We start from the raw sequence: 57,671 nt of genomic DNA, 5'->3' as shown, positions 1-57,671 counted from the left end.
ACGCTGTTCACCGTAACCCTGTGGGCCCAGTGTTTCGATCATCTGTTTGCGTTGGTCATACACCTGTTGGCGCTTTTCCGGCGTGGCGTTGGCATAACCCTGCGCCGGATCGGCTAACACCAACCCGCTCAACCCGCTTGGATAAGCCACCGCATAGGCACTGCCGATCAATGCCCCGAGCGAATGCCCGACAATCAGCGGCTGCTCCAATTCCAGCTCAGCAATCAGCGCCGCCAACGCGTTGGCATAGGCGGCAGCCTTTGACTCAGCCAGTGGCAACGCCGCACTGCCGCCATAGCCTGGTGCATCCCAGGCGATCAGGCGGTGGCCGTCGGTCAAGGCACGATCGCCAAACTGCTTCACCCAGGACGCGGAACCGGAACTGATACCATGCAGCAGTACCACTGCCCGGCCGTGCCCGGCTTCGCGCCAACCCAGCCAAAAGCCACTACAATCTTCCTGCTGGCGTTCCGGTAATCTGCTCATCAGTAACGTTTCACCTTTGACAGTGGATGATCAGCCGGGTAGGTCGGGGTTTCCGGCTTGGAGGTGCCGAGCATCACGCACATCAGCGCCTCTTCTTCACCATGGTTAAACAGGCCGCGATAAATCCCTGCCGGGACCGAGATCAGATCCCGCTCTTTCAGTTTGGTTTCGTAATACTCTTCACCATCCTGAATCATCAGCGTGATGCTGCCTTTGAGCATAAAAAACACTTCCTCCACATCGTCATGCAGGTGCAGTGGCCCTTCGCATTTGGACGGCAGCACCATGGTGGAAAAGGTAAAATGCTCCGCCGCAACCGTGTTGGTGTCGCTGACCACGCCGGTCGCGCCGGTGCCGATATAGCGCATCTGCGCACGGCGGTATTTCGGATCGTAATCCGCCTGGAACTTCAGCGCATTCCAGTCATATTTGCGGCCTTCAAAGCGGGCGATACGCGATTCCACCCACTGCGCCATCGACAGATCCTGCGGCTTGATGCCGGTTTTATTCTCAACCTGGGACATGTTGTTTCTCCTTCGTTGTCAGTATTTCTTCAGCAACGGCAGCAGAATGGTGCTGCCGACCAAGGCCGTCACCACCAGGAACAGCAGGCCGTTATCCATGTTGCCAGTGGCGGCGATCAGCGCCCCCATCAGCACCGGTGCCAAAGCACCGGCAAAATTACCTAATCCGTTAAAAACACCGCCTGCGGTAGCGCTGACCCGGCTGCTGGTGGCCTTCGCCAACAGGGCGAAGATATTCGGTGCACCGGCGCCCCACATAAAGGTGCTGAAAGACATCGCGGCGATCACGCTGTACGTGCCTTGCAGGTGCAGTACGATCCCCAGCCCAAGCCCGGCACCGCACAGTGAGATAAAGCAGGCCAACGCACGGCGATCCAGTTTGTCCGAAAGCCAGGCTCCCACCACTTCTCCCAGCAGCATGGCGATAAACGGCAGCGATGACAGGTAACCGGCGTGTTCCAGATGAATACCCTTACCGTTGATCAGATAACTGGGCAGCCAGCCGTTCATGCCCCACAGGTAGGTCAGAAAGGCGATATTAAACAGGCAGATCATCCAGAAATGCGGGGTACGGAACAGCTCACGTCGCAGCTGTTTGCGTTCGGCAATCGCCGGTTGCGTGACGGTGCTTTTCGCCGGGCGAGCCACGTTTAGGTGGCGCAAGCCAAACATCACCAGCAACATCACCGGCAAGGTCAGAAATGCCATAAAGAAGAAGGTAGTTTGCCAATCAAAGCGGTTCAGGATAAACAGCGTTACCGGGAAACCCAGCGCAGCGCCTATCGGCGTTCCCAGCAGCCACATCATGGTGGCACGCGCCTGCAAGCGCTGCGGGAAAGCATGGCGGACAATCGCATAAGCGATCGCTATTAACGGGCCTTCGGCGATGCCTAGCAGAATGCGCAGGGTCATCATGGTGTGATAAGAACGAGCCAACCCCATCAACACCATCAGCACGCCCCACACCACCATCATGCCGATCAGCACGTTGACCGGGTTCAGCCGATCGCCAATGCCGCTCAACAGCATGGAAGAGAAGCCGTATGAGAACAGAAAGGCGCTCATCAAGAGCCCCAGCCGGGTGGGATCAAAACCGATGCCCATCGCCTCTTGGAATCCACTATCAGAAAACAGTGCCGCAATGCTGATCTTGTCGAAAAACGCCAACAAAACGCAGGCAAACAGGGCTGCTGGCACTGACCAGCGCACGCTGGTGGGCTGATTTTCGGCAACAGCATCCCCCGCCCGACTGCCGTGGGCGTCAATATCTTGCGTAGTCATAAAACGCTCCCTTGGGTCAGGCGCTATTTCAACGCCATCAGAGAAAACTCCACATCCGCCAGTTGCTGCGGATCCAGTACCCGGCCGCTGGCCAGCCAGCGTTTGCCCAGCTTGATAGTGCGCGCATCGTTAAACGCCACCATCTGCACCAGTTGCCGATCGGCATTCAGGGTGAAAAACACTTGCGATTGTGGCGTGCGGCGCACCACCTGATGCACGCCACCAGCCGGGACGCCGAGGATCTGGATATTGGCGTCGTATTGATCCGACCATAGCCAGGCAACGTCATCGTAAGGCGCGGCACAGGCATCCAGCATCGCACAAGCGGTACTGATGGCCTGATTCTGGGCATAAGCCCAGGATTGCAGGCACAGGCCAAGCTGGGGATGGCGTGCCACGTCACCGGCAGCGAAAATGGCCGGATGGCTGGTGCGCCCCTGCCCGTCCACCACAATGCCCGCCTCAACCCGCAACCCGGCGCTGTGCGCCAGTTCCAGATTCAGTTCAACACCAATGCCCACCACCACCAGATCGAACGGCTGCGCTTCACTGATATCGCTGCCGATCCAAGGCGTGCCCTGACGATCTTCAAGCCGGATATCACCGCAGCCGCAAAGCAGCGTGACGCCGTGCTGCTGGTGCAACTCCAGCAACGCTTGCGAAACTTCGGCCCCAACGCTGCGCATACACAGCGCAGGCTGGCGCTCAAACACCGTGGCTTCGGCACCCAGTTTGCGTGCCGATGCGGCGATCTCCAGGCCAATCCAACCGCCGCCGACAATCGCCAGCTTTTTGCACTGCTGTAACCCCTGGCGCAGCCGCGTTGCGTCATCCCAGGAACGTAACGTCATTACCTGAGGGTGATGAGCCCATTCGGCACTTGGCAAGCGTGGTCGCCCGCCGGTGGCGATCAGCAGTTGATCAAACTGCAATTGCGCGCCGTTGCTGAGCGTGACGATCTGCTGCTGGCTGTCGATCGCCTCGGCACGCAACGGGCGGTGCCAGTCGATATTCAGCCCGGCAACCACCTCTGCGCTGAACAGGCGGCTGAGCGGCGCAGCGCCATCCAGCAAGACCGCTTTAGACAGCGGTGGGCGTTCGTAAAAGTCATAGGGCTCATCACTCACCACCGTTAGCTTGCCGCCGTAACCGCGATCGCGCAGCGTCTTGGCGGCCCAACCTCCGGCCTGACCACCGCCGATAATGACAATGCCCGCCTGGATTGGTTGGTTCATGCGGCCCCCGTTTTCTTATGCTGACGGCGCGTGTCGTGATCGATCCCCCCTTCTACCGCCCATTCGGTAAACGACACCAGCGAATGTTCCAGCTCGCGCGGCTGCCAGTTTTCCGTCAGGTAGTCGTCATTGGTGTAGTACTCAAACGCGCCGCCGGTCGGGCTGTTGACGTACCAGAAATAGGCCGAGGAGATCGGGTGGCGGCCGGGGCCGATAAAGGTGCTCCAGTTTTCTTTATTCATTGCGATACCGCCGCCGATCACCTCGTGAATATCACGCACGGTAAAGGCCACATGGTTCAGGCCGCGCGGGCGGTTAGGTAACTTCAGCAGGAACAGGTTGTGATGCCCGCCGCGTACCTGAGTACGCAGGAAAACCGCGCGATCGATATAGCGATCCGACACCTGAAAACCGAGTTGTTCGCAGTAAAAGCTTTCGGTGGCTTCCAGATCTTCAACAAAGAACACCACGTGCCCAATATTGATCGGTTCAGCCTTGGCGTACACCGGGCTGGCTTGATCGATGCGGCGCACATCGCCCCACTGGTTGATCGGTGTGACTGGCAGTTCAACCTCACGCAGGGCGGTGACGCCAAAACGCAGCGTCATACCGTTAGGATCGCGGCACTCCAGCTCTTCCCCCACCTGGAGGAAACCCGGCATCTTTTCCAGCCTTGGTTGTAACGCCGCTAATGCTGCCGGGCTGTCAACGCCCCAGGTCATGCGGCGCAGGGTAGAACCGGCTTCAAATGCTGCCGGTAACTCTGTACTGCTTTGCTGATGCAACACCACGCTGGCACCGCTCAAGGTGGTGAATTCACGGCGTGGTTCCCCCCAGTGTTGGAGCATCGGTTGCAAACCAAAGTCCTGCATAAATTTTTCGCACGTTGGCAGATCTTCAACGCCAAATTCCAGCTTTTCGATTCCAGTTATGCTCATTATTGTGCCTCACGTTTTCGCTGAATGCGTTTTTCAGGCATGATCAAACCCTGACCCATGATTGCTATGAGTCTTATCCCTGCCTGAGTCAAAAATTCAGTCTGGCTGGCGGAGATGCCTAGCCGACTTTCGCCTGCGGCGTTGCGCCCAAAAATCCGGAGATTTTCTCCGCCGCGTCTCGTACTTCCATGCGCAACCGTTCGCGATCCGCTTTGGGGATCTCGTCGGACGGCACCATGATGCTGACCACCGCTTCTACCCGCTGTTCGCGGTTAAAGATCGGGTAGACGATCGAAGAAATACCGTGGCGGAAGAAAGATTCGCCGATCACGTAGCCGCGCGCCTTATCCTGCTGCACCATCTGCCACAGCGCTTCGCGGTTGGCCGGAGTACCCAGTGCCGCATCCGGCAGCGTGTCATTTGGGAACAGCCGTTCGAACTCTTCGCGGCTGGTGCTGGTCAGCAGCATGCGGCCAAGAGAAGTACGGTGTACCGGCAAACGGGTGCCAACGCTGACCTGATTGATCTGCGAACCGGCGGCGCTAACGCGGGCGATGTAGATCACATCGCACCCATCGCGGATTGCCAGATGGCTGCTGCACTGGCTGCGATCGCGCAGTTGTTCGATCACCGGCTGGCCCGCCTGGGCGACATCCAGCGAGGCGATATATTCAAAACCTAGTCGCAACACCTTGATCCCCAGCCCGAAGGTGTTGGTACGCGGGTTGCGCTCCAGAAATCCCAGATGCTCCAGCGTTTGCACCACGCGGTAGGCAGTCGCCTTCGGCATATCGACCAGGCGATGTAATTCTGCAAAGGTCATTTCCTTATGCTGCTCACTGAATGCCAGCAGCAGTTGTAAACCGCGATCCAGACCTGGGATCAGATATTTACACGCTTGATCTTCTGCCATGTGGTGCTCCTTAACCTATCGGTCGGGCAATCAGTTAAATACGAATCCGCCGTTTACCGGCAATAGCTGGCCCGTCACGAAGTTAGCCAGCGGCGACAGCAGGTACAGCACGCTGCCGTTCACGTCATCAGGATGCTGCGCACCCGCCAGCGCCCGCCCTTGTTCATACAGTTGGTGGCGTTCGGCAGGCACATATTCGGTGGCTTCGACGCGCGTCAGACCCGGTGCAATAGCGTTGACGCAAATCCCCTGCTGCCCCAGTTCACGCGCCATGGAACGGGTCATCGAGATGATCGCCCCTTTGCTCGCCACATAGGCCATCAGCCTTGGGGCTCCCCACAGAGCGGTATCCGAAGCGACATTGACGATCTTGGCGTGCGGCGTTTGTGCCAACAACGGCACCGCCGCCTGGCTCACCAACCAGGTACCCCGCACGTTGACCTGCATCACTTTGTCCCACAGGTCGATGTCGTATTCCATCATGGTTTTGCCACCGACACCGGTCGCCAGCGCCGCGTTGTTCACCAACCCGTCGATCGCCCCGCCGCGAGCAATATTGCGGAACGCCTCGGTGATCGACTGCGGCGATGCCAGATCGATCACCTGCGTTTCCACCTGCGCCCCTTGCTCACGCAGGCTAGCGGCGCTGTCTTGCAGCTCTTGCGCCAGAATATCGCACATCACCACGCGGCCACCCACTTGGGCGATCGCCGCCGCAAAGCTGCGCCCCAGGCCGCGTGCCGCGCCGGTCACTACCACGCGTTTGCCCGCCAGCAAGCCACTCACTGTGCAGCCTCCAACTCGTTGAGGATCGCCAGCTGTTTCTGCGCTTCTTTCTGCATCATGCGGCGCAGACGAGAAAGGCCGACGTCATGCTGGTAGAGGTATTCCTGACCACGCGCGTTCGGCGCCATGTTTTCCAGCACGATGCGATCCTGCTCCAGTACGTCCCAGTGCAATTGCTCCAAACGGTTGCGGTACATAAAGCGCCACATGTCACGCTGCCAGTCTTTCACCTGGCGGATACGCCAGAAGAACACGCGGCAATGATCTTTGTCTTCCGGCACCACCATGCCGATGATCCAGAAGTGGCCACCCGGCCCAAAGCGTTTTTTGTACGGGATCGACAGGCGCATCCAGTAAGCACCGCTGCTGCCAAATTCGACCCAGTCGAAGTTCACGCCGATCTGGCCGTTCTTTTTAAAGATAAAACCGCTGTCGGTAGGTTCCAATGCCATATCGGCCTTGCGATCCCCTTCCGCCATCGAATGTGATGAAGAGTGCAGATAGGTGCCGTGCATCGGATCCATCACGTTTTCCAACGCATATTGATAGTTACAGTCCCAACTGGCGGTACACAGGAAGTTGCTGTAGCTGGCTTCATCCGCCAGTTCTTTCGGGAAGGTCAGTTCGGCAGGTTCTTCGTCGGCGGTAATGCCGAAATACAGGAACACGGCACCGTAGGCTTCTTTGGCCGGATAAGAGCGCAGGCATTTTTGCCCCACCAGCGGGCAGCGATCCACCGCCGGAACGTCTTTTACCTCACCATCACCGCCCACTTCAACGCCGTGATACCAGCAGGCAATGCGATCGCCCAGGTTCCAACCCATTGAAAGGCGCGCGCCACGGTGCGGGCAGCGGTCTTCCAGCGCGTGGATGGCACCGTCTTTATCACGCCACAGCACAATCTGTTGCTCAAGACGGGTGATCCCCACCGGGTTGTTGCCCACTTCCCAACTGGCTAACACCGGATACCAGATGCCGCGTAATCCCTGATCAAGATAGTTCTGCAATGTCTGTGTGGAGGATGCTGTATTTGCTGTCATGGTCTTCTCCCTGTGCGGCTCAGAAACCGTTAACGTGAAGGAATTCGCGGAACGTGGCTTCATTCCAAGGCTGGCCGCTGCGATCAAACAGGCGGCGCTGATTCAACGCGCTGACGATCTGATCCAGCTCTTCCGCCCCCTGATCGAAGATCTCTTCCAACGCTGCCACCAACGCGGTTTCAAAACCGTCCGGTACTCGCGCACGGGTTTGCCAAATAACGTTTTGGTATTGACCTGGTTGATGGATCTGACCATTGCCGCCCTCACGCGCCGGAGCCACCTGCTGAGTGTCCGGCAGCCAAGGATTGATATCGGTAATGTGCTGCATGCTTATTCCTCCGCAATAAAGGTGATTTGGATTTGGTTGTCGATCACCCGGGTTGGATAGATTTGCAGGTCGCGGCCACCCGGTTCGCGCAGGCATTGGCCGGTGCGCACATCGAACAAGGCTTCGTGCAGCGGGCACTCCACCTTACCGTCATCAACAAATCCCTGGCTGAGCAAGGCATAGGCGTGCGGGCAAACGTCTTCCAGCGCGTAATATTGACCGTCGATCAAATACACGCCGACCTCTTTTCCTTCCACATTGGCAGAGAAAGGAAAATCCTCTGTCACCTGAGACACTTCACACACTTTCTTCCAGCTCATTGCTTCTTGTCTCCTATCTGATTGTTTCATATATGAAACTCAGTTTCTTATTTAATACACTCAATATAAGTCTGGTGAATTTCTCGTCAAGTCAGCAATGGGTGAAATGTTAATGAATGGTTGTTTAAAAGTTACAAATGCGGAGTGGATCACGAAAGTAAGTGCTGAAATGAAAAGTGAGAAATATATATTCAATTCAGAGCAGATTGATAAACTCCATAAACTTCATATGCAGCCAAAGCGTTGCTGCACAGGAGACTTGGAAGTCCCACTTTGATCCCGTATCCAGAGGCTATCAGTATGATGTTTAATGCAATAAACCCAGATATCTTCAAAGAGTATGCCGCAGAAAGCCAAGCTCTTCGTCGGCATATTCACCAACACCCCGAATTGGGCTATGAGGAACAGCAAACCGCCGATCTGGTGGCAGAAAAACTGGCGGCCTGGGGGTATCAGGTCACGCGCGGGCTGGGTGTCACCGGCGTCGTCGGCACGTTGAAAAAGGGAGACAGCCAACGTGCGATCGGCATTCGGGCCGACATGGACGCGCTACCGATTGTCGAGAATACCGGTTTACCTTATTGCAGCGTGAACCACGGCATCATGCACGCCTGTGGACACGATGGTCATACCGCCATGTTACTCGGTGCAGCACATTATCTGGCCGATCACCCTTCTTTCAATGGCACGTTAAATGTCATTTTTCAGCCCGCAGAGGAAGGCTTGGCAGGCGCACAGAAGATGATGGACGATGGCTTATTTGAACAATTTCCCTGCGATGCCATCTTTGCCATGCATAACATGCCGGGATTCCCTGAAGGGCAGTTTGTGTTCGGCGAAGGGGCATTTATGGCATCCAGCGATAATGTCACCATCAGGATCCATGGCAAAGGCGGGCATGGTGCCATGCCCAAAGGCACCATTGATGCCGTGGTAGTCGGTTCCAGCATCGTTATGGCATTACAGACCATCGTTTCACGCAATTTGAGTGCGCAAGAATCAGGGGTGATTACGGTCGGTTCATTTCAGGGCGGTATTGCCAATAATGTGATCGCCGATTCTGCGGTATTAAAACTCAGCGTGCGCGCGCTGGATCCAGTAATCAGGGATCTGCTGGAGGAACGGATTAAAACGCTGGTCAATGCTCAGGCTGCGGCCTTTGGTGCCACCGTCAGCATTGATTACGTTCGTTCCTATCCGGTATTGGTGAATCAGCCCGAAATGACGCAATTTGCCAAACAGGTCGCATTGGATATGTTGGGCGAACAGCACGGCGATCAGGTTATCGACATACCCGAGCCATTAATGGGCAGCGAAGATTTTGCCTTTATGCTGCAACAGCGGCCAGGCAGTTATTTACTCTTAGGCAACGGCGCGGGTGAAAATAGCTGCATGGTGCATAACCCTGGATATGATTTTAATGATGCGATTATTACTCGTGGCATTGCTTATTGGAGCGCGTTAACCCAGGCGTTTCTAAAATAAAGGACAGACTATGGACAGTGCCAAGAAAAAGATTTCACCGGCAAAAGCGATTTTAGCCACCACATTAGGGAATGGACTGGAGTTTTTTGATCTGGTGCTGTACGCCTTTTTCGCCACTTACATCGCCAAAGCCTATTTCCCTGCATCAGATCCGTTAGTCAGCCTGATGACCTCGTTCATGATCTTTGGCATGGGCTATCTCGCCAGGCCGATCGGCGCGCTGGTAATTGGCCACTATGCGGATAAAAAAGGGCGTAAGCCCGCCATGACGCTCACTTTCTTGCTGATGGGCCTCAGTACCATGGTGATCGGTATCACGCCCTCTTATCAAAGTATTGGTATTGCCGCCCCGATCATTATTACGCTGGCCAGGTTGGTACAAGGCTTTTCTGCTGGCGGTGAATTAGGCGCATCTACCACGCTATTAGTGGAATATGCCAAACCCCATAATCGTGGATTCTATGGCGGCTGGCAGGTTTCCAGCCAGGGTGCAGGGAATCTGTTTGCTGCCATGACGCTGGTGATCCTGGTCAACGTAATGTCCACCGAGAGCGTTCAAGACTGGGGATGGCGTATTCCCTTCCTGCTTGGGGTCATTATTGCGCCTATCGGTTTGTATATCCGTTCCAAATTGGAGGAAACCGCAACCCACACATTGCAGGCTACGGAAGAGAAAGCCGCTAAAATCCCGTTAATTGAAGTCATCACTACTTATTATAAAGAAACCTTATCCGGTATTTTATTAACCATTGGGGGAACTATCCCTCATATGATTATTATGTTTTATCTTCCCAACTATGCGATCAGTATTTTAAAGCTGGATACCGGCTATAGCATGCTGATAGGTGCCATCGGCGGATTAATTACTCTGATTGGTGGCCCGCTGGCGGGAATGTGGTCCGATAAGGTCGGCAGACGCCCGCTGATTGCCGGTTCCAGGATCGTCCTTATCCTATTAATTTACCCAGCCTTTTATCTGTTAAGCAGTTACCCCAGCGTGCATCTTATGTTTGCCATTATGATCGTGTTGAGCACGATTAATATTATTGGAGCCTCTCCTTCCATTACCATTTTACCGGAAATATACCCGCGCCATGTCAGAACCTCCGGGCTCTCTCTGGTTTATAGCGTCGCAGTGGGTATTTTCGGTGGTTTTGCACTCTCAATTGCTACCTATCTGATCAAAATCACCGGCAATGCGGCAGCACCGGCCTTCTATGTGATTGCCGGTTGCAGCCTATCGCTGTTCGCCTTCACTTTTATTAAAGAAACCAGTAAAGAGCGGTTAAATTAATACAGCGCGGAATCGCAACGGGCAGCCCCTTCGCCCATTGCAATCCGCGCCTTAATTCAGATCAGCGCCCTTTCTTTTTGCGCCCAGGCTGGGCAAAACGCTTGCGCGCTGCCGTGTTACTGCTTGGTTTCTCGGCGCTTTTCGGCCCACTGCCCGCCGGTTTTTTTGCCGCTGGCGCAGGTTTGGCTTTCTTCGCCGGTTTGGCCTCTGAGGAAGAGCCTTCAATCAATTTAAACAGATCGACCAACTCATCGTCGGTTAAATCACGCCACTCCCCCAAGGGTAGCCCGGCCAGGCCAACGTTCATGATGCGCGTGCGTTCCAGCTTGGTGACCTCATAGCCAAAATGCTCACACATGCGGCGGATCTGACGGTTAAGCCCCTGCACCAGTACGATACGAAACACAAACGGCGCTTCTTTCTTCACCTTGCACTTTTTGGTCACCGTTCCCAGCATAGGTACACCGGCACCCAAACCACGAATAAAGTCATCGGTCACCGGTTTGTTGACCGTGACCAGATACTCTTTCTCATGGTCGTTGCCCGCCCGCAGGATCTTGTTCACCAGATCGCCGTGGTTAGTGAGGAAGATCAGCCCTTGAGAATCTTTATCCAACCGCCCGATGGGGAAAATGCGGGTGCTGTGGTTGACGAAATCGACAATATTGTCTTTCTCGCCGTCTTCGGTGGTGCTGACGATGCCAACCGGTTTGTTGAGCGCAATAAAGATCAGGTTGTCTTCGTTACGCGGCTCAATCAGCTGGCCATTAACCTTGACGACGTCGCCAGCAAACACCCGATCGCCCAACCCGACCCGCTTGCCATTGATAAAAACATTGCCTTGCTCGATGTAACGATCGGCCTCGCGGCGCGAACAGATACCGCTCTCGCTGATATATTTATTCAGGCGTGTAGATGGTTTAGTCAGCACGGTTCCTCCATTTTATTTTCACGGCAAACAGCTGCCGGCTCCATGGTGCCGGGCATTACCCCTGCTTTTTAGCCGCTTGCAGATACAGCATTTCCAGGCCCAGCGTGGCGGCGGCCAGTGCGGTGATCTCCGACTGATCGTAGGCAGGTGCCACTTCTACCACGTCCATCCCGACAATGTTCAATGATTGCATGCCGCGCACCAGCTTCAACGCGCGATCGGAGGTCAGGCCGCCGATCACCGGAGTACCGGTTCCTGGCGCAAAAGCCGGATCCAGGCAGTCGATATCAAAAGTCAGGTATACCGGCATATCACCGACGATCTGTTTGATCTGAGTCAGCAGATCGCCCACGCCGCGATCGTTAACCTGCGCCGCATCCAGTACGGTAAAACCGTTGTCGCGATCAAACTCGGTACGAATACCGATCTGCACCGAACGATGCGGGTCGATCAGGCCTTCGTTCGGCGCATGGAAGAACATGGTGCCGTGGTCAAACTTGCTGCCGTTGGCATAGGTGTCGGTGTGAGCATCAAAATGTACCAGCGCCATTTTGCCAAAGTGCTTGGCATGTGCGCGCAGCAGCGGCAGCGTGACGAAGTGGTCACCGCCGAAAGAGAGCATGCGCTTACCAGCTTGCAGCAGTTTTTCTGCGTGCGCCTGCAATTTGTCGCTCATATCCTGCGCATCGCCAAAATTGAACACGATGTCACCACAATCGACGACGTTCAGGTGATCGCGCAGCTCAAAACCCCACGGCCAACGTGCACCTTCCCAGGCCAGATTGGTTGATACCTGGCGGATAGCCGCCGGACCATGACGGCCACCGGCGCGACCAGAGGTGGCCATATCGAATGGAATACCGGTGATGACCCACTCTGCATCGCTGCTGTAAGGCATAAAATTCAGCGGAAAGCGTAGGAAACCAAAGGCGTTGGACACTAAAGAATTATCGGGCTGATGGCCTAAGGTGCTCATAGTAAATCCTCATATTTCAACGGTTCGCCCGCAATCAATCGCTCAGGCGGTAGCAAAAAAAAATCCCTCCCGCGTCGTTAGCCCGACGAGAAAGGGATTGATTCAATGTCTGTATCAGTACTGCCGATAGGAGCGGATTATCGCCGCATTTCGCTTGCGCTTCAAGACACTCGTCGCCACCAAGTATAGAAGAAACGCCCCCAGATTCAGTTAACCAGCACCGGATCCTGGCGATATTGTTGTGGGAAAAGTTGCTGGAGCTGTTTTACCTTCGGCAGATCGTTGATCACGATATAGGGGTAATTAGGATTGTCGTTTAAAAAATTCTGGTGGTAAGCCTCGGCAGGGTAAAAATGTCCATTGTTCTCAATGCGGGTTGCCAAAGGCTTGGTAAAGCTATGGCTGGCATCCAACTGCGCAATATAGGCTTCGGCCACCTGCCGTTGTGACTCGGTCAGGGGGAAAATAGCGGAGCGATATTGCGTGCCGCTGTCCGGCCCTTGGCGGTTAAGCTCGGTCGGGTTGTGAGCCACCGAAAAATAGATTTGCAGCAGTTGGCCATAAGAAACCTGCGTAGGATCGAAGGTGACCTGCACCGATTCCGCATGCCCGGTATTCCCCCCGCTGACGGTATCGTAATTGGCGGTTTGTGCCGTGCCACCGGCATAACCCGATACGGCGTTGGTCACGCCTTTAACATGCTGAAAGACGCCCTGCACGCCCCAGAAACAGCCACCGGCAAAGATGGCGGTTTCACTGTGTGACGTGGCCGGTGCTTCATCCTTGAGCGGTGCGGGAACTGCCACTGCGGTTTCAGGGCCGTCAAACGCGCCCGCCAGACTCTGAAAACCTAGCATCATCGCCAGCAGCAACGCTCCCCAGACTCCGTAAGAACGCAGCAATAAAATCAATCTGTTTCCACTGTTCATCTTATTCCTCACTTATCTGGCTATGCCGATTGCGGCGTGAACACCATCGCTAAACCGTTCATGCAGTAGCGCAACCCGGTCGGCGGCGGCCCATCATCGAACACATGCCCCAAATGGCCACCGCAGCGGCAACAGTGGACTTCGTCACGGATCATGCCGAATGAGCCGTCCTGACGCGTGGCCACGGCATGGTCAAGCGGCTGATAGAAACTCGGCCAACCGGTGTGGCTGTCAAATTTGGTCTGGGAAGAGAAAAGCGGCAGATTGCAGCCTGCACAGGAGAATATCCCGTTGCGGTGTTCGTCATTGAGCGGGCTGCTGTAAGGCGGCTCTGTGCCCTCTTTGCGCAACACTTCATACTGCGCCGGGCTCAGCCGCTGCTGCCATTGCTCATCGCTATAGCTGATTTCAAACTGTTCTTTGCTGGCGGCCCGTGAGAAAAACGTGGGCAACAACCCCACTGCGAAAGCGGCGGATATCGCACCACCACCCAAAATAAAATGCCGTCTGTTGATCATCGTCGTTACCTCAGTGAATAACCGATGATGACAATTTACGCGGAAAACCTAGACCAAATCCTCACGGAGAGTTAACTAATTTGTGATAACTCGGGATGATTGAAAATGATAAATCAGAGGGGGCGTGAGAGGATAAACCGGCTGAGCGCAGAGACAACGCCCAGCCGTTGATGACTACTTATTCGTCTTCAAGGTATGTATAACCATACAATCCGGCTTCAAACTCTTCCACAAACTGCGCCTGTAACTCGCTGTCCAGATCGGTTTGTTTCACCTGATCGCGGAAACGGGCCAGCAGCACCTTCGGATCGAGCTGTACGTATTCCAACATATCGGCGACGCTATCGCCTTCGTCAGACAGCTCGGTTTCCACGCTGCCATCAGGGAATACATACACATCCACCGAGGCCGTATCTCCAAACAGGTTGTGCATATTGCCGAGGATCTCCTGATAAGCGCCGACCATAAAGAAGCCCAACGCAGGCGGATTTTCGGGATCGTACGGCGGCATTGGCATGGTGGTTGCCACACCGTCGCCATCGACATAGTGATCGATGGTGCCGTCAGAATCACAGGTGATATCCAGCAGCACGGCGCGGCCTTCTGGTGGCTTATCCAACCCTTCCAGCGGCAAAACCGGGAACAGTTGATCGATGCCCCAGGCATCCGGCATGGATTGGAACAACGAGAAGTTGACGTAGAACTTATCCGCCATCCGCTCCTGCAGTTCATCAATGATCGGGCGGTGCGCACGGTTGCTAGGATCAAGCTGCTGCTGGATCTTGTTGCAGATGTTCAGATACAGCTGCTCGGCCCAGGCGCGTTGGGTCAGATCCAGCATACCATGAGCGTACTGGGTATGGACGTCGTGCAGATCCATCTGGCTATCGTGCAACCATTCGCGCAGTGAGCGGCGGTTCTCCGGTTCGTTCAACTCCTGCCAGGTTTCCCACATGCTTTCCAGCGCACGCGGCGCATCGTCCGCCGGTGGAACCGGATCGCAGAATTCATTGCGCTCAACGCCAATCACGTTGGAGACCAGCACCGTGTGGTGAGCCGTCACGGCACGGCCAGATTCGGTGATCACCGTAGGATGCGGCAGGCCATGTTCATTGCAGGCATCACCGATCCCCCAGATCACGTTGTTGGCATATTCGTTCAAGCCGTAGTTCACCGAGCAATCAGACTGCGAACGGGTGCCCTCATAATCAACACCCAGGCCACCACCAACGTCGAAGCATTGAATGTTCACGCCCAACTTGTGCAGTTCCACGTAGAAACGCGCGGATTCACGCACGCCGGTAGCGATGTCACGAATGTTGGCCAACTGCGAACCCAGGTGGAAGTGCAGCAGTTGCAGGCTTTCGAGGCGGCCCGCTTCGCGCAGGGTTTCCACCAGTTTCAGCACCTGAACCGCCGCCAGACCGAACTTGGATTTTTCACCACCGCTCGACTGCCACTTGCCCGAGCCCTGTGAGGCCAAGCGCGCCCGCACGCCCAGGCGCGGAATCACGTTCAAACGCTCGGCTTCTTCCAGCACCAGCTGGATCTCCGACATCTTTTCGATCACCAGGTAGACTTTATGTCCCAGTTTTTCACCGATCAGTGCCAGACGGATATATTCACGGTCTTTGTAGCCGTTACAGACGATCACCGAACGGGTCATACCGGCATGGGCCAGCACGGCCATCAGTTCAGCTTTGGAACCGGCCTCCAACCCCAGCGGCTCGCCGGAATTGACCAGGGATTCGATCACCCGGCGGTGCTGGTTAACCTTGATCGGATAAACCAGGAAGTAGCCACCTTCATAGCCAAAAGATTCACGCGCGCGCTTGAACGCGGCGTTAATTGAACGCAGGCGGTGCTGCAAGATCTGCGGGAAACAGAACAAGGCGGGCAGACGTTGGCCGTCTTTGCGCCGTTCTTTCACCAGTTCGGCGAGATCGACACGCGCATGCGGAACGTCCGGATCCGGGCACACGCTGATGTGGCCGAGTTCGTTGACGTCATAATAATTGTTGCCCCAGTAGGCGACGTTATAAGTACGCAGCATCTTGCTGGCATTAAGATCATTCATGGCAACCTCCTGCATGGAGCGCAAAGATAAATGTTCATCCGCTACTGACGGATGGTGAATCAACAGATCATCAGACATTACTCGCCTCATATCGCGCACTGGCGATACAGTCAGCCACTATCGCAGCTAAAATCCGTGAGAACAACCCAGCAAACCGCTATTTTGGCAGTGAATTAATCTGCCGTTCGTGGTTCACGATCGGTTGATACCCAATAGATTTATTGTAAGACACCCTATTCAAACCTCGTGAATCGGGTCAAAAAAGATCCCACAGGAAAGGTTCTTCAGATGACCGTTAGCCGGCCCGAGAATCCTGAGTAGCGCCCATATGTGTATAACATCGGGTAGATGGTGTGGAGACAAGACGGGAAATAACAGAAGAATAGGCGCCAGAACGGCACTGCTGTTGAGAGCCAACAACCGGTAGACAACGGATCATTAATCCAACCACCTCCACGCACGTCGCTCGCAATGAACGACTAAGCCTCTAATGTAGTGTAAGAACGTTAACGTTCAGTGAAGCGGCAGCACCGCTATCGGTGCCTACGGCTGTTAATGATGCTGCAATCAGGGATTTAACCCAAACCGCGCTGTGCATCAAATGAACCGCGCGCGCAGTTTATACCGAACACCAGGGGAAAATGCAAAATGAAAATTTGCCAGAAACTGTTTCAAGCGATGAAAATGGCGCCCGAGGCCTAATGTAAAAGAGCGCTATGGCAAAAAATTGCTGGCAATCCGGCCAAAGGCTGACCTAAAATAGACGTCCAGATGTTAATCCGTCCATACTGGTTAACTGATAAACTGCTTAACGGCTTTGCCTGAGGGGCGTTGCAGGATATATCTCGCCATCAGCGGAAGACCCTTCGCTTTGATGCCCGGATCTCCAGCGCTGTGCAGTAATTTCTAACCCGTCTTATGCAAGGTAAAGAACACAATGGCTAAACACCTCTTCACGTCCGAATCTGTCTCCGAAGGGCATCCGGATAAAATTGCCGACCAGATCTCTGATGCCGTTCTCGACGCTATTCTGGAACAAGATCCGAAAGCACGCGTAGCCTGTGAAACCTACGTGAAAACCGGCATGGTTTTGGTTGGCGGCGAGATCACTACCAGCGCCTGGGTTGATATTGAAGAGATCACCCGCAAAACCGTGCGCGAAATTGGCTATGTCCATTCCGATATGGGTTTTGATGCCAACTCCTGTGCCGTGTTGAGCGCCATCGGTAAACAATCGCCGGATATCAATCAGGGCGTTGACCGTTCCGATCCGCTGGAACAGGGTGCTGGCGATCAGGGCCTGATGTTTGGCTATGCCACCAACGAAACCGACGTGCTGATGCCTGCCCCCATCACTTATGCACACCGTCTGGTTCAGCGTCAGGCCGAAGTGCGTAAAAACGGCACGTTGTCTTGGCTGCGCCCAGATGCCAAAAGCCAGGTCACTTTCCAGTACGATGACGGCAAAATCGTGGGTATCGACGCCGTGGTGCTTTCTACCCAGCATTGTGAAGATATCGCACTGAAAGATCTGCAAGAAGCGGTGATGGAAGAGATCATCAAGCCAGTTCTGCCAGCAGAATGGCTCAGCGCCAGCACCAAATATCACATCAACCCAACCGGCCGTTTTGTGATTGGTGGCCCAATGGGCGACTGTGGGCTGACCGGGCGTAAAATCATCGTGGATACCTACGGTGGCATGGCACGGCACGGTGGTGGCGCGTTCTCCGGTAAAGATCCATCCAAAGTTGACCGCTCAGCCGCCTACGCGGCACGTTATGTAGCTAAAAACATCGTTGCTGCTGGCTTGGCCGATCGCTGTGAGATCCAGGTTTCCTACGCTATCGGCGTGGCAGAACCGACCTCCATCATGGTGGAAACCTTCGGCACCGAGAAAGTCTCTACCGAACAGTTGACCTTGTTGGTGCGTGAGTTCTTTGACCTGCGCCCATACGGCCTGATCCAGATGATGGATCTGTTGCAGCCGATCTACCGCGAAACCGCGGCTTACGGCCACTTTGGCCGCGAGCACTTCCCGTGGGAAGCAACGGATAAAGCCGCTCAGTTGCGCGAAGCGGCTGGCCTGAAGTAAGTCTGTATTACAGCAGTAACAACGGCGAGCCACTGGCTCGCCGTTGTTGTTTTAGTGAATGGTCAATGCGCTGCCAGTTCACGAAAGAAGGCAGGGTTAGCCTGAATGGTTGCCAGCACTTTCGCCGCCAGGCCGGTTGGGTTACGCCGCTTGGCCTCCCAGCTTTTGATCGTATCAACGCTGGTTCCCAGCGCCTTGGCCATTTCAGCCTGTGAAACATTAAGCTGTTCTCTGATAGCCCTGACATCTGCTATCTCGTAACGGGTAACATTAGCTGGCGCTTTGATACCGTTCTTGATGTCTACAGCTTCTTCCAGAGATGTTTTCAGGTCGTCAAAAAAACTCATCTCGCACCTCATCTTTCAGTAATTTCGTTAGTTTCTTCAGCTCAGTTTTTTCCGCATCAGTCAGGCTATCTTTGGTGCTCTTCGGGTAGGCCATCACGAGATAGATAACTTCCTCAGTTGCAAAGAAGTAGATTACTCTGGCGCTGCCACTCTTTCCCTGAGAACCCGTCGCCATCCTGATTTTTCGCAGCCCACCCGTTTTCTGTATCAGCTCGCCTCTATCAGGGTATGCAATAAGCTCCTTCTGAAGATCTTTAAGCTCATCGTCAGTGGCGATCTGCTTTATCTGTCGGGTAAACATTGGGGTCTCGATAAACTCTATCGCGTGACTCACTGAACGCTCTCCGTACAAGGGTACACAGTACACCAATTGAAGTACTATGTACACCATAAATAAGGGATGAATGAGATGCGAGAGCGGTTTAACAGAGTGTCATGATGATCCGCGTCACCAAGAGTGCGTCATTCGTCAACAGACAGACTCCTGAATAACCTAAAGCCGGTCAGGCTCTTTATCCCTCTCGCTCAGGCTCCAGAGACAAAGATCCAGAGCCCCCACGCGCAGTATATTCATCTCTCCGGTATGATTAACGACCGTTTTACAGGTAAATGCCAGGGTTGCGCAGTGCCACGCAACCTGTTGCAACCTGCTGAAAAACCAAAGGCCCAGCCATGCTGAGCCTTGGTGTTAACTCGCAAAATGTTAATGCAAACTACGAGGTTTGCTTACGCAGCAGATAGATGAAATACGGCGCACCGATAAAGGTCGCCAGCAACCCGGCAGGGATTTGATACGGGAACATCACCATCCGGCCACCCCAATCGGCAAACACCATCAACAGGCCACCCAATAATGCGGCGATCACCATTTGCGGCAATGCGCGGCGGAAGCCAAGCATTCGTGCCATATGCGGTGCCATCAGGCCGATAAAGCTCAACGGGCCAACGGTCAGCGTTGCCGTCGCCGTCAGCGTTGCGGCCAACAGCAAAATGGTCAGCCTGACCGGCGTTAACGCGATACCGACCGAGCGCGCAGTCATACCACCCAACGGCAGGATGGTCATCCAACGGCGGCACAGCGGTGCCAGCACCATTAATCCGGCGGCAATGACCGCCGTCCGGATCGCTTGCGAAGCATCTACCGAATAGGTTGAACCAGAGATCCAGGTCAGCAGACCGCCCATACGCGGATCGCCACTGGCCAGCAACAGGACAATGGTGGTGGTGAAGGCGGTGCTGAGTGCGATACCCGCCAAGAGCATGCGCTCGGTCGAAAAACCACCGCGCCCGGCTGCGATCATGATCACCAACAGCGTTACCGCTGCGCCCAGGCTACCGGCAGGCAGTAACCAAACGAAGGCATCGCCTGGGACGATCAACAGCATCACCACCACGCCAAAGGCCGCTCCAGAGCTGATGCCCAGCACTTCTGGGCTAGCCATCGGGTTGCCGGTCAATTTCTGGATCAGCGTCCCGGCAACCGCCAGCATCATACCGGCGGCCAAAGCAGACAACACTCGCGGCCAACGCCATGGCATTAACGCTTCCAGTTCAGCGCCTGAGCTCCAGCGCCAACCCGCAGCGTTTTGCCCGAACATCAGCGCAACGGCGATCCCGACCAAGAGCAACACACTGCCAAGTACGATCCAGAATGCCAAATGCCCACGTTCAGCAGGCACCTTATCACCGAGATTCATCGGCGGTGGGATCGCGCTGCTGCGCAGGCGCGGCAGCAACCACAATAACAGCGGAGCCCCGATCAAGGCGGTGGCCGCACCGGTTGGTATCCCGCGCCACACCTGCGTGAGCCAGATTATCACCTGATCGGTCAGCCACAGCAGCAATGCTCCCAGCAATGGGGTCAGCATCATGCGATGCGCCAAGCGGCGCGCGCCCAGCATCTTCGCCAGCAGCGGGGCAAACAGGCCGATAAAGCCAATCACGCCAACCGCATTCACCAGCATGGCACTGAACACAATCGCCAACGCCAATGCCCCAAAGCGCGACAGTGCCAGACCAAGGCCCAGATTGCGGGCTACGCCGTCATCCAGCCCCAGCAGCGTTAGCGGGCGGATCAGTAATGCGGCCAGCACCGCAGCCAGCAACAAACGTGGCAGGATAAACTGCACCGTACCCCAATCCTGCTGATTCAACGCCCCGGTGCTCCACAGGAACAGACCCTGTAGCTGATCGTAATTAAACAGCGCCAGCAGGCTGTTGACCGCTCCACAATAAAGCCCCAGCACCAGCCCGGCCAGGATCAGCGTCACTGGCGACATGCGTTTGCCCCAGGCGACGCCAAACACCAACCCACCGACGATAATCGCACCCACCATAGCGGCCAGTTGCCGCGTCAGTTCACCGCCCGGTAGCATCCACAACGTAGCAATAGTCAGCCCAAGCTGGGCACCGGCAGACACGCCCAGCGTTGCGGGTTCCGCCAAGGGATTACGCAATACTTGCTGGAACAACACGCCGACTAACCCCAATCCGGCGCCCACCAGCAATGACACAGCCAAGCGCGGCAGCAGACTGTAGTGAAACAGCATCTGGTTAACATCGTTGAGATCGGGCAGCCTCAGTGCCTGTGGCCACTGCGCCCACGGCAGTTGGTGCAACAGATTGAATGCCGTCAGGCCGCTGGCAGCCGCCAGCAGCAAAATAATCAGCGTGATCGGCAAGCTACGCGCATTCATGATGGCCTCTCCAGCGCCTGCTCCAGCAAGCGGCAGAAGCGCATGGCCGACAGCGTTGCACCATAGAACCACACGGCGGGCATTTGCCGCAGTTGGTTCTGGCGCACAAACGGCAGAGCCTGCCACAGCGGCGTGCCGCTCACTTTATCCATCATCGCCTGATTGCCGTGATCAAGATAAATCGCCCGCGCATTCTTTACCGCCGCCAAACGCTCAATCCCCACCACCGAGGTGCCCCAAAAATTGGTTTCGTCCTGCCAGGCATTTTTGATGCCCAACTGATCCATCACTTGCTGGAACAGGCTCTGCTGGCCAATCACCAATGCGTGGCGAGTATCCAGCAAAGAGAACAGCAACAGCGGTTGCTGGGTATAAGCCTGCAAACGGCCACGCGCATCCTGTAGAAAAGCGTCAAATTGCTGCAAATGTGCTTCAGCTCGCGCCTCTAGTGCTAAATGCTGCGCCAGTTGCTGGAGTGAGTTTCTGGCTACCGTCAGCGGTTTACCGCTGCCGTCGTTGAAACTAAACTCCATGGTCGGGGCAATTGATTGCAGCTTTTGCGGCGCAGGTCCATACCCTTTGGAAAGCAGGATCAGCGAAGGATTAAGCTGCTGTAACAACTCCAGATTCGGTTCGGTGCGCTGGCCGACATCAATCACCGAATCAGGTAGCTTCGGTTCTTCAACCCACAGGTTGTAGTTGTGAATGTCCGCCACCGCCAACGGCATCACGCCGAGAGCGATCAGCAACTCAACCGGCAACCATTCCAATGCGGCGATGCGGGTGATATCCGGCAAGTCAGCGGATCGCCCCGGCAGGGAAAACAGCAAGGGTGAAAGCGCCATCGCCGCCAGCAAACGGCGGCGCAGCGGATCATGCTGAAAATGGCAAGAAGAGGCCATCAATAGACAAAGCTCACTGGTGCACCACCGCTCGGGTGCGGCAATGTCCCCATCGGAATACCATAAATTTGCTCCAGCACCGGCCCCTGCATCAGTTCTTGTGGGGAACACTGCGCGATCATTTCGCCACCGCGCAATGCCACCAGATGATCGCAATAACGGGCCGCCATATTGATATCGTGCAGCACCGCAATCACCGTCAGCCCACGTTCATGGCTAAGGCGCTGGATCAAGGCCAGCACTTCAACCTGATGAGCGATATCCAGTGCAGACGTAGGTTCATCCAGCAACAGGCAGCGGCTGTTCTGCGCGACCATCATCGCCAGCCAGGCGCGCTGGCGCTCGCCGCCAGAAAGGCTGTCCACCAGCCGATTGGCAAAAGGTTTCAGCCCTACCAGCCCAATCGCTTCTTCTACCTGTTCGCGATCGCCCACCTTAAAACGCCCCAGCGCGCCGTGCCACGGGTAGCGGCCCACCGCTACCAGTTCGCGCACCGTCATCCCTTCGGCGGCAGGCAGTTGCTGTGGCAGATAGGCCACTTGGCGCGCAAAGGCTTTGCTGTCCCATTGTTCCAGCGATTGGCCGTTAAGGCTGGCTTGCCCAGCGGTGGGATGTTGGTGACGGCCAAGGATTTTCAGCAGCGTGGACTTGCCGGAGCCATTATGGCCAATCAGCCCGCACACTTTCCCCTGTGGGAAAGTCAGCGACAGCGGTTGCAGCAGCACACGGCCTGGAACGGCAAAGCTCACGCTATCGAGCTGGAACGTTGCGTCGCGATTAAGGTGTTTATCCTGCATAGGCCCTGCTTTAGACGGGGTGGCATAAAACCACCCCGCTTATGCGGTTAGAAACGGAAGGTTGCGGTGGCGACCACCTGGCGTTCTGCACCCCAGAAGCAGCCATAAGTCGCGAAGCAGCTTGCCACGTACTCTTTGTCAAACAGGTTGTTGACGTTAAGCGCGACGGAAGAGCCCGGCAGATTGAAACGCGCCAGATCGTACTTGATCGCGGTATTCCAAACGGTGTAATCCGGCACTTTGAAGGTATTGGCTTCATCACCGTAGGTAGAACCGGTATAGCGTACACCGGCCCCTAACGTCAGCCCACTGAGCGCGGTTTCATGGAAGGTATAATCGCCCCATAATGACGCCATATTCTTAGGAATAATCGCCGGGCGGTTACCCTGATAGCTGTTGTCTTTGGTGTATTCTGCATCCGTATAGCTATAGGAAGCCAACAGGTTAATATTCGCCGTCAGAGCCGCTTTCCCTTCCAGTTCGACGCCGCGAGAGCGGATTTCCCCACCCTGTACGCTCGCGTAAAGATGAGCCGGATCTGACGTCAGGTTATTGGTTTTGGTCAGTTCAAACACCGCCAGCGTGGCGGAGACCGGGCGATCTTTCGGCATATACTTCACGCCGGTTTCGTACTGCTTACCGCGTGACGGATCAAACGGCACGCTATCGTAAGTTGCCCCCGCCTGCGGCTCAAAGGATTCGCTGTAGCTGATATACGGAGAAAGACCGTTGTCGAACAGATAGTTCAGCCCAACGCGGCTGCTCAGCTTGGTATCGTTCTGCTCGGTGGCTTTATGATTAGCGCGATCGTCAGTAGCGGTTTTCGCCCAGTCATAACGTGTACCGGCAGTGAGGATCCAGTGGTTCCATTCGCCCTGCTCCTGAATATAGATACCGGTTTGCTCTTGGCGATCCAGGCGGTTGGTCGGGCTAAGGTTGAATTTACTGTCGTCACCAAACTGTGGGTTAGACAAGTCCAGCGGATTGGCCGAACCGAAGAACGCATTGATATCATTGCGCATCCGCAGGTAATCGACCCCCACCAGCAGCGTATGCTCTATCTGGCCGGTAGCAAACTTGGCTTGCCCTTGCGTATCCACGGTGAAACTGTTCAGGTGCTCATCAGAGATGCTCACTGAACGGTTCAACATATTGGGATTAGCGGCCTGAATGCCGACACCGTAGATACTGTCCTGATCGGAGTGGATTTTGCTGTAGCGCAGATTCTGGCGCAGGGTAAAGGTATCGTTCAAGTCATGATCGAAGCTATAGCCGATCATCTGCTGCTTGCGAGCGAACTTATTGCTGGCTTCGCCTTCGTTAAAATCGGTGGGTAATTTGCCGTAAGGGGCATTTTCTACCGTTCCCTCTTTTGGCAGCCAACCGTAGTAACCCACGTTCGGATCGTCCTGGAAATAGGACAGGATCGTCAGGTTGGTGCGATCGTCCGGGCGCCAGCTGAATGCCGGGGCAATGGTATAACGCTTACGCTTCGCCATTTCCTGCTGATCGTCAGCGTCGCTGGCCAAACCGGTTAAACGGTAGGAATAAACGCCGTTATCATCCAGTGCGTTACTGAAATCGAAACCGGTCTGGAACAGGTTATTGCTGCCCATTTTGAACTGAATTTCACGCAGTTGCTCCGTGGTTGGCCGCTTGCTGACCAATGCCACCACGCCACCAGGGCTGCTCTTGCCATAGAGCACCGAAGACGGCCCGCGCAAGACTTCAACCCGCTCCAGGAAATAGGGATCGATAGCGGCTTCGTTAAAGAAATCCCCTTGCAGTTTCAGGCCGTTAAAATACTCATTCTGGTTTACGGAACCAAAACCACGAATATACACCGCATCATAGGCGTTAGAGCTGCCACGGCTGCCGATCATCACACCCGGCGTAAACCCTAGCGCCTCTTTCACCGTTGTCGGCTGCAAGGTGTCCATATGTTCACGTGTCACCACCGAGATCGACTGCGGCGTTTTCACCAATGGCGTATCGGTTTTGGTCGCTGTCGCGCTGCGCTTCGCCACAATGGTGCCTACCGGGCCCCAGGCGCTCTCTTGCTGGGCATGATTACTGTCGCCAACTACCGTGATGGTGTCTTCCTGGGCATCAGCCTGTGCGGCAAGCGCTGGCAGAGTCAGTGCTGTAGCGATGGTGACCGCTAACCCGCTGAGCGGGCGAAAACCGAGTTTGGCAAATGATGTGGCGTGGCGCTTCGATGGCATGTTTGATTTCTCTGATGTGAATTGATGACGAATGCAAACGATAATAATTATTATAAGCGCCGCATTTTATGCGCAAGCCAACGGGAACTGCAAGCGTATTTCAGCCAGAAAAAGCACAGGAAGCGGTAAAATAGCCGCGTTAACCGAATGGAAATAAAATGAGTGAAAACAAGAAAAAAGCCCGCAACAAAAAGTCACGGGCTTGATAACACAAATCAGCTTAACGACTACTGGCCAAACATCTCATTAATCCAGCCAGCCACGCCATTGGCATCTTTCTGTTCACCTGACGGTTGCTGTTGCTGCTGTTCAACCGCCTGACTGGCCTGGCATAACCGTTGAGGATCTTCAGTCCAGACCGGAATGGTGCGTGAACTGCCGCCGCCACAGATAAAGTTACCGGCAGAATCGATCCCCATCTGGCTGATCCCTTCCGGCTGTTGCAGCATCAGCGGCAACGGCGTCTGGTTTTCCAGATAACGGCGATACAGGGTCAAGGCACCGTTAGCACCGGTCAGCTTGGCCGGGCCGTTGTTGTCGCGCCCGACCCAGGCAATCGCCACTTCTTTGCCGTCGATACCGGCAAACCAGCTGTCACGCAGATCGTTGGTGGTACCGGTTTTCGCCGCCAGATTGTAGTTCGGGAACTTCACCGACAGCGAACGGGAAGTCCCGCGCGCCACGCCCTGCTGCATTGCATACAGCGTCAGATAAGCCGCCTGGGCCGGTACCATGCGTTCCGCCTGCGGGAAGCTCTGATATAGCACCGCACCGTCTTCCGCGATCACCGAGCGCACAGCCGACAGCGGCGCACGGTTACCACCGCTGGCGATGGTCTGATATTCCTGCGCCACTTCCATCGGCGTCAGGCCGATCGCCCCCAATAGCATAGAAGGCACCGGAGTAATCGCCGTTTTAGGAATGCCCAAGTGCTGCAAGGTGGCGCTGATCTGAGCCAACCCGACCGACATACCCAGATTCACCGTGGGCACGTTGAGCGAGTTCGCCAACGCATCCACCAGCATCACCCGGCCACGGAACTGACGATCGTAGTTGTTCGGCTGCCATAGGCTGCCGTTCGGCAATTTGATCGACAATGGCTGATCCGCCAGCCAGGTATTAAGGCGATATTTATCCGGCTCTGACAACGCCGCCAGATAGGTTGGCGGCTTAGCCAGCGAGCCCACCAGACGACGAGCCTGAAGCGCCCGGTTAAAACCGGCAAACTGCGGGTCAGCCCCGCCGACCATGGCACGAACTTCGCCGGTAAAGCGATCGACGATCACCATCGCCGCTTCCAAGTCGTCAAGGTGACGCGCGGCACGCAGTGCGGGAATACCGTCCTCCACGGCCTTTTCAGCCGCATCCTGTGAAACCGGATCCTGCGTGGTGAAAATCTTCACGCCGGAAAGATCGTTAACCTTGTCACCCAGCTTGTTCTGCAATTCCTGACGCACCAGTTGCATAAACGCTGGCTGCGGTGAAATCACCCCGCCCTTCGGCTGCACGCCCAGCGGGCGCGCACTCAGCATGTTATACAGCTCAGCGTCGATCACTCCCTGGTTCTGCAACAGCTTGAGCACCACATTGCGGCGTTCCAGCGCCAGTTGCGGGTTGCGCCATGGGTTATACAGCGATGCGCCTTTCACCATACCCACCAGCAGCGCCTGCTGATCCAGGCTCAGTTCATCTACCGGGCGGCCGAAGTAATACAGGCTGGCCAATGGGAAACCGCGAATTTGATCGCTACCGCTCTGGCCGAGATACACCTCGTTCAGATACAGCTCCAGAATGCGGTCTTTGCTGTAACGGTAATCCATCAACAGCGCCATATAGGCTTCATTGAGCTTACGCGCCAATGAACGCTCGTTGGTCAGGAACAGGTTCTTCACCAACTGCTGGGTCAGGGTACTCCCCCCCTGCACCGCGCGCCCGGCGGTCAGGTTGGCCAGCACCGCACGGCCGATAGAATAAGGGCTGACGCCATCATGCTCGTAGAAACGGCGATCTTCGGTTGCCAGCAGCGTATCCACCAGCAGATCGGGGAACCCCGCACGCGGAACGAACAGCCGCTGCTCGCCATTTGGCGACTGCAACATGGTGATCAGGCGTGGATCGAGGCGGAAAAAGCCAAAGCTGCGCTGGTTTTCCATGTTAACGATTTTTGCCAAACCATTATTCTGGAAATCAAGCCGTGCGTGGATCTGGCCTTCTTTACCATCCGGGAAATCAAACGGACGGCGCAGCATCTCAATACTATTGCCCTGCACGGTGAATTCGCCTGGGCGCGTCATCCGGCTCACCTGGCGATATTGCATCCCTTCCAGCAGACTGATCATCTCCTTTTTGCTGTAAGGCATGCCGGGTTCCAGGTTGACCATGCGGCCATACACCGCCGCCGGTAACTGCCAGACCTTGCCATCGATACGGCTGCGGATCTGGGAATCCAGATAAACACCGTAGATCGCCAACAGCACCGCGACCACCAGGAACAGCTTGATCAGCAGGCCAAGCCAGCGGCGCTTCTTGCGTGGAGGACGCGCTTTTACCTTACGTGGCATGCGTTCCTCTTCGTCATCATATTCATCATCGTCATACTCATCCTGATACTCGTCGTCTTCGTAATCGTCATAATCGTCATCGCGACGACGGCGCACCGGTTTGCGCGGCACGTTACGTTTTGGTTGTTTCCCTTTGCGCCCAATAGGTTCGCGGTCATCCCCAGCCATTGCTGTCGTTCTCCACGCTTACGGCACTGGTAGCCGATATTTGTCGCTTAATCTGTTCTTATGCCTCTAGGCTGAACAGAAGAAACATCTGAATTGTTTTGCTGGTAATTTTTGGTGCGCCTGGTGGGCGCGGTATTGGCCAGTTCATCTAACCAACCCTATCAGGCATTATTCAATTAAAATCAATGCAATATGTCATTTATTCGATAAGCACACTGATACTCTTCCCACTTCACACAAGGGTGACAGAATAGCACTAAACCTTGACCTTCTTAACAGGGATTTTGCTACCGACTCGTACGACTAAAGTCACAATCACATTGTGAATCAATAAAATACATTTTATGCCGCCTACCGTTGCCAACCAGGATAATAACGGCCGTGATAAGGTATCGCCAATCATTCTCATTTTTACAAACACATTCAGCTAGCCACGGAATTGTTAAGAATAATCCCAAATTTAGACAAGGCGGGAATATTAACAATAAAAACCAGACATGACTCACGGAGTTCTACATTCAATTCTGGGAAGGTCAAGGTGACTCAATTAATAACGCTAGTTTAATAGCCCTAGAGAATGCTTTATCGCGGAAATATCCCTACAAGGTATTTGACACACCTAAACTCAAGCGTTTTAATAACATCAAATTAACAATGGTGGATTAAGTGAAAATGCCAACAAAATAAAGAAATATCTGAACTAAACCATGGCGTTAAATTATTAACCGTCACTATTCGTAATATGACAGCCAGTTTTTATGCATCACGTCCACTTTTGAAGAGCAGATGCTTTGCTGGCAGGTCTTTTAAAGTGAGTTATCAATATCATTTCATAGCATTGATTAACAATGGTTTTATTTCATTCAGAATCTTTCATGGCAGATTCCGTGCGGTAGCCATGCCTAAAGGGTAAGGGAACTCAATAAGCACCGTATTAATCTTAGACAATTAACGGGAAACATCCCAACTACAGCGCCACACGCAAACTTATGACTCCCACATTATTTAATGTTGTATAACGCTTGCAGGGTTTTCGAATGCGAATGACGCCAAAAACCATCAAAAAACGGCATTTCCAAAGCTGTTAGTTCACTGATGCTCGCTGGACAACGTTAACTCCGCTCATTGCCAGATATTTCAAACGATATTACAGCGGGCCAGCGCAAAGAGTACGACCTGCAATTAATTGAATGAGTCATTACAACTCCAAAAGATACCAAGAGGCTCTTGTGAAAATACGGATTTCGCTACTACTGCTTTCGCTGCTACTCCTCACCGCCTGTGCTAAACGCTCAGAACCTGCGATCTCTACTGATGCTTTGGTCAGCCATCAGGTGGATGGCGTGACATTGACACACCGCGCCGCGATTTCCCCACCAGCACAGTTCAAACCGATCAATGAACAGTATCGCAGCCTGTACAGCGCCAGCATCATGAGCGAACCGGGATACAACGGCAACGTGCTCGGCAGGCTGAAAAATGCCACCCCTTTCTTTGCCTTGGGCGAAGTTGAAAATAAATGGCTGGCCATTTCGCAGGAGCCTGGGGGGGAATTGATGGGTTATATCCAGGGCAATGCCGGGGTTGCTGAAGGCCAATACCGGGCGACGATCCGTAAAGATCGCCCTCGCACCCGCCATGCCGGTGCCACAAAGAGTGCTGAAAACTGCGTGACCCTGGATAAGAACAGCAAAGCCTGTCAGGACACCAAGTCAGCCACTTGGATCCTTGAGTAATCCACCGCTGATGATGAGAGACATCATGATCAAATCACCACTCTTCCAGCGCGGTTGGCCTCAGTTGCTGTTGATTTTCACGGTATTCATGCTCAGCGGCTGTATGTCTTCCGCGAAAAGCGTGCCATCGCGTTATAGCCTGATCTTTGATGCCGATCCGCAGATCAACGCGGGCGATGGTCAATCCTCGGCCCCCGTCAAAGTCCGCGTGTTGCTGTTACGTTCTGATGCTGAATTTATGGAAACCGACTTCTTTACCCTGCAAGGCGATGTGAAAAGCGTACTCGGCAACAGCCTGATCGAGAGCGATCAATTCTTCCTGGCTCCAGGGCAAAAAGGCAAAACCCTGGCAGGGCAAAGTACGCTGGATGCCCGTTATATCGGCATTATTGCCGAATACCGCGAGCTGGACGGTAAAACCTGGCGTCTTTCATTGCCGCTGCCCAAGCCCACCGAAACCAACTTCTACAAAATATGGCAATTATCTCCTGATGAACTGACCGCTCATATTGTGGCCACGGTTCGCGGTTTACAAACCCCCCATGGTCAGGATCGGTAATTTATGACTCAAGCAACCCCATGGGACAACCCGCTGATCCTCACCGCTAACCCACTGCTGAACGCGATTTTGCAGATCCGGCAATCGGCAACCCATGCCGATCCGGCGCAGCTACGCCAGCAGTTGATTGATGAAATACGCCACTTCGAGGTGCGCGCAAAGAGGGAAAACCTGGCCTATGAAGTGATCATCGGGGCTCGTTATTGCCTGTGTACGGCGCTGGATGAAGCGGCGGCCTTAACGCCTTGGGGCAGTAACAGCGTTTGGTCCGGCAGTGGCTTGCTGGTGACTTTCCATAATGAAACCTGGGGCGGCGAAAAGTTTTTCCAACTGTTGGCAAAGCTTTCGCAGAACCCACGCGAACATATTCAACTGCTGGAACTGATCAACTACTGCCTGCTGCTGGGTTTCGAAGGCCGTTATCGGGTCATCGAAAACGGCCGCTCCCAGTTAGAAACCATCAAGCAGCGTCTGTTACAGATGATACGTTCGGTGCGGGGCAGCTATGCCACCGCACTCTCGCCCAATGCGCGGGATCTCCCCGTATTGCAAAAACACTGGCGCCCCTTGGTGCCACTCTGGGCCTGTGCCGCGCTGACGGGGTTTATTGCCTCACTGCTGTTTATTGTTCTCAACTGGCGCCTCGGCGAAGCAACCTCTCCCGTGCTGGCCTCCATTTATCAGGCCAATCTGCCGCCAATGACCATCAGCAATCCGGCCCCCACGCCACCGCCGATGCTGGATCTGCAAGGTCTTCTGCACCAGGAGATTGCCGAAGGTTTGGTCGCGGTGCGTGATGAAGCGCAACAGAGCGTGGTGATCCTCAAAGGCGATGGGCTGTTCGACTCGGCGGCGACCACGGTACGTTCGGCGTATATTCCGGTCATCGATCGGATCGCCAGCGCCATGAATGGCGTCAGCGGCAAAATCCTGGTGACGGGATACAGCGATAACATTCCCATCCGCAGTACCCGCTTCGCCTCTAACTGGGAGCTTTCGCTGGCGCGTGCCGCCTCCGTCACCGCACAACTGCAACAACATCTGGATGATCCGCTGCGGGTCAAAACGGAAGGCCGCGGCGAAAGCAATCCGGTCGCGGAAAATAACAGTGAAGAGCATCGGGCCTTAAACCGCCGGGTGGAAATCACCCTGTTGGTTGCACCAGGAAACACACAGGCAGAACTCAACCGATCGCAGCAAGGGAACGGACAGTAATGTTCAGGACGTTATTCTCCATAATCACCAGTCGCCTGCTCTGGGGGGCGATAGGCATTACCGCGTTGGCTTTTATCATCTGGGTGATAGGCCCACTGCTCGCCATCGGCGACTATCGCCCTCTCGAACCAGAATTGAACCGGCAGATCGCGATCGGCATTATTTATCTGCTCTGGGCTTTACTACGCATCATTCCACGTATTTACAGCCTCTGGTTCAACAGCAAACTGTTGAGCAACCTACGAGCTACCCAGGAACGCCCCAAGGGGCAGGCCAAAGCCGCGCTTCAGCAGGATCCCCTGCTGTCACAGCGGTTTGATGAAGCGGTGCAACTGCTAAAAAAAGCCCGCTTCGCCCCAGGCCAAGGGGGCAAGCACCCTTGGCTGAACCGCTTTAATCACCAGTATCTCTATCAATTACCCTGGTATGTCATCATCGGGGCTCCCGGTGCCGGGAAGACCACCGCGCTAAGTAACTCAGGGCTGCACTTTCCACTGGCGGAGAGCTTTGGGCAATCCGCCCTGCGCGGCGTCGGGGGCACACGTAACTGCGACTGGTGGTTTACCAATGAGGCGATCTTGCTGGATACCGCCGGGCGCTACACCACGCAGGAGAGCCAGCGTCTAGAGGACGCCGAAGAGTGGAGAAACTTCGTCGAACTGTTAAAAAAATACCGTGCCCGTCAACCGATCAACGGGGTGATCATCACCATCAGCGTGGCCGATTTGCTGAGCGAAAGCCGTGAAGCGCTCGCCAAGCAGGCCGATGCCCTACGCAAAAGGCTGCTTGAGCTGAATCAGCAGTTAGGGATTCGCTTTCCAGTATATGTGATGGTCACCAAAACCGATTTACTGCACGGCTTCATGGCTTATTTCAGCCAGTTCGATAAAGCACAGCGCGAGCAAATCTGGGGATTTACCTTCCCTTACGAGCAATCCCGCCAGGCTGATTTTGACCTCAATCAGGCTTTCGAATCACAATATGCCCTGTTACAGCAACGGCTGAATGCGGCACTGCCGGAGACAATCCTACTCGAACACGATGTCCGACAACGCGCCGGGTGTTACCTGTTCCCGCAGGAATTTGCGGCTTTACGCCCCTTGCTGCACCACTATCTGGAGCGGGTTTTCACCCACTCCAACTTTGAAACCTGTTTCACTCCCCGTGGTATCTATTTCACCAGCGGCACCCAAGAGGGCTTGCCCTTTGACCGCGTGATGGGTGAATTGAATCGCTATTTACAACTGTCCACCGCTCCATCAGCAGAAGCGGCGCACTCCCATTGGAACAGCCTCAGTCATGAAGCGCCGATCCCCGCGGCCAAAGGCCAAAGTTTTTTCCTGAAGGATATGCTGGAAACGGTGATCTTTCAGGAAGCGGGCCTGGCGGGGAGCAACCGCTGGTGGGAATACCGTAACCGTGCCTGGCACTGGGCTGGTTATCTCTCTCTGGTGGGCCTGCTGGTCATTCTGGCAAGCGGCTGGTTTATCAGCTACGGCAACAACAAAGAGTACCTGACAGAAATAGCGGCTAAAGTGCCGCAGTTGGAGCGTCAAGGGCAAGGGCTGGCTCAGCTGGATTTTGGCGATATGTTGCCCCTGATCCCGTTCCTTAACGGCATTCTGAATTTACCCGAAAGGCCGCACTTTTCATTGCAAGACCCTCCCTTCTCTTACCGTATGGGATTGTACCGGGGCGAACAGCTCAGCTATGCCAGCAATGCGCTCTACCAAAAGGCGCTGAAAGAGCTGCTGCTGCCACAGGTAGCGCAGCAGATTACCCTGACGCTGCGCCAGGATGATCACAGCGATGCGGATTTCAGCTACGAAGCGTTAAAGGCGTATCAGATGCTCTATCTGCCCAAACAATATGATGGGAAATTTCTGCGTGCCTGGGTGATGCTTAACCTGCGCCGCCATCTGCGCCAGGGTGTCACTCAACAACAGTTACAGCGGTTAGAGTGGCATTTAGCCCAATTGCTTGACGATCAAATCCAGTCCTCGCCTTATGCCAAAGATGAATCACTCGTGACACAGACGCAATCCACCCTCGGGCGTTCGTCTCTCCCCCAGCGGGTCTATAGCCGCCTGAAGCGTTTACTGTTACAGCAAAGCGAGATCAAACCGGTCAGCCTGGTGGATTTAGCGGGGCCACAGGCAGAGTTGGCTTTTTCGCGCAAAAGTGGCAAACCCGTGACCGACAGCATACCCGGGCTTTTTACCTCGCAAGGCTATTGGAAAGCGTTTGATAGCAATATCAGCCAGGTCACCGAAACGCTGCATCAGGAAGATAGCTGGGTGCTGAATGCCCGCACGGCGTCGGAACAAAAAAGTGCCGACCTGACGAAAACGGTGCGCCAGCTCTATATGCAGGATTTTATCGCCGTTTGGGATGCACTGCTGGCAGACATACAACTGGCGAATATCAGTGAGCTAAGCCAGCGCATCAGCAGCGCTCGTTTGCTTTCTGGCAACCCTTCCCCTATGCGCAACCTGTTGGTGAACCTAAGGCAATACATCACCCTGCGTGACGAGAAAAGTGACGCCGATCGGCGCTCGTTGCTAGGAAAAGCCGAAGACAAGCTGAATCAGGGGGCCAACCACACGCTGGAAACACTCTTTGCCACGCGCCCGGTCACTGCTGATGGAGATGTGTCCACGCAGCCGGAACAGGTGGTTATGGCACACTTTGCGCCGCTGCTGGAGCTGGCGCAAAGTCAGGGAGAAGACGGTAAAACCATCCCGTTTGATGCCGTACTCAAGCAGGTTGATGATCTCTACAATTACCTGACTGCCGTTCAGGGCGCGGCCAACAGCGGTATGGCCGTCCCTCCCAGCGATATTATTCCACGTTTACAGGCAGAATCAGGGCGCTTGCCTATCCCGTTCAAACAAATGCTGCTGTCGCTGGCGATTGGCGCCAGCAGCGATACTCAAAGCAAAGAGATGGAGAATATCAAAAAACGCATCAGCGTTGAGGTTGGCAGCTTCTGCCGCCAGGCGATTGCGGGCCGTTATCCGCTTAACCCCCGCGCACAGCAGGATGTGACGCCGGACGATTTAGCGCGGATGTTTGCCCCCAATACCGGCCTGATGGACAGTTTTTTTCGCGATAACCTGCAAGGTAAAGTCGACACCACTCACCCTAGCTGGCGCTTTACGCCGGGCGTCGATGGCAAAACCCTGCCCGGAGGAGAGGGCATTCTACCCTCATTCCAGCAGGCACAACGCATTCGGGATGCCTTCTTTGCCAACGGCACTGCCGTACCCTCTTACCGCGTCACCATACGGCCGGTGCGCATGGATAGCGCGATCCAAAACCTGACGCTGGACATCGACGGCCAACTGTTCAAATACAGTCACGGCCCGCAAGTCCCGCTGGTGGTGAGTTGGCCGGGCACCCGCAATACCAATCAGGTGCATTTGCAACTGTCCTTGGCCAACGGCACCACCGCCAGCATGGTGACCACAGGGCCATGGGCGCTTAACCGCCTGGTCGATCGGGCAAAATTGTCTGCTAGCAGCAGCACGCTGAGCCGACAGGCAACCTTTAATCTGGATGGGCAAAGTGTGACGTTGGAGTTTACCCCCAACAGCATTCGCAATCCTTTCCAGCTACCTGCATTTTCCTGCCCGTAGCCCGAGAGGTGATGATAATGGTTCACAACCCAAACCTAACGACGCAGATTGGCTGGTATGGCAAAGTGCCCGCTGAAGGAGATTTTCTCCAGCGCCGTCTGCCCCAGGCGGTCGTTAACCGCTGGGCCGATTGGTTTCACAGCGGCTTACTGAATCTGCAACAGGAATGGCCTGGCAACAGCACACATCCCTTCGAGCAGGCTCCGATCTGGAACTTTGTCATACCCGCCCCGCTGGGCAACCAGTATGTACAGATGGGCTGCCTGCTCCCCGCCCGTGACCGCGTTGGCCGTTATTACCCCGTTTGTGCGATGCGCCTGTGGAACCTGAATGACTGGCACCAACAACAGTTGCTCACCGCCGCCCAGTGGTATCACCAACTCGGCCAGACGCTCTTGAACGGCGTGCGTCACGGTCGCTCCGCCGAGCAAATTGATCAGGCGCTGCTCGCTCTGCCAGAGCTGCCGATTCCCGCTATCACCGGGGAGTCTGAGATTCTCTCGATTATCGGTTTACCCCATCAGCCAGAGGGCAGGCGGGTATGGCAACAGGCTGCTGATGGTTTTGAGCCCGCGCAGTACATCAGCTTTTGGTGGCCCCATCAAGCCGATGCTCGCCTATTCTCGCCCCATGCACACAGTGGCAACCTTACCGTGCAACTGTTCTCGTTACTGTTTAATCCCGAGAGTGGCTCAAGCGCTGGTCGTGGCGGCCAGTATCCACAACTATTTGATTAAATTCATTTTTCAAAGGTAATCCCGTTGCCGCCTACCTGTATCACATATTTTGGGTATGCGCCTTAATCAGCAGGAATGACTTATGCGATTTGTTATTGTAAAAAACAAAAATGGTCAGATCCCTCCACAAAGTAGCTGTGATTTCCTGCCGCCAGGCGGAACCATAGGCCGCAGCGTGGATAATAATCTGGTGTTGCCAGACGAAGAGCGGGCCATATCTCGCCTACAGGCCATCGTACATATTTCGGTTGATGGTGGATGCCGGATTACCAACCGTGGCAATGTCACCAACGTACAGCTCAATAATATTCCGCTAGAGCGTGGCCGCCAGGTTGAATTGCAGGACGGTGACATTCTGGGGATCGATGATTATCAGATTCAGGTCAGCAGCCTACAGCAACCGTCGGTGCCAGCACCCACCACGGCCAACAGCGTCAATATTGAGCCGGTGGTTACACCCAACACGGTGTCGGTGCCCAATGAGATCTGGGATAGCCTGATACAGGAATTCCCCCCAGGAGAGACTTCTCCGACACCGGCCAGTTACCACGAAAATCATCATCCGTTACTGGCAGAACCGCGCGTCGAGCTGAACCCTAACGACCCGCTGGAACAGTTGACCGGCAATATCGACCTACAACATTTGCAGACCAGACAGATCGATCCGGCCACGTTATTCAACGCTGATACCCCTTTTGACCAAGTGCATATTCTGGCTGATACCACGCCAAGCACTTTACTGGCAGAGGGCCATTTGCCTGACCCCGTTTGCTCAATGGAAAATCACGCCAATGCGCAAGAGTTGGATCCTTTGGCTCTGTTTGGCACCTCATCCTCTTCAGCGGTGCCGGATCGCCACAGCGGTGACGATCCGCTCGGCCTGCTGCTCAGCGGTGCCGTATCAGCGGCAGAAACCCCATTATCTCTCACGTCGGAAGCCCCGATGCAGGCGGCCACCACCCGGCCCGAACCGCCAAGGGCTCAGGTACAGACTGCACCGGCAAAACCGAGGAGCCGCCCAGGAAACCGTTTAGGGATCGATCCTATTACCGACTCAATGGAACCACCGCCAAGCCTTGCCGCCTCTAACGGCGAAACGCTGGAAGGGCCATTGCTGAAAGCCTTACTGCAAGGGCTCGGTCTGTATGACCTGCAACCACCGCCGCATTTTGACGAGCAACAACTACACCAGGTGGGCCGTCTGTTGAGCCTGTTTTCACAGGGCACGGTGGCATTACTCTCTTCCCGCTCGATCCTCAAACGCGGCGTAAAAGCAGAAATGACCATGATCCTCGATGAAGCCAACAACCCTTTCAAACTGTTGCCTTCGGGTAAAACCGTGCTAATGCAAATGTTTGGCAGCAAAATGCCGGGTTTTATCCCACCTGAACCGTCGGTGCGTGATGCGCTGATCGACTTGCAGGCTCATCAACTCGGCATGATCGCCGGTATTCGGGCCATTATCGCCGCCATGTTGCAATCCTTTAATCCCGAACTGCTGGAAGAGGCCGCACGCCAGGAAGGTATGGTCCCACGGCTGGCATTACCTTCCAGCCGCAAGGCCGCGCTGTGGGATTACTTCGTTAAAAGCTACCGCAAAACTTCCGGTGAGCTTGAAGATGATTTCCATACGCTGTTTGGTGAAGCCTTCCTGCATGCCTATGCCGTCGAAGCCAACCAATACAAAGATTCACAGACTAAACCGGAGGCCCAATGAATATCACCATCGCCTCCACCTCCAATCAGGGGCAACGCATGACCAATCAGGATCAGATCGGTGAGGTGATCGGTAACCGCTCCGCCTGTTTTGTGGTTTGTGATGGCATTGCCGGTCTGCCAGGGGGAGAGATTGCGGCCAAAGTGGCGCGAGATACCATCCTGCGCCATTTTGATGGCGAAAAGCACATGGATGCCCAAAGCATCCGCCAGCATATTTCGCAGGCCAACCAGGCCATTCAGCGGCAACAGCAGCAATCCGCACAGTACAGCAAGATGGGAACCACGCTGGTGAGCCTGTTTGTCGATCGTGACTACCAGCTCGCCTACTGGGCGCACGCAGGCGATAGCCGCCTGTATCTGTTTCGCCGTGGCTATTTGCATGCCGTCACTCGCGATCACAGTCTGGTGCAACAAATGGCCGATGCGGGTTATCAAACCAGCGGGATCAACGGCAATCTCCTGTATTTCGCCTTAGGGCTCAATGAGGATCGCGATGCCAGCTATGGCGATGTGCTACAACTGGAGGACGGCGACGTTTTCCTGCTGTGCACCGACGGTTTCTGGCACAACTTTACCCACCATGAGCTGGAACAGGCGCTGCATATGGTGAACTCTCCCGGCGAATGGCTCTCTCTGCTGCAACAAGCCTGGGATAACAATGGCCAGGGTGCCAACGCTGATAACTACAGCGCGATCGCCGTCTGGATTGGCTCGCCGCAAGAAACCACCTTGTTGCACTCGCTTGCTGATGCTGAACGTTTTCTTTCCCACAATTAATTCGAACCACGTCCAAGGCCGACTATGAAATATTGGATACCCAGGATGCTCGCTCTGCTGATGATCCCGGCAGCACAGGCGGCAAATTATCAGTTGGTACACTCGCCAAGCCTGAAACTTGAAGTGTTTATCGATAATGTCAAAAACAGCGCCCCCGCAAGCTGGTGCGCCAGCAGCATCCCGCTGCGCATTACTTCAGCGCAGCAGAGCGATGCACAGGTGCTGACCGATTTTCTGCCGCGGGTGGGTATGCTATTAGAAAAACAGTGCCCCAAGGTGACACAACTCCCCTGGCTGCTGACCGACACACAGGGCAATGAGATCGCCTCGGGCAGCGCGAAAAAAAGCCAACGCTGGCAACCGATAATCCAACCGCCCAAGGCAACCGCCGCTATTCCCGCGGCGGTTGCGGTGACGTCGCCTTTAGCCGCCCAAGACACGATTTCATCTTTTGAGCTGCCATCAGGCTGCCAGTTCCGTACCTCTTGGAACGGCGACACCAGTGATAGCACAATCTCACTGCCCAGCACGGATGCACTGCATTGCGATAGCAACAGCTTCTTGAATGGCCTTGGCACGATAATTATTCAGCAGGAAGGCATTCCCCAAACGTACAACATCGCCTTTTATCAAGGGTATCCGCTACTCAAGCTCGCCCCTGATAATCGCCCGTTGAATGTGGTCAGTGCGAATGCCCAACGCCTGATCCTGAGAGCCTCAGACAGTTCTCTGGTGTTGCCCTTTAACCCGCAGCTACACGCCTGGGCATTTCAGGGGGAAGTGATTATTGAAATGCCGCGCGCGCAAGCGGCCAACCAGGCGGAAGTCGACCAGAAAATCGCCCACGCCCGCGAGAGTTGGCGGCCCTTGATCACCGTACCGGGAATGCCTCTCACGTTCCGTCTGGTGGAAACCTTGGCCATTGAGCGTGCCGATCCTGCCAGCGGCAGTTATCTGTCCGTTAAGGATGATGCGCATTGATATTTCAATGCAGAACCGCAGGGTTAACTGCCCATTTCAGGCATCACATCGGCCAGCCTTGATTACAGAGAATCGTTATTATGTCAGGACACGAAACAATAAAAGCCAATTCAAACAGCTTGCCCATCGGTTATCGTTTTAATGAGTTTGAGATCAAGGAGGTCATTGGTGAAGGCGGTTTTGGCATTGTGTATCGAGCCTACGATCACCAGCTAGAACGCATTGTCGCCATCAAGGAGTACATTCCCTCCACGTTGGTTACACGCAATGAAGATCTTACGCTCAGCCTGCGCAGTGAGCGCTTTAGCAACACGTTTCAAGCCGGGTTGAACAGCTTTATTCAGGAAGCCCGCCTGCTCGCGCGGTTTTCACACCCGGCCCTGCTCCACGTCCTGCGCTTCTGGGAAGCCAATGGTACCGCCTATATCGGGACGCAGTTTTATACCGGCACCACGCTGAAAAAATTCAAGGCTCAGTACCCAGAAAAGATCAACGAAACCTGGATCCGCAATTTGCTGCCCGGCTTGCTCAGTGCGATCGACGCGATCCACCAGGAAGGTTATCTGCACTGCGATATCTCGCTCGACAATATCCAGATCCAGGAAAATCAGTTACCGGTGTTGCTGGATTTTGGTTCTGCCCGCAAAGAGATCGGTAACCTGTCTGATCAAACCGAGATCATGCTCAAACCCGGTTTTGCCCCGATTGAGCAATACACTGAAAATAGCGATGGTGAACAAGGGCCGTGGTCCGATATTTATGCTCTCGGTGCTGTTCTGCATACGTTGATCGTGGATGCGCCCCCTCCCGTCAGCGTGGTGCGCAGCATCGAGGATCACTACCAACCGCTGACCGAGCGTCGTCCGCAAGGGTACTCGTTAGATCTGCTGGATGCGATCGATCGGGCATTGCTGTTAAAGCCCGAAGATCGGCCGCAAACCATCGGTGACATGGCGGAACGCTTGCATCTGTCGATCGCCAGCGAGAATGAAATCATCAGCACCCGAGCTGCCGCAGTCAGCCCGATGCCCGTAACCAAAACGCAGGCGGCGGTTACCGCTTACCCTCCCCGTAGCAGCAAGCGCTTTCGCCCACTGATGATCGGCGCAGCTGTGGCAGCCGTGTCACTCGCCGGAGTCATCATCTGGTTGAGCGGTGAACCGTCCACTGCCCCCATAGCGGCGGCAAACACGCCCGTTGCTGGGCCACAACCGCCAGCACCTACAGCGCCTGAAGCTGCCGCACCAGCCTGGGTTGCCGTAGTGTATTTCAAACTGCAACCGGATGAACAACTTAGCATTAATGGCAAACCGCAGCAGGTTACGCCGAACGAAAACGGCCTCGTTTATCTAAAACTGGCCGCTGGCCAATACCAGGCAGAAGTGCGCACCGATCAATATCGCTATCAGAAACAGTTCACTATTGACCAGGCGGGGACATGGCTAATTAGCGCCAAAGAGGGTGCTACGGCACATTAACAGAGGCAGGCAACCTGGGTTGATGGCGTTAACGCGCTCCAAAAACCCTAAGTCGACTTATTTTTTAGTTGGCGGAGTCGCCAGAGGATCAACAGGCCATGAGTGCTTGGGGTAGCGCCCTTTCATCTCTTTTTGTACTTCGCGGTAGGCTCCTTGCCAGAAAGCCGCCAGATCGCCGGTGATCTGCAACGGCCGACGTGCAGGTGAAAGTAGCTCCAACACCACCGCGATGCGCCCTTCTGCCAGCATTGGGCTGCGCTGTTCACCAAACATCTCCTGTAAACGCACCGCCAGAGCGGGGGGGTTGTCGGCATCATAGCGGATCGGCAGGCGGCTGCCGGTCGGCACGGTGTAATGCGTGGGTAACGCCTGATCCAACCGCTGTTTCTGCTGCCAATTCAGCAGGCGACCCAGCGCTTCGGCGATATTGACCTGCTTCAGCCCGCGCAGATCGCGCACGCCATTCAGCGAGGGCAACAGCCAGGTTTCCAGCGTATCAAGCAAGGATTGATCATCCACCGCAGGCCATGCGGCCTCTGGCAGCCAACGCTGTGCGCATTGCAGGCGCAGCCGCAACTGCTCGGCGGCCAGGCTCCAGTTCAGCACGGCTAAACCCTGCGCCCGCACCCAGTTAATCAGCGCCTGTTGCAGCTCCTCATCGGCCGGTTTCGCCAAGGGTTGAGCACGCAGCGTCAAGCGGCCAATCTGCTGGCGCTTCCAGGCGCGCAACGAGCCTTTCTCTTCATCCCACTCCACCGCCGTCTGGCTGTTGACTAGCGCGGGCAACTGAACCACCAGCGCGTCAATATCCACCGGCAACGCCAACAGGATACGGGCATCCGGGCTGTTATGGCCCTGCAACAGGCTGGGGATAATCAACCAAGGGGTTCTTGATAGCGCTTCGTCCTGATCCATCGCAGCCCCCATCCCATTAGCCAGCAGATAGCGACCATCCTGCCCGCGCCGCTGAGCAATACGATCGGCAAACGCCTGCGCTAACAGTGGAGCCGCCAGATCGGCATCAATCTGCCCCGCTTTTTGTGGTAAGCGCTTACTAAGTTGGGTAGCACGGCGTTGCCAGTGCGGCTGCGGGCGGCTCAGCCAATAGCTGATGTCCATCTGCCCACTGCGCGGTGGCTCTTCCAGCAGCGCTGCCAACATCGCCGCCGTGGCTAAACCATCGGCACCCAAGGCAGCACCGGCGCACAGCATTGCAGCCAAGCGTGGTTCACAGCCCAGCCCGGCCATCTGACGGCCTTTGCTGGTTAACTTTTCGGCGTCGTCGATGGCACCAAGGGTTTGCAGCAAACGGCGGGCCGCCGCCAGCGCTACAGCGGGTGGTCGATCGAGCCAGGTCAGTTGTTCGGCATCCACGCAGCCCCACTGCAACAATTCGAGCCAAAAGCTGGCGAGATCGCTTTGCAGTATCTCTGGTTGCGCGTGCTCCGCTGCGCGTTCTGCCTGTTCTTTGGCAAACAGGTGCCAACAGATGCCCGGCTCCAAGCGCCCGGCACGCCCGGCGCGCTGGATCATCGACGCCTGGCTGATGCGCTGCGTCACCAGCCGGGTCAGGCCGTTACGCACGTCACAACGCGCCACACGCTCCAGGCCGCTGTCGACCACCAGCCGGATGCCTTCGATCGTCAGGCTGGTTTCAGCAATATTGGTTGCCAGCACCACTTTACGTCGCCCGCCAACTGCCGGTTGGATCGCTTTTTGCTGCTGTGCCAGCGGCAATGCGCCGTACAACGGGCAAAGATCGGTATCGGCTGCCACCTCCCCGGTGAGCCGCTCCAGCACGCGGTTGATCTCCACGACGCCGGGCAGGAACAGCAGCAGCGAGCCGGGCTGTTCGGCCAACAAACGTTTCACCGCCGTGGCTACGCCATCTTCCAACCGTTGATGGCTGGCTAGCGGTTGATACTGCCGTTCGACCGGGTAGCTGCGCCCTTCAGACATCACCACCGGTGCCTCCGGCAGCAGTTGCGACAGGCGCGCGTTATCCAGCGTTGCCGACATGATCAGCAATTTCAGATCGTCACGCAGCCCCTGCTGCACATCGAGCAGCAGCGCCAGCGCCAGATCGGCTTGCAGGCTGCGTTCATGGAATTCATCGAGAATGATCAGCGAAACACCTTGCAGCTCAGCATCCTGCTGCAACATGCGGGTGAGAATGCCTTCGGTCACCACTTCCAATCGGGTATGCGGCCCGCTTTTGCTTTCGGCACGCATGCGGTAACCCACGGTCTGGCCGGGTTCTTCGCCAAGCTGTTGCGCCAACCGGTAGGCAACGTTTTTGGCCGCCAGCCGCCGTGGCTCCAGCATAATGATACGCCCCGGCAGCCCGGCTTTAGCCAGGATCTGGAGCGGCAGCCAGGTCGATTTGCCTGCGCCGGTTGGGGCATGCAGTAGCACCTGCGGGGCGGATTGCAGTGCAGCGAGCAACTCATCAAGAACCGCGCTGACGGGCAGTGAAGACACAAAACTCTCCATGGGGTAGTTAATGGACGGCGCACATTGTAGCATTACGGCCAGCGTTTCATTTAGTTACCGGGGATTTATGTCCAGTTCGCGCCGCCTGTTTTTTGCCCTGTCGTTACCCGAAGCCTTGCAGCAACAGGTGATCCGCTGGCGCGCCGAGGCTTTTCAACCCGAAGATGGCCGCCCGGTTGCCGCCGCCAATCTGCATCTGACGCTGGCGTTTCTCGGCGATGTCAGCGCGCAGAAAGAGCGGGCGCTGCAAACGCTGGCTGGGCGCATCAGGCAAACCGGCTTTAACGTCTGCCTTGACGATCTCGGCCACTGGCCGCGCCCCGGCGTGGTGTGGCTCGGCACCAAGCGTGCGCCACGCGCACTGCTGCAATTGGCAGAGTTATTACGCTCGCAGGCGGCACGCAGCGGCTGCTATCAAAGCCCGCTGCCATTTCACCCGCATATCACCTTATTGCGTGCCGCGACCCAGCCGGTTGCCATTCCGCTAGCCACGCCGGGTTGGAACTTCAGCGCTGACCATTTTTCTTTGTACCAGTCAGCCGTTGAGCATGGCCGCACCCGCTATCATCAGTTGGCGCAGTGGCCGCTTAATAACCAGGATAATCCATGATCTTCACACCGCCCCTGAAGCCCGCCACGCTGATTAAGCGCTACAAGCGTTTTCTGGCCGATGCCATCACTCCCGAGGGCGAAACCTTTACCCTGCACTGCGCCAATACCGGGGCCATGACCGGCTGCGCCACGCCGGGTGACACTATCTGGTATTCCACATCGGACAACGCCAAGCGCAAATATGCCCACAGTTGGGAGCTCACGCAGACTCAACAAGGAGACTGGATCTGTGTGAATACCCTGCGGGCCAATACCTTGGTACGCGAGGCGATCGAACAGAATATAATCAATGAATTATCCGGTTACAGTAAAATCAGCAGCGAAGTTAAATACGGTAGCGAAAATAGCCGTATCGATTTGTTATTACAGGCAGAAAACCGGGTTAACTGCTATATTGAAGTGAAATCAGTCACACTATTGCAACATCAACGTGGTTACTTCCCTGATGCCGTAACGCTGAGAGGGCAGAAGCATTTACGGGAGTTGCAAAGCGTGGTTGAAAACGGCCAGCGGGCGGTATTGTTCTTTGCCGTGTTGCACACGGGTATCGATCAGGTCGCTCCGGCACATCACATAGATGCACGTTATGCGGCACTACTAGCGCAGGTTCGGCAGTCAGGAGTGGAAGTGATTTGTTACGGGGCGACATTATCACCTGACGGTATCTCTCTCTGCGGGAAATTACCGTTTTTTATCGATTAGCAGTTCCAGGTAGTCATCAATTGATCGCTGGATATTGCGTCGCAAATACGCCTGCCTTCACACCCTTGTCAAGCAGGTGACAGGAATAATTGCCATCCCCCTTCCCTTCTGTTATTTATAGCGGCCTGTTTTTCCCCCGTATTGGGGATTCGACATACCCTATAGCATTTGAGATGCAGGTAGGCGGCAACTGAACGAATCCCTGGCAGCTTAGTTCACTAAGTCACCAGGGAGAAAGAAGGCAGCCACACTCCTGCACCTTGATCGATGATGGGTATAGTGCGTGTGTATGTAGGAGAAGCAATATGCAAGAAGGGCAAACCCGTAAAACCTCGTCCTTGAGCATTCTCGCCATCGCTGGGGTGGAGCCGTACCAAGAGAAGCCGGGCGAAGAGTATATGAACGCCGCTCAGCTGACGCATTTCAGGCGCATTCTTGAAGCATGGCGCAACCAGCTCAGGGACGAAGTAGACCGTACCGTATCGCATATGCAAGACGAAGCTGCCAACTTCCCAGACCCGGTCGATCGTGCCGCGCAGGAAGAAGAGTTCAGCCTCGAATTGCGTAACCGCGACCGTGAACGCAAACTGATTAAAAAGATCGAGAAAACGCTGAAGAAAGTAGAAGACGAAGATTTCGGCTACTGCGAATCTTGCGGCGTGGAGATCGGTATTCGCCGCCTTGAAGCGCGTCCGACTGCCGATTTGTGCATCGACTGCAAGACGCTGGCCGAAATCCGCGAAAAGCAGATGGCCGGCTAATCAGTTGTTATCGTTGGCGGCGCGTGCTCACTACGCGCGCCGCACAGAACCAAGGGAACCACTCCCTTCTGATATGTTAGAAAGTCATTATGTGGGGCGTTTTGCCCCATCGCCTTCCGGGGATCTGCACTTCGGTTCGCTGATTGCCGCTCTGGGAAGCTACCTCCAGGCTCGTGCCCAACGCGGGCAATGGCGGGTACGTATTGAAGATATCGATCCTCCGCGTGAAGTCGCCGGAGCCGCCGCCCGTATTTTATCTGCCTTAGAGCACTATGGCCTCCACTGGGACGGCCAGATCATCTACCAATCCCAACGCCAAGAAGCCTACCGCGCAACGCTTGACTGGCTACAGCAGCAGGATCTCAGCTATTACTGCACCTGTACCCGCAGCCGTATCCAGCAGATCGGTGGTTTGTATGACGGCCACTGCCGCAGTTTGCAGCTGGGCCCACAGGGTGCGGCGATCCGCTTACGCCAATCGGCACCGGTATTTGCGTTTCACGATCGGTTGCAGGGTGAATTGCGGGCAGATCCGGCATTAGCACAGGAGGATTTTATCATCCGCCGCCGCGATGGCCTGTTTGCCTATAATTTAGCGGTGGTGATCGACGATCATTTCCAGGGCGTGACCGAGATTGTGCGCGGGGCCGATCTGATCGAACCCACCGTGCGCCAGATTGCGCTTTATCATCAGTTACAAGCGCCGGTTCCGGCTTATCTCCATTTACCGCTGGCGCTGGGCGCGAATGGGATTAAGCTATCGAAGCAAAACCACGCCCCGGCGCTGCCTACTGGCGATCCGCGCCCGATATTGGTTGAAGCGCTGAAGTTTTTGCACCAGCCACTGCCAGAAAGCTGGCAAGATCTTGATCTGCCGTTATTATTGGGCTGGGCAATCCAACACTGGCAATGGGAGAATGTGCCGCGCCGGTTAGCTATGCCCCTGCGCGAAAACACAACAGCATTCTCAAAGGAGCCATGGTGAGCTATGATTAGCCGCTATTTTTTTGTTAGCGCCATTTTGATCCGTCACTATCGAGGTGTACCATTTTTACCCGAGTAGCCAATTTCTGCCGTAAGGTACTAATCCGCGATGACAAGTTGACCCGCGATGATGCGCCGGACAACGATAAAAACCCAGTCCGCGAAGAAAGTGCCCCCGCAGAGCAGCAGCAAGCCGCGCCACAGCGCACTGCCGATAACGGTAGAGAGACTTCTGCTCGCCGCCCGGCGGCGCACAAACGCCCGCCATTGCCTGCCGCTGAAGGGACGCGCTCAATGGCCGTGATCCCACGCGCACAGCATTCGATCTCACGTAAAGACATCAGCGAGAACGCGCTGAAAGTGCTGTATCGCCTGAATAAATCCGGTTATGAAGCCTATCTGGTCGGCGGCGGCGTACGCGATCTGTTGCTCGGCAAAAAGCCGAAAGATTTCGATATCACCACCAACGCCACACCGGAGCAGGTACGTAAACTGTTTCGCAACTGCCGCTTGGTTGGCCGCCGTTTCCGCTTGGCACACGTGATGTTCGGCCCGGAAATTATTGAAGTTGCCACTTTCCGTGGCCATCACGAACAGACCCCGGAATCAGACAAGAACTCATCACAGCAGGCCCAGAACGGCATGCTGCTGCGCGATAACATCTTCGGTTCGATCGAAGAAGATGCCCAGCGCCGCGATTTCACCATCAACAGCCTGTATTACGGCGTAGCGGACTTCACCCTGCGTGACTATGTAGGCGGTCTGAACGATCTGCAACAGGGCGTGATCCGCCTGATTGGCGATCCGGAAACCCGCTATCGCGAAGATCCGGTGCGCATGCTGCGTGCCATTCGTTTCGCCGCCAAGCTGGATATGACCCTCAGCGCTGAAACCGCCGAGCCGATCCCGCGCTTGGCGTCGTTGCTGCATGAGATCCCGCCTGCGCGCCTGTTTGAAGAGTCGCTGAAACTGTTGCAGTCCGGTTTTGGTTACCCAACTTACCTCAAGCTGTGTGAATACCAGCTGTTCCAACCGCTGTTCCCACTGATCGCACGGCACTTTACGCCGAATCACGACACGCCGATGGAGCGCATTCTGGTGCAGGTACTGAAAAATACCGATCACCGTCTGCAAAACGACATGCGCGTTAACCCGGCGTTCCTGTTTGCCGCCATGCTGTGGTATCCGCTGCTGGAGCACGCGCAGAAACTGGCACAGGAAAGCGGGTTAGCCTACTACGACGCGTTTGCGCTAGCCATGAACGATGTGCTGGACGAAGAGTGCCGTTCACTGGCCATCCCTAAGCGCATCACGACGATGGTGCGCGATATCTGGCAATTGCAGCTGCGCCTTTCCCGCCGCCAGGGCAAGCGTGCGCACAAGCTGATGGAGCATCCAAAATTCCGGGCGGCTTACGATCTGCTGGCACTGCGCGCACAAGTAGAGAACAACCCGGAAATGCTGCGCCTTGCCGAATGGTGGGACCAATTCCAGGATGCCACTGCGGCAGTGCAGAAAAACATGTTGAGTACCTTGGGTGACGATCCCGCACCACGCCGTGCGCGTCAGCGCCGCCCGCGCCGCAGGGCTCCAAGTAGTAAAGACGGGGCATGATGATCCGCGTTTATATCGCGCTGGGCAGCAATCTGGCGCAGCCGCTGCAACAGGTGAACACTGCGCTGGAGGCATTGGAACATCTTCCTCGTAGCCGATTGATCGTTTGCTCGTCGTTTTACCGCACCAAGCCGCTGGGGCCACAAAACCAGCCGGACTTTCTCAACGCGGTGGTGGCACTGGATACTCTGCTGCCACCGGAACAACTGCTCGATGAAACCCAGGCGATAGAACGCAATCAGGGCCGTGTGCGTAAAGATCAGCGTTGGGGCCCGCGCACGCTGGACTTGGATATCATGCTGTATGGCGATCGAGTGATTGATACCGATCGTCTGACGGTGCCCCATTACGGCCTGAAAGAGCGCGAATTTATGCTCTACCCGCTGGCCGAAATAGCGCCTGACTTGGTTTTCCCTGACGGGGAAACCTTGGCCGCTTGCCTTAAACGAGTGCCAAGCAACGGCATGGAGCTGTGGCATCGATAGCCTGGCATCTCTAGAACATTACCGTTACAGAAAATCCCCCTTCAGCCCGATTAGCAAAACTCACCCGCAGGCCATGCAGGCTGGCAATTCGCTGCACGATTGACAGCCCAAGCCCGCTGCCGATCTGTTCCTGCCCCGGCGGGCGATAAAAACGCTCACCCAGCCGCGCCAAGTGTTCCACCGTGACCCCAGGGCCATTATCTTCCACCTGCAACTGCTGCGAACTGAGCGTGACGCTGATCGTGCCACCTGCGGGCGTATAGCGCACGGCGTTATCCACCAGATTACGCACCAGCAGTGACAGCAGCAGCGACTGGCCTGGCAACGGCTGCGGTGGCATCCCTTGCTGCTCATAACGCAGTGTGACGCCTGCTGCATGGGCGTAACGGTCCTGTTCTGCCAGCACCATCGGCACCAGTTGCTGCCAATCAACCTGCTCCAACTCACCCAGATCGGAAAGCGAATCCAGCCGCGACAGCGTAAGCAGTTGATCCACCAGCCGCGTGGCGCGATCGATACCGATCGTCAGGTTTTCCACCGCATGTTGCCGCATCTGTTCATCGTCGCCCGCCAACTGCACCACTTCCGTCTGCACCCGCAGCGCGGCCAGCGGGCTGCGCAGTTCATGGGCGGCATCTGAGGTAAAGCGCCTCTCACGCACCAGCATGGCGCTAATGCGCGCAAACAGCGCGTTAAGCGCCTCCACCAGTGGGCGGACTTCGGTCGGCACCTGCTGGCCGTTCAGCGCTGTAGCATCATCTGGAGCACGCTGTCGCAGACTAGCGGCCACGGTCTTCAACGGCCGCAGTTCGCGCCCAACCATCAGGGCAATCAGCAGCATCAGCAGCGGCAACGTCACGAGCCAGGGGATCAATTGCCCCGTCACCATTCCCAGCGCCATCTCATGCCGATAATCCCACTCCTGGCCGACCACAATGCGGTAGCGCCCATCGGGGCTGGTCAGCCACAATAAGCGCCAACTGTCATTGTCACCCTTGCGTTGGCCGTCGATAAAACCTTCATGCTCACCGTCAAACAGAAAATCTTCGCCGTTTTCGCCATCGTTGAGCAGCATTCTGCCTTCGCGGGAGAAGATGGCGAACGCCAACGCATCATCTTCCTGTTCACCACGTTTGCCATGGCGCAAGATTTTTTTGGTCTTCGGCAGGCTGCGTGCATCCTGATTGGCCAGCAGATCGCCCAGATTGGTCGTGGCCAATCTTTTGGCAAATAGCATCTGCTGGGTATCAAAGACTTCGTTAATCTTGTTACGCGTCATCATCCACGCCACCACGCTGGCGGAACACCAGGTGAATAACGCCAACAGGCTGAAAATCAGGATCAGGCGCAACCGCAGGCTCAAACGTTTCACTCCGCATCCCCCAGCGTATAGCCCACACCATGTACGGTGCGGATAAAACCGTTGCCCAGCTTGCGCCGCAAATGATGTATATGCACTTCAACCGCGTTGCTGCTCACGTCATCGTCCCAGTTATACAGTTTTTCCTGAATCAACGGTCGTGCCAGCACGCGCCCTTTGTTGTTAATAAAAAGTTCCAGTACCGCCAGCTCCCGCGGGGTCAGCGTTACGGCATCCCCGTTGCGGCTTACCGTGCGGGCTGCCACGTCGAATATGACATTGCCGTGTACCAGTTGCGGAGTCAGTTGGCCATGGCGACGGCGGATCAACGCCTGTAAACGCGCCGCCACCTCCGCCAAGGCAAAGGGTTTGCACAGGTAATCATCGGCACCGCTCTGTAAGCCGGTAACCCGCTGCTCCAGGGCATCGCGCGCCGTCAGGATCAATACCGGTACGTCATGCCCGGCCTGGCGCCACTGGCGCAGCAGTTCAAGCCCGTCAAGGCCCGGCAGGCTGAGATCGAGGATCACCGCATCATAGGGGGCACTTTCCAGCGCATTTTTGCCGATCGCTCCATCGGTGAACCAGTCGAGGTTAAACCCCAGCTTGGTTAACCCGGCTTTGATGCCATCACCAATCAGTTTATCGTCTTCAATCAGCAGAATTCTCATGCGATCCCCTTTTAGTTTTCACTGTTCATTACATCACAAGGTTCTTAAGAACCTCTTAAGCATCATGATCGGTGCTACCCACCCCGGAAGGGTTACAGTAGAATGTCAGCACTTTGCACCCGTACCGCAGCCCTGTGCTGCGCGGCTATTCTCAGGAGACGTTGTGATGAAACCCACCACCGTGAGCCATTTACGCCAGTGGAAACAGGAGCAACGCAAGTTTGCTACCATTACCGCCTACGATGCCAGCTTTGCTCGGCTGTTTGAAGAGCAAGGAATCAAAGTGATGCTGGTTGGCGATTCGCTGGGCATGACGTTGCAGGGCCACGACTCCACGTTGCCCGTGACCGTCGCCGACGTCGCCTACCACACCCGCGCCGTGCGCCGTGGTGCACCAGCCTGCCTGCTGCTGGCCGATCTCCCCTTCATGAGTTATGCCACCCCGGAACAGGCGTTTTCCAGTTCGGCCGAGCTGATGCGAGCTGGTGCAAACATGGTCAAGCTGGAAGGTGGCAGTTGGCTGTACGAAACGGTGAAAATGCTCACCGAACGCGCGGTGCCGGTTTGTGGTCACCTCGGTTTAACCCCCCAGTCGGTCAACGTGTTTGGCGGCTATAAGGTTCAGGGCCGTGATGAACTGGCGGCCAAACAGCTGTTGGAAGACGCGCAAAATCTGGAGCTGGCTGGCATACAACTGCTGGTATTGGAATGCGTTCCTGCCGCCCTGGCACGCAAGGTCACTGAAGCGTTGTCGATCCCGGTGATCGGTATCGGTGCCGGTAATGCTACCGATGGCCAGATTCTGGTGATGCATGATGCGCTGGGGATCACTGGCAGCCATATGCCGAAATTCGCCAAAAACTTCCTGGCACAGAGCGGCGATATCCGCAGCGCCGTGCAGCTCTATATTCAGGAAGTCGAGCAAGGCACCTATCCCGGTGAAGAGCACTCTTTTAATTAACAGCATGATCTCACTGCCGGTGTAGAGCAGAAATAAAAAAGAGATCGAGGAGTTATGCAATGGTAATCATCGAAACCCTGCTGTTGCTGCGCCAACAGATTCGGCGCTGGCGACAGGAGGGCAAGCGCATCGTGCTGGTGCCCACCATGGGCAACCTGCACGAAGGCCATATGACGCTGGTTGAAGAGGCGCGCGCCCGTGCCGATGTGGTGGTGGTCAGTATTTTCGTTAACCCGATGCAGTTTGAACGCCCGGACGATCTGGCGCGCTATCCGCGCACGCTACAGGAAGACTGCGAAAAGCTGAACCGTCGTAATGTTGATCTGGTTTTTGCCCCGGCACCGGCGGAAGTTTATCCGCAAGGGCTGCACGATCAGACCTACGTTGATGTCCCTGGCATTTCCACCATGTTGGAAGGTGCCAGCCGCCCTGGGCATTTCCGCGGTGTTTCTACCATCGTCAGCAAGCTGTTCAACCTGGTTCAACCGGATTTGGCCTGCTTCGGTGAGAAGGATTACCAGCAACTGGCGCTGATCCGCAAAATGGTCGCGGATATGGGTTATGACATCGGCATCGTCGGTGTGCCGATCGTGCGGGCCAAAGACGGGCTGGCGCTCAGCTCACGCAACGGCTATCTGAGTGCTGAAGAGCGTAAAATCGCCCCCCAGCTCTGCAAGATCATGCATGAACTGGCAGATAAACTCAGTAACGGTGAACGCCAGATTGACGCATTGCTGGAGCAGACCGCAGAGCAGCTGCGCGTCGCCGGTTTTACGCCGGACGAACTGTTTATCCGTGACGCCGACAGCCTGCAACCGCTCAACGTGGAAAGCCGCCGCGCGGTAGTGCTGATGGCAGCCTGGTTAGGCAAAGCGCGCCTGATCGATAATCAGCAGGTTGATCTCACACTCTAAGCTATTTTTTGTACGCTCATTGCCGTTTTTAGCTGGTTAGCGGTAGACTGAGCGAGTTTATTGGTGACGATAGACCTTGCAAGGAATATTCAACCCCGGTCGCCTGAAAAGGCCGATATTCAGTTAGGTAAAGCCATGATACGTACTATGTTGCAAGGCAAGCTGCATCGAGTGAAAGTGACTCAGGCTGACTTGCATTATGAAGGGTCCTGCGCCATTGATCAGGATTTTCTGGAAGCCGCAGGGATTCTGGAATATGAAGCCATCGATATTTACAACGTTGATAACGGTCAGCGTTTCTCCACCTATGCCATCGCCGCTGAACGTGGCTCACGCATTATCTCGGTGAACGGAGCCGCGGCCCGCTGCGCCTGCGTGGGCGACAAACTGATCATCTGTTCCTATGTGCAGATGAGCGACGCCGATGCTCGCCAACATCATCCTAAAGTCGCCTACTTTGAAGGCGAAAACCGCCTGCAACGTAAAGCGAAAGCGGTGCCGGTTCAGGTTGCCTGAAACCCGCAACGGCTTAAAACCGGGCGCTTCTGCACCCGGTTTTTTCTTTATTGCGTTACCAGCTTGCCTGGCTTGTTGGCAATCCGCTCCGCCATGGTCGGAATGGAATCAGTGCGCAGAATATATAACCGTTTCAACGTATATCGATTATCCCCGAGCTTCACTTTCCCCTGCACGGTGGTCAGCGCCATATGCAACCCGGCATCTTTTGACGCTTGAATACCATTCTGGTTATAACCACCAAACGGATACGCCAGATACAGCACATGCGGATTAAATTGCGACAACGCACGCCTTGAACGCTCAAGATCGAATTCAATATTATGCAGCGAGCGGCTCAGCAAAATCGGCCGACGCTTATTGTCCAACCGGTGTAAGAAATGAGTATGTGTTTGGATATCAAACACATCCTGAATTTCCTTCAGCTCAGAAATGCTCATAAACTGCAACGCATCTGGGTTCCATTTCTGTGGATGACGTTTGATCCGCGAAGAAATGACAAACGCCGTCGCACGGAAGCCGTAGGCCTTCAGCACCGGATAGGCATAGCGATACACCGATTTCAACCCGTCATCGAAAGTCAGCACCACCGCTTTGCCCGGCAGGTTAATCTGATTATTCAGATAGGCTTCCAGCTGATAGAGAGAAATAGTGTCATAACCCGCCTGCTTCAGGTAGGTCATCTGGTTACTGAATGCAACGTCTGAAGTGGTGGTTGAGGTATTGCGGAAACGCTTGTTCTCTTCGTTCTTCAGCATATGGTGATAGGTCAGTACCGGGATCCCGGTGTCGATCTCGCCATCCAGTTCGCTGACATATCCTAGACGTTCGCCGATATTCACTTCATACCAGGTGTTATTCAACCGGTCTTTCAGCTTGCCAATGATCGGGTAACGCAGGTTCTCTTCGAGCACGCCGAAGACTTCACTTTGATTATCAGCGGCAGTGTAAACGTTGAGTGGCCGGGGGGTAATCAGGTTCTGGTTGGTCAGCGGCTTATTCAGTTCCCCCAAATCGTCCTTCATCTTTTTTCGCGATTTACTGGTGCCCCGCACATCATTTTTATCAATAAAACCGGTACCGTGACCAAACTTGAATTCATAGTATTCCGCAGCCGCAGGCAACACCTTAAGCAGTTGCCCCCGCTTCACTTCCCCCACCGGAATAACATGCTCACCGATCAGCGAATAAACTTCGCTATCGCGTTGCACTTCCATGTATTCAGGTTTAACAGCGCCGCCTTCCGACAGCAAATTCGCCAACGCTGCCGGTGCTATCAACGACATAAAAATGCCGAGTAGCATCACCGCTATTTTATGTTGAGGCCGCATGATTTGCTCTGCTTACGAGTACATAGTGAAAAATGGAGAAAATGTGGAGCGTCAGCATAACACGATTTTTAGAACGGAGAGAAAGGGGTTATTAATGCAATTCTATAGATTTCGTTAGTAGCTGTGTCAGATCAAACAAACCTCTCTCTCCGCAAGCGGAAGAGAGAGGGAACCGGCTCCCACTAAGAGCGCAGACCGCGGCCGCGTTCGATCAGATACCAGGCCAGCGCGTAGAACACCAGGATAAAGGCCACCAGTACCGCCATGGTAAACACCAACGGCACATCGGAAATACCGAGGAAACCAAAGCGGAAACCGCTGATCATGTAGACGATCGGGTTCAGTTTCGATACCGCCTGCCAGAACGGCGGCAACAACGTCAGCGAGTAAAATACCCCGCCCAGATAGGTCAGCGGCGTCAGCACAAAGGTCGGGATCAGGCTGATATCATCAAACGTGGTGGCAAACACTGCGTTAAGCAGGCCGCCCAGAGAGAACAGAATCGCCGTTAGCAGCAGCGTCACCGCGATCACCCACCAGGCATGTACCTGTAACGGAACGAAGAACAGCGAGATCACCGTCACCAGGATGCCCACGCAAACACCACGCGCAACGCCCCCACCAACATAACCGGCAATCACCACATGGGTAGGAACCGGAGCAACCAGCAACTCTTCAATGTTGCGCTGGAACTTGGCGCTGAAAAATGACGCCGCCACGTTAGCATAGGCGTTGGTGATCACCGCCATCATGATCAGACCGGGAACGATAAACTGCATATAATCAAAACCGTGCATTTCACCGATACGCGAACCAATCAGGTTGCCAAAGATAATGAAATAGAGCGTCATGGTGATCACCGGCGGAACCAGAGTCTGGATCCAGATACGCGTAAACCGGTTAATCTCCTTGGCCCAGATGCTCTTCAACGCCACCCAATACAAATGCATCATGATTTTTCCCCATTACCGTTAACCAGGGTGACAAACAGCTCTTCCAACCGGTTAGCCTTGTTACGCATACTCAACACCTGAATACCTTGCGCACTCAGTTGAGTGAACAAACCGTTCAGCCCTTGCTCACGCATCACGTCCACTTCCAGCGTGGAGGTATCCACCAAGCGGCAAGGGTAACCGTCAAGCTTCGGCAATGGGCTTTTCGCTGCCAGATCGAGAATAAAAGTCTCTGACTGCTGCTTCGCCAGCAGCTCTTTCATTGAGGTGTTTTCCACCAGTTCACCGTTTTGGATAATGCCGATATTGCGGCACAGCATTTCTGCTTCTTCCAGATAGTGGGTGGTCAGGATGATGGTGGTGCCCTGGGCGTTCAGCTCTTTCAGGAACCCCCACATGGAGCGGCGCAGTTCAATATCCACCCCGGCGGTCGGTTCATCCAGAATCAGCAGCTTCGGCTGGTGCATCAAGGCGCGAGCGATCATCAGGCGGCGTTTCATGCCGCCGGAGAGCATACGGGCCCGCTCATTGCGCTTGCCCCACAGATCGAGCTGATTGAGGTATTTCTCTGCCCGCACCTGCGCCTCGCGCCGCGTTACGCCATAATAACCCGCCTGGTTGACCACAATTTGCAGCACCGTTTCAAACGGGTTGAAGTTAAATTCTTGCGGCACCAGCCCAAGCTGACGTTTGGCGTTAACGATATCTTTATCGATGTCGTAACCAAACACTCGCACGGTGCCTGAGGTCTTGTTGACCAGTGAGCTGATAATGCCGATGGTTGTCGATTTTCCGGCGCCGTTCGGCCCCAGCAGGGCATAAAAATCCCCCGCCTCGACGTTCAGATCGATACCGCGCAATGCCTTTACGCCACCCGCGTAAGTTTTGGTCAACCGCGCTATTTCCAGTGCATAATTCATAGGTTAGAGAGTACCTTGTGGAGATGTGTATGCTGCTGTGTCTGACAATGAGAGCGAGTTTACCATCAGCCGCATTCTGACTACGTCGAATCCGTGCGAAAAATTAGCCTCACTGTTCCGATTTCCAAATTGTGACGCTTGCCATATATTACATCAACGCAATTCGTTCATTACAGGCCAATAACCGCCATGAAAGAAATCGAAAGGCTCATCGCCAACAACCATACCTGGTCCGACACCATCAATCAGGAAGACCCCGGCTTTTTTGAACGTTTATCACAGGCGCAAAAGCCGCGATTCTTATGGATTGGCTGTTCCGACAGCCGCGTTCCCGCTGAACGCCTGACCGGCCTGGAACCAGGGGAACTGTTCGTACACCGTAATGTGGCGAACCTGGTGATCCATACCGACCTGAACTGCCTGTCGGTGGTGCAATATGCCGTCGACGTACTGGAAGTTGAGCATATCATCATCTGCGGCCACCTGGGCTGTGGGGGCGTAGAAGCGGCGGTAGAAAACCCGGAACTGGGTTTGATCAATAACTGGCTGCTGCACATCCGCGATCTCTGGTACAAACACAGTTCACTGCTGGGCGAACTGGAGCCGGAACAGCGCTTGGATGTGTTGTGCGAAATCAACGTGATCGAACAGGTTTATAACCTGGGCCATTCCACCATCATGCAGTCCGCCTGGAAACGCGGCCAGAAAGTGATGATTCACGGTTGGGTATACGGGATTCAGGACGGCCGCTTGCGCGACCTGGAAGTGACCGCCACCAGCCGCGAAAGCCTGGAGATGGGCTACCGCAAGGCAATAGCCACACTGTTGCAGGACAAAGGCTTATAACCTGCCAGCAAGGCGCGGCTACCGCGCCTTGTGCCAGATCGCTTATTCGTCCAGCAAGACCACTTTGCCGATATACGGCAGATGGCGATAACGCTGGGCATAATCGATACCGTAACCCACCACGAATTCGTCCGGGATCGCGAAACCGACGTATTCCACCGGCACATCCACTTCGCGGCGCTCCGGTTTATCCAGCAGCGTACAGATCGCCAGGGATTTCGGCCCGCGCAGCGCCAGGATCTCGCGCACTTTGTTCAGCGTGTTGCCGGAATCGATGATGTCTTCAACGATCAACACGTCTTTGCCACGAATGTCTTCATCCAGATCTTTCAGGATCTTCACATCGCGCGTGGTGGACATACCGCTGCCATAGCTGGAGGCGGTCATAAAATCGACCTCGTGCGACACCTCAATAGTGCGGCACAGATCGGCCATGAACATGAAAGAACCGCGCAACAACCCGACCAACACCATATCACTGCCGCTGTCGCGGTAATCTTCGGTGATCTGGCGGCCAAGTTCAGCGATACGGGTCTTAACTTCCTGCTCGGAAATCATTACTTCTACGGTGTGTTTCATAGTTTTCAGGTCAGTTGCCGGAGGAAAGGCGCAGAGTTTAGCATAGCTGGCAGACAGTGGCGACGCGAGTGCATCGCCACCGCTTGCTCGACGATCAGTCAATCACGTTAAAGCCCAGCATCATGCCGGTATCTTCATGCTCCAACAGATGGCAATGGGCCATGTAAGCATGCTCCGCATTGGCCAGATGGTTGAAACGCACCAGCACTTCACTGCGTTTACCTTCCACCAGCACGGTGTCTTTCCAGCCTGCGCGATGTGCCGCTGGCGCTTGGCCGTT

53 protein-coding genes (2 of these 53 cut by a window edge) are annotated in these 57,671 nt (G+C 55.2%); 22 read left to right on the top strand and 31 right to left on the bottom strand.

Annotated elements, in window-relative coordinates:
• The 10 genes from ACX9GT_RS05120 to ACX9GT_RS05075 all read right to left on the bottom strand — a co-directional run.
• Positions 1 to 486, bottom strand: the 5' portion of a protein-coding gene (locus ACX9GT_RS05120) for an alpha/beta fold hydrolase (RefSeq protein WP_473190116.1). It extends 333 nt beyond the left edge of the window; the window shows 486 of its 819 coding nt (coding positions 1-486); it begins with the start codon at positions 484 to 486; its stop codon lies beyond the left edge, outside the window.
• Positions 486 to 1,010, bottom strand: coding sequence for a cupin domain-containing protein (locus ACX9GT_RS05115; protein WP_473190115.1), 525 nt, complete (start codon positions 1,008 to 1,010; stop codon positions 486 to 488). The genes ACX9GT_RS05120 and ACX9GT_RS05115 overlap by 1 nt, the downstream gene beginning before the upstream one ends.
• 18 nt (positions 1,011 to 1,028) lie before the next feature.
• Entirely contained in the window at positions 1,029 to 2,291 is a 1,263-nt protein-coding gene (locus tag ACX9GT_RS05110; protein WP_473190114.1) for an MFS transporter, read from the bottom strand.
• 23 nt (positions 2,292 to 2,314) lie between these two features.
• Positions 2,315 to 3,526, bottom strand: a complete 1,212-nt coding sequence (locus tag ACX9GT_RS05105) for an NAD(P)/FAD-dependent oxidoreductase (RefSeq protein WP_473190113.1) — start codon at positions 3,524 to 3,526, stop codon at positions 2,315 to 2,317.
• The gene (locus ACX9GT_RS05100; RefSeq protein ID WP_473190112.1) at positions 3,523 to 4,464 is read right to left on the bottom strand and encodes a VOC family protein; all 942 of its coding nucleotides are present in this window, start codon (positions 4,462 to 4,464) and stop codon (positions 3,523 to 3,525) included. Before ACX9GT_RS05100 ends, ACX9GT_RS05105 begins: the two co-directional genes overlap by 4 nt.
• Positions 4,465 to 4,582: 118 nt before the next feature.
• Positions 4,583 to 5,377 carry an IclR family transcriptional regulator gene (locus tag ACX9GT_RS05095; protein ID WP_473190111.1) on the bottom strand — a complete coding sequence of 265 codons (795 nt, stop codon included), beginning with the start codon at positions 5,375 to 5,377 and terminating at the stop codon, positions 4,583 to 4,585.
• 30 nt (positions 5,378 to 5,407) lie between these two features.
• Positions 5,408 to 6,163, bottom strand: a complete 756-nt coding sequence (locus ACX9GT_RS05090) for an SDR family oxidoreductase (RefSeq protein WP_473190110.1) — start codon at positions 6,161 to 6,163, stop codon at positions 5,408 to 5,410.
• The gene (locus ACX9GT_RS05085) at positions 6,160 to 7,203 is read right to left on the bottom strand and encodes a Rieske 2Fe-2S domain-containing protein (protein WP_473190109.1); all 1,044 of its coding nucleotides are present in this window, start codon (positions 7,201 to 7,203) and stop codon (positions 6,160 to 6,162) included. The genes ACX9GT_RS05090 and ACX9GT_RS05085 overlap by 4 nt, the downstream gene beginning before the upstream one ends.
• 19 nt (positions 7,204 to 7,222) lie before the next feature.
• Positions 7,223 to 7,531, bottom strand: a complete 309-nt coding sequence (locus ACX9GT_RS05080) for a recombinase-like helix-turn-helix domain-containing protein (protein ID WP_473190108.1) — start codon at positions 7,529 to 7,531, stop codon at positions 7,223 to 7,225.
• A 2-nt stretch (positions 7,532 to 7,533) separates the two neighbouring features.
• The gene (locus ACX9GT_RS05075) at positions 7,534 to 7,851 is read right to left on the bottom strand and encodes a non-heme iron oxygenase ferredoxin subunit (protein ID WP_473190107.1); all 318 of its coding nucleotides are present in this window, start codon (positions 7,849 to 7,851) and stop codon (positions 7,534 to 7,536) included.
• Positions 7,852 to 8,154: 303 nt separating this feature from the next.
• Here ACX9GT_RS05075 and ACX9GT_RS05070 point away from each other — a divergent pair, with 303 nt between their 5' ends.
• On the top strand, positions 8,155 to 9,336 hold the full coding sequence (locus ACX9GT_RS05070; protein ID WP_473191512.1) for a M20 aminoacylase family protein: 1,182 nt from the start codon (positions 8,155 to 8,157) through the stop codon (positions 9,334 to 9,336).
• 10 nt (positions 9,337 to 9,346) lie between these two features.
• Positions 9,347 to 10,630: an MFS transporter gene (locus tag ACX9GT_RS05065; RefSeq protein WP_473190106.1), complete on the top strand. Its 1,284-nt coding sequence runs from the start codon at positions 9,347 to 9,349 to the stop codon at positions 10,628 to 10,630.
• A 61-nt stretch (positions 10,631 to 10,691) separates the two neighbouring features.
• On the opposite strand, the gene rluF is transcribed toward ACX9GT_RS05065, so the two are convergent.
• The 6 genes from rluF to ACX9GT_RS05035 all read right to left on the bottom strand — a co-directional run bounded on the left by rluF (position 10,692) and on the right by ACX9GT_RS05035 (position 16,500).
• Complete coding sequence (gene rluF, locus ACX9GT_RS05060) at positions 10,692 to 11,561, bottom strand: 23S rRNA pseudouridine(2604) synthase RluF (RefSeq protein ID WP_473190105.1); 870 nt, start codon at positions 11,559 to 11,561, stop codon at positions 10,692 to 10,694.
• A 55-nt stretch (positions 11,562 to 11,616) separates the two neighbouring features.
• The gene (speB, locus tag ACX9GT_RS05055) at positions 11,617 to 12,537 is read right to left on the bottom strand and encodes an agmatinase (RefSeq protein ID WP_473190104.1); all 921 of its coding nucleotides are present in this window, start codon (positions 12,535 to 12,537) and stop codon (positions 11,617 to 11,619) included.
• Between the two features lie 206 nt (positions 12,538 to 12,743).
• The gene (gene msrA / locus ACX9GT_RS05050) at positions 12,744 to 13,466 is read right to left on the bottom strand and encodes a peptide-methionine (S)-S-oxide reductase MsrA (RefSeq protein WP_473190103.1); all 723 of its coding nucleotides are present in this window, start codon (positions 13,464 to 13,466) and stop codon (positions 12,744 to 12,746) included.
• Positions 13,467 to 13,486: 20 nt separating this feature from the next.
• Positions 13,487 to 13,984, bottom strand: a complete 498-nt coding sequence (msrB, locus tag ACX9GT_RS05045) for a peptide-methionine (R)-S-oxide reductase MsrB (protein WP_473190102.1) — start codon at positions 13,982 to 13,984, stop codon at positions 13,487 to 13,489.
• 178 nt (positions 13,985 to 14,162) lie between these two features.
• Positions 14,163 to 16,151, bottom strand: a complete 1,989-nt coding sequence (gene speA, locus ACX9GT_RS05040) for a biosynthetic arginine decarboxylase (RefSeq protein ID WP_473190101.1) — start codon at positions 16,149 to 16,151, stop codon at positions 14,163 to 14,165.
• Positions 16,152 to 16,356: 205 nt separating this feature from the next.
• A complete protein-coding gene (locus tag ACX9GT_RS05035; protein ID WP_422066799.1) occupies positions 16,357 to 16,500 on the bottom strand; it encodes a hypothetical protein in 144 nt (47 codons plus the stop codon).
• Between the two features lie 498 nt (positions 16,501 to 16,998).
• On the opposite strand from ACX9GT_RS05035, the gene metK reads away from it, so the two are divergent.
• Entirely contained in the window at positions 16,999 to 18,153 is a 1,155-nt protein-coding gene (metK, locus tag ACX9GT_RS05030; RefSeq protein ID WP_459399847.1) for a methionine adenosyltransferase, read from the top strand.
• 62 nt (positions 18,154 to 18,215) lie between these two features.
• Here the strand turns inward: metK and nadS are convergent, their stop codons facing one another.
• From nadS to mrcB, 7 genes are all read right to left on the bottom strand, one after another.
• Complete coding sequence (gene nadS, locus ACX9GT_RS05025) at positions 18,216 to 18,500, bottom strand: NadS family protein (RefSeq protein WP_473190100.1); 285 nt, start codon at positions 18,498 to 18,500, stop codon at positions 18,216 to 18,218.
• Complete coding sequence (locus ACX9GT_RS05020; RefSeq protein WP_473190099.1) at positions 18,487 to 18,834, bottom strand: type II toxin-antitoxin system RelE/ParE family toxin; 348 nt, start codon at positions 18,832 to 18,834, stop codon at positions 18,487 to 18,489. Before ACX9GT_RS05020 ends, nadS begins: the two co-directional genes overlap by 14 nt.
• A gap of 379 nt (positions 18,835 to 19,213) precedes the next feature.
• Positions 19,214 to 21,196, bottom strand: coding sequence for a Fe(3+)-hydroxamate ABC transporter permease FhuB (fhuB, locus tag ACX9GT_RS05015; RefSeq protein ID WP_473190098.1), 1,983 nt, complete (start codon positions 21,194 to 21,196; stop codon positions 19,214 to 19,216).
• Positions 21,193 to 22,098 carry a Fe(3+)-hydroxamate ABC transporter substrate-binding protein FhuD gene (gene fhuD / locus ACX9GT_RS05010; RefSeq protein WP_473190097.1) on the bottom strand — a complete coding sequence of 302 codons (906 nt, stop codon included), beginning with the start codon at positions 22,096 to 22,098 and terminating at the stop codon, positions 21,193 to 21,195. Before fhuD ends, fhuB begins: the two co-directional genes overlap by 4 nt.
• The gene (gene fhuC, locus ACX9GT_RS05005; RefSeq protein WP_473190096.1) at positions 22,098 to 22,895 is read right to left on the bottom strand and encodes a Fe3+-hydroxamate ABC transporter ATP-binding protein FhuC; all 798 of its coding nucleotides are present in this window, start codon (positions 22,893 to 22,895) and stop codon (positions 22,098 to 22,100) included. Before fhuC ends, fhuD begins: the two co-directional genes overlap by 1 nt.
• 47 nt (positions 22,896 to 22,942) lie before the next feature.
• Complete coding sequence (gene fhuA / locus ACX9GT_RS05000) at positions 22,943 to 25,120, bottom strand: ferrichrome porin FhuA (RefSeq protein ID WP_473190095.1); 2,178 nt, start codon at positions 25,118 to 25,120, stop codon at positions 22,943 to 22,945.
• A gap of 227 nt (positions 25,121 to 25,347) precedes the next feature.
• Positions 25,348 to 27,849 carry a bifunctional glycosyl transferase/transpeptidase gene (gene mrcB / locus ACX9GT_RS04995; RefSeq protein WP_473190094.1) on the bottom strand — a complete coding sequence of 834 codons (2,502 nt, stop codon included), beginning with the start codon at positions 27,847 to 27,849 and terminating at the stop codon, positions 25,348 to 25,350.
• Between the two features lie 1,229 nt (positions 27,850 to 29,078).
• On the opposite strand from mrcB, the gene ACX9GT_RS04990 reads away from it, so the two are divergent.
• The 9 genes from ACX9GT_RS04990 to ACX9GT_RS04950 all read left to right on the top strand — a co-directional run bounded on the left by ACX9GT_RS04990 (position 29,079) and on the right by ACX9GT_RS04950 (position 40,689).
• The gene (locus tag ACX9GT_RS04990; protein ID WP_473190093.1) at positions 29,079 to 29,585 is read left to right on the top strand and encodes a type VI secretion system accessory protein TagV; all 507 of its coding nucleotides are present in this window, start codon (positions 29,079 to 29,081) and stop codon (positions 29,583 to 29,585) included.
• Between the two features lie 88 nt (positions 29,586 to 29,673).
• The gene (gene tssJ / locus ACX9GT_RS04985) at positions 29,674 to 30,144 is read left to right on the top strand and encodes a type VI secretion system lipoprotein TssJ (RefSeq protein ID WP_473191511.1); all 471 of its coding nucleotides are present in this window, start codon (positions 29,674 to 29,676) and stop codon (positions 30,142 to 30,144) included.
• A gap of 3 nt (positions 30,145 to 30,147) precedes the next feature.
• A complete protein-coding gene (locus tag ACX9GT_RS04980; protein WP_473190092.1) occupies positions 30,148 to 31,359 on the top strand; it encodes a DotU family type VI secretion system protein in 1,212 nt (403 codons plus the stop codon).
• Positions 31,359 to 34,997, top strand: coding sequence for a type VI secretion system membrane subunit TssM (tssM, locus tag ACX9GT_RS04975; RefSeq protein WP_473190091.1), 3,639 nt, complete (start codon positions 31,359 to 31,361; stop codon positions 34,995 to 34,997). The genes ACX9GT_RS04980 and tssM overlap by 1 nt, the downstream gene beginning before the upstream one ends.
• Positions 34,998 to 35,014: 17 nt before the next feature.
• Positions 35,015 to 35,734 (top strand): type VI secretion system-associated protein TagF, encoded by a 720-nt coding sequence (gene tagF, locus ACX9GT_RS04970; protein ID WP_473190090.1) that lies wholly within the window; start codon positions 35,015 to 35,017, stop codon positions 35,732 to 35,734.
• An 82-nt stretch (positions 35,735 to 35,816) separates the two neighbouring features.
• Positions 35,817 to 37,451: a type VI secretion system-associated FHA domain protein TagH gene (gene tagH, locus ACX9GT_RS04965; RefSeq protein ID WP_473190089.1), complete on the top strand. Its 1,635-nt coding sequence runs from the start codon at positions 35,817 to 35,819 to the stop codon at positions 37,449 to 37,451.
• Entirely contained in the window at positions 37,448 to 38,230 is a 783-nt protein-coding gene (locus tag ACX9GT_RS04960; protein ID WP_473190088.1) for a PP2C family protein-serine/threonine phosphatase, read from the top strand. Before tagH ends, ACX9GT_RS04960 begins: the two co-directional genes overlap by 4 nt.
• A 45-nt stretch (positions 38,231 to 38,275) precedes the next feature.
• Entirely contained in the window at positions 38,276 to 39,211 is a 936-nt protein-coding gene (locus ACX9GT_RS04955) for a type VI secretion system-associated protein (RefSeq protein ID WP_473190087.1), read from the top strand.
• An 80-nt stretch (positions 39,212 to 39,291) separates the two neighbouring features.
• Positions 39,292 to 40,689 (top strand): serine/threonine protein kinase, encoded by a 1,398-nt coding sequence (locus ACX9GT_RS04950; protein WP_473190086.1) that lies wholly within the window; start codon positions 39,292 to 39,294, stop codon positions 40,687 to 40,689.
• A gap of 57 nt (positions 40,690 to 40,746) precedes the next feature.
• On the opposite strand, the gene hrpB is transcribed toward ACX9GT_RS04950, so the two are convergent.
• Entirely contained in the window at positions 40,747 to 43,182 is a 2,436-nt protein-coding gene (hrpB, locus tag ACX9GT_RS04945) for an ATP-dependent helicase HrpB (protein ID WP_473190085.1), read from the bottom strand.
• Between the two features lie 67 nt (positions 43,183 to 43,249).
• Here hrpB and thpR point away from each other — a divergent pair, with 67 nt between their 5' ends.
• The 6 genes from thpR to folK all read left to right on the top strand — a co-directional run bounded on the left by thpR (position 43,250) and on the right by folK (position 48,340).
• Complete coding sequence (gene thpR, locus ACX9GT_RS04940) at positions 43,250 to 43,792, top strand: RNA 2',3'-cyclic phosphodiesterase (RefSeq protein WP_473190084.1); 543 nt, start codon at positions 43,250 to 43,252, stop codon at positions 43,790 to 43,792.
• Positions 43,789 to 44,496: a DNA/RNA nuclease SfsA gene (gene sfsA / locus ACX9GT_RS04935; RefSeq protein ID WP_473190083.1), complete on the top strand. Its 708-nt coding sequence runs from the start codon at positions 43,789 to 43,791 to the stop codon at positions 44,494 to 44,496. Before thpR ends, sfsA begins: the two co-directional genes overlap by 4 nt.
• A 305-nt stretch (positions 44,497 to 44,801) precedes the next feature.
• A complete protein-coding gene (dksA, locus tag ACX9GT_RS04930; RefSeq protein ID WP_459399867.1) occupies positions 44,802 to 45,257 on the top strand; it encodes an RNA polymerase-binding protein DksA in 456 nt (151 codons plus the stop codon).
• A gap of 73 nt (positions 45,258 to 45,330) precedes the next feature.
• On the top strand, positions 45,331 to 46,242 hold the full coding sequence (gene gluQRS, locus ACX9GT_RS04925) for a tRNA glutamyl-Q(34) synthetase GluQRS (RefSeq protein ID WP_473190082.1): 912 nt from the start codon (positions 45,331 to 45,333) through the stop codon (positions 46,240 to 46,242).
• A gap of 62 nt (positions 46,243 to 46,304) precedes the next feature.
• Complete coding sequence (pcnB, locus tag ACX9GT_RS04920; protein WP_473191510.1) at positions 46,305 to 47,855, top strand: polynucleotide adenylyltransferase PcnB; 1,551 nt, start codon at positions 46,305 to 46,307, stop codon at positions 47,853 to 47,855.
• Positions 47,855 to 48,340, top strand: a complete 486-nt coding sequence (folK, locus tag ACX9GT_RS04915; RefSeq protein ID WP_473191509.1) for a 2-amino-4-hydroxy-6-hydroxymethyldihydropteridine diphosphokinase — start codon at positions 47,855 to 47,857, stop codon at positions 48,338 to 48,340. Before pcnB ends, folK begins: the two co-directional genes overlap by 1 nt.
• A gap of 10 nt (positions 48,341 to 48,350) precedes the next feature.
• Here the strand turns inward: folK and qseC are convergent, their stop codons facing one another.
• Together qseC and qseB are read right to left on the bottom strand one after the other, a co-directional pair.
• Positions 48,351 to 49,712 (bottom strand): quorum sensing histidine kinase QseC, encoded by a 1,362-nt coding sequence (qseC, locus tag ACX9GT_RS04910; RefSeq protein WP_473190081.1) that lies wholly within the window; start codon positions 49,710 to 49,712, stop codon positions 48,351 to 48,353.
• Positions 49,709 to 50,371: a quorum sensing response regulator transcription factor QseB gene (qseB, locus tag ACX9GT_RS04905; protein ID WP_473190080.1), complete on the bottom strand. Its 663-nt coding sequence runs from the start codon at positions 50,369 to 50,371 to the stop codon at positions 49,709 to 49,711. Before qseB ends, qseC begins: the two co-directional genes overlap by 4 nt.
• Before the next feature lie 166 nt (positions 50,372 to 50,537).
• Between qseB and panB the strand changes: the two genes are divergently transcribed.
• The 3 genes from panB (at position 50,538) to panD (ending at position 52,762) form a co-directional block, all read left to right on the top strand.
• A complete protein-coding gene (gene panB, locus ACX9GT_RS04900) occupies positions 50,538 to 51,332 on the top strand; it encodes a 3-methyl-2-oxobutanoate hydroxymethyltransferase (protein WP_473190079.1) in 795 nt (264 codons plus the stop codon).
• A gap of 59 nt (positions 51,333 to 51,391) precedes the next feature.
• Complete coding sequence (gene panC, locus ACX9GT_RS04895; protein ID WP_473190078.1) at positions 51,392 to 52,246, top strand: pantoate--beta-alanine ligase; 855 nt, start codon at positions 51,392 to 51,394, stop codon at positions 52,244 to 52,246.
• Between the two features lie 135 nt (positions 52,247 to 52,381).
• Positions 52,382 to 52,762, top strand: coding sequence for an aspartate 1-decarboxylase (panD, locus tag ACX9GT_RS04890; protein WP_459399873.1), 381 nt, complete (start codon positions 52,382 to 52,384; stop codon positions 52,760 to 52,762).
• Between the two features lie 47 nt (positions 52,763 to 52,809).
• Here panD and ACX9GT_RS04885 read toward each other — a convergent pair whose 3' ends face one another.
• From ACX9GT_RS04885 to ACX9GT_RS04875, 3 genes are all read right to left on the bottom strand, one after another.
• On the bottom strand, positions 52,810 to 54,093 hold the full coding sequence (locus ACX9GT_RS04885) for a polysaccharide deacetylase family protein (protein WP_473190077.1): 1,284 nt from the start codon (positions 54,091 to 54,093) through the stop codon (positions 52,810 to 52,812).
• A gap of 182 nt (positions 54,094 to 54,275) precedes the next feature.
• Positions 54,276 to 55,046, bottom strand: a complete 771-nt coding sequence (locus ACX9GT_RS04880) for an ABC transporter permease (protein WP_473190076.1) — start codon at positions 55,044 to 55,046, stop codon at positions 54,276 to 54,278.
• Positions 55,043 to 55,966 carry an ABC transporter ATP-binding protein gene (locus ACX9GT_RS04875; protein ID WP_473190075.1) on the bottom strand — a complete coding sequence of 308 codons (924 nt, stop codon included), beginning with the start codon at positions 55,964 to 55,966 and terminating at the stop codon, positions 55,043 to 55,045. The genes ACX9GT_RS04880 and ACX9GT_RS04875 overlap by 4 nt, the downstream gene beginning before the upstream one ends.
• 189 nt (positions 55,967 to 56,155) lie before the next feature.
• On the opposite strand from ACX9GT_RS04875, the gene can reads away from it, so the two are divergent.
• Positions 56,156 to 56,812: a carbonate dehydratase gene (gene can / locus ACX9GT_RS04870; RefSeq protein ID WP_459399877.1), complete on the top strand. Its 657-nt coding sequence runs from the start codon at positions 56,156 to 56,158 to the stop codon at positions 56,810 to 56,812.
• A 42-nt stretch (positions 56,813 to 56,854) separates the two neighbouring features.
• On the opposite strand, the gene hpt is transcribed toward can, so the two are convergent.
• Positions 56,855 to 57,391, bottom strand: a complete 537-nt coding sequence (gene hpt, locus ACX9GT_RS04865) for a hypoxanthine phosphoribosyltransferase (RefSeq protein WP_459399878.1) — start codon at positions 57,389 to 57,391, stop codon at positions 56,855 to 56,857.
• A gap of 94 nt (positions 57,392 to 57,485) precedes the next feature.
• Positions 57,486 to 57,671, bottom strand: the final stretch of a protein-coding gene (cueO, locus tag ACX9GT_RS04860) for a multicopper oxidase CueO (RefSeq protein WP_473190074.1). The gene runs 1,452 nt beyond the window's last position; 186 of the gene's 1,638 nt are visible here — the last part of the coding sequence; its start codon lies beyond the right edge, outside the window — the gene reads right to left on this strand; its stop codon occupies positions 57,486 to 57,488.

This window comes from Serratia sp. YWN4, from assembly GCF_055790845.1.
This window is presented reverse-complemented; position numbering and strand designations above follow the sequence as displayed.

Bases quoted from the DNA above. Each gene is read 5' to 3' on its own strand.
- ACX9GT_RS04875 (WP_473190075.1), bottom strand. From the start codon at position 55,966: ATGAATTATGCACTGGAAATAGCGCGGTTGACCAAAACTTACGCGGGT.
- panC (WP_473190078.1), top strand. From the start codon at position 51,392: ATGGTAATCATCGAAACCCTGCTGTTGCTGCGCCAACAGATTCGGCGC.
- msrA (WP_473190103.1), bottom strand. From the start codon at position 13,466: ATGAACAGTGGAAACAGATTGATTTTATTGCTGCGTTCTTACGGAGTC.
- ACX9GT_RS05095 (WP_473190111.1), bottom strand. From the start codon at position 5,377: ATGGCAGAAGATCAAGCGTGTAAATATCTGATCCCAGGTCTGGATCGC.
- ACX9GT_RS04980 (WP_473190092.1), top strand. From the start codon at position 30,148: ATGACTCAAGCAACCCCATGGGACAACCCGCTGATCCTCACCGCTAAC.
- ACX9GT_RS04950 (WP_473190086.1), top strand. From the start codon at position 39,292: ATGTCAGGACACGAAACAATAAAAGCCAATTCAAACAGCTTGCCCATC.
- hpt (WP_459399878.1), bottom strand. From the start codon at position 57,391: ATGAAACACACCGTAGAAGTAATGATTTCCGAGCAGGAAGTTAAGACC.
- ACX9GT_RS05110 (WP_473190114.1), bottom strand. From the start codon at position 2,291: ATGACTACGCAAGATATTGACGCCCACGGCAGTCGGGCGGGGGATGCT.
- ACX9GT_RS04960 (WP_473190088.1), top strand. From the start codon at position 37,448: ATGAATATCACCATCGCCTCCACCTCCAATCAGGGGCAACGCATGACC.
- fhuB (WP_473190098.1), bottom strand. From the start codon at position 21,196: ATGAATGCGCGTAGCTTGCCGATCACGCTGATTATTTTGCTGCTGGCG.
- nadS (WP_473190100.1), bottom strand. From the start codon at position 18,500: ATGAGTTTTTTTGACGACCTGAAAACATCTCTGGAAGAAGCTGTAGAC.
- mrcB (WP_473190094.1), bottom strand. From the start codon at position 27,849: ATGGCTGGGGATGACCGCGAACCTATTGGGCGCAAAGGGAAACAACCA.
- speB (WP_473190104.1), bottom strand. From the start codon at position 12,537: ATGAGCACCTTAGGCCATCAGCCCGATAATTCTTTAGTGTCCAACGCC.
- ACX9GT_RS05085 (WP_473190109.1), bottom strand. From the start codon at position 7,203: ATGACAGCAAATACAGCATCCTCCACACAGACATTGCAGAACTATCTT.
- can (WP_459399877.1), top strand. From the start codon at position 56,156: ATGAAAGAAATCGAAAGGCTCATCGCCAACAACCATACCTGGTCCGAC.
- tssM (WP_473190091.1), top strand. From the start codon at position 31,359: ATGTTCAGGACGTTATTCTCCATAATCACCAGTCGCCTGCTCTGGGGG.
- ACX9GT_RS05080 (WP_473190108.1), bottom strand. From the start codon at position 7,531: ATGCAGCACATTACCGATATCAATCCTTGGCTGCCGGACACTCAGCAG.
- ACX9GT_RS05075 (WP_473190107.1), bottom strand. From the start codon at position 7,851: ATGAGCTGGAAGAAAGTGTGTGAAGTGTCTCAGGTGACAGAGGATTTT.
- ACX9GT_RS05065 (WP_473190106.1), top strand. From the start codon at position 9,347: ATGGACAGTGCCAAGAAAAAGATTTCACCGGCAAAAGCGATTTTAGCC.
- fhuC (WP_473190096.1), bottom strand. From the start codon at position 22,895: ATGCAGGATAAACACCTTAATCGCGACGCAACGTTCCAGCTCGATAGC.
- tssJ (WP_473191511.1), top strand. From the start codon at position 29,674: ATGCTCAGCGGCTGTATGTCTTCCGCGAAAAGCGTGCCATCGCGTTAT.
- fhuA (WP_473190095.1), bottom strand. From the start codon at position 25,120: ATGCCATCGAAGCGCCACGCCACATCATTTGCCAAACTCGGTTTTCGC.
- hrpB (WP_473190085.1), bottom strand. From the start codon at position 43,182: ATGGAGAGTTTTGTGTCTTCACTGCCCGTCAGCGCGGTTCTTGATGAG.
- sfsA (WP_473190083.1), top strand. From the start codon at position 43,789: ATGATCTTCACACCGCCCCTGAAGCCCGCCACGCTGATTAAGCGCTAC.
- tagF (WP_473190090.1), top strand. From the start codon at position 35,015: ATGGTTCACAACCCAAACCTAACGACGCAGATTGGCTGGTATGGCAAA.
- metK (WP_459399847.1), top strand. From the start codon at position 16,999: ATGGCTAAACACCTCTTCACGTCCGAATCTGTCTCCGAAGGGCATCCG.
- tagH (WP_473190089.1), top strand. From the start codon at position 35,817: ATGCGATTTGTTATTGTAAAAAACAAAAATGGTCAGATCCCTCCACAA.
- ACX9GT_RS05100 (WP_473190112.1), bottom strand. From the start codon at position 4,464: ATGAGCATAACTGGAATCGAAAAGCTGGAATTTGGCGTTGAAGATCTG.
- ACX9GT_RS04955 (WP_473190087.1), top strand. From the start codon at position 38,276: ATGCTCGCTCTGCTGATGATCCCGGCAGCACAGGCGGCAAATTATCAG.
- dksA (WP_459399867.1), top strand. From the start codon at position 44,802: ATGCAAGAAGGGCAAACCCGTAAAACCTCGTCCTTGAGCATTCTCGCC.
- ACX9GT_RS04885 (WP_473190077.1), bottom strand. From the start codon at position 54,093: ATGCGGCCTCAACATAAAATAGCGGTGATGCTACTCGGCATTTTTATG.
- qseB (WP_473190080.1), bottom strand. From the start codon at position 50,371: ATGAGAATTCTGCTGATTGAAGACGATAAACTGATTGGTGATGGCATC.
- speA (WP_473190101.1), bottom strand. From the start codon at position 16,151: ATGAGGCGAGTAATGTCTGATGATCTGTTGATTCACCATCCGTCAGTA.
- thpR (WP_473190084.1), top strand. From the start codon at position 43,250: ATGTCCAGTTCGCGCCGCCTGTTTTTTGCCCTGTCGTTACCCGAAGCC.
- msrB (WP_473190102.1), bottom strand. From the start codon at position 13,984: ATGATCAACAGACGGCATTTTATTTTGGGTGGTGGTGCGATATCCGCC.
- fhuD (WP_473190097.1), bottom strand. From the start codon at position 22,098: ATGGCCTCTTCTTGCCATTTTCAGCATGATCCGCTGCGCCGCCGTTTG.
- ACX9GT_RS05070 (WP_473191512.1), top strand. From the start codon at position 8,155: ATGTTTAATGCAATAAACCCAGATATCTTCAAAGAGTATGCCGCAGAA.
- panB (WP_473190079.1), top strand. From the start codon at position 50,538: ATGAAACCCACCACCGTGAGCCATTTACGCCAGTGGAAACAGGAGCAA.
- ACX9GT_RS04880 (WP_473190076.1), bottom strand. From the start codon at position 55,046: ATGATGCATTTGTATTGGGTGGCGTTGAAGAGCATCTGGGCCAAGGAG.
- folK (WP_473191509.1), top strand. From the start codon at position 47,855: ATGATCCGCGTTTATATCGCGCTGGGCAGCAATCTGGCGCAGCCGCTG.
- ACX9GT_RS05115 (WP_473190115.1), bottom strand. From the start codon at position 1,010: ATGTCCCAGGTTGAGAATAAAACCGGCATCAAGCCGCAGGATCTGTCG.
- ACX9GT_RS05105 (WP_473190113.1), bottom strand. From the start codon at position 3,526: ATGAACCAACCAATCCAGGCGGGCATTGTCATTATCGGCGGTGGTCAG.
- panD (WP_459399873.1), top strand. From the start codon at position 52,382: ATGATACGTACTATGTTGCAAGGCAAGCTGCATCGAGTGAAAGTGACT.
- gluQRS (WP_473190082.1), top strand. From the start codon at position 45,331: ATGTTAGAAAGTCATTATGTGGGGCGTTTTGCCCCATCGCCTTCCGGG.
- ACX9GT_RS05035 (WP_422066799.1), bottom strand. From the start codon at position 16,500: ATGATCCGTTGTCTACCGGTTGTTGGCTCTCAACAGCAGTGCCGTTCT.